The following is a 54768-nucleotide window of genomic DNA, read 5'->3' as shown; positions in this document are numbered from 1 at the left end:
CGCGGCCGCGACCAGCAGGAGACGGTAGTTGTCCCGCCACAGGGCAGGTAGTTCACTCACCGCCTGGCGGGCCTTGTCGGCGAGCGTCGGCTTGCCCCGCCGACGTGAGGCAGTCGGCGTCCAGCCACGCCACCAGGCCACCAACCCGGCCAGCCCGAGAACCACCAGAAGACCCGCGAGCATGCCGAGGGCGGACAGATACGAGCTGCTCATGACGCCACCTGGCTCTCGTCGACGAGGGTGAGCGGTGCCCAGGTGCCGCGCGGGCGCAGGGCCCGCCAGTTCACCGGGAAACCGTGCCGGGCCAGCTTCTTGGCCCGTCGCTCGTTCATCGCCGAGGACGTCGGCACCGCGCGCTCCTCACCGGTCTCTTCGTCGGGGGAGAACAGGTGGGTGAGGGCGACGCCGGCCCGCTCGCTGAGCCCGGCGGTCTCCCACACGTGGGTGACGAACCGGTGCTCGCTCCCGCCGATGTCCGTCTGATCGATACGGTCCACGTACACGATCAGGTCGACGGCGGCGGCGATGAGCCGGTAGGAGGCGCTATCGGTGAGCCCGGCCTCGGTGAGCGGCACCATGAGGCGGTCGACCACGGATTCGGGGTCCTTGGCGTGCAGGGTGCACATCGACCCGGCGCCGCCCATCATCATCGCCTTGAGCATCGCCACGGCCTCGGTGCCGCGGACCTCACCGACCATCACGCGGCTGGCGCGGTAGCGCATCGAGGTGTCCACCAGCTCGCCGAGCGTGACCCGGCCCGATGCATCCTTCTCACCGTTGCCCTCGCGGGAACGGAACGCGATCGTGTGCGCGTGCTCGCCGTACTCGTCATGGTTCAGGCGCAGTTCCGGCTCGCCCTCCAACGTGGCCAGGCGCTCCTTGGCCGGCACCTCACGCCCGAGCGCGCGCATCAGCGTCGTCTTCCCGGTCGCCATGTCCCCGGCGATGATGATCGACAGGCCCGCCCGCACCGCCGCCCGCAAGAACGCCTGCAGCAGCGTGTCGATGGACCCCCACTTCACCAGGTCGTCCAGGGTGGCCTTCTCCAGCAGGTGACGCCGGATCGAGATCACGAGATTCGGCTCGGTCAGGATCGTCGCCGCGACACGGGACCCGTCCGGCAGATCGAAATCGACCTTGCCCGACGCGTACGACAACAGCCGCTCGCCGTGCCCCGACAGCGCGGCCATCTGGTTGACCCACTCCAGGGCCTGATCGTCGGAGGCGAACGGCGATCGCAGTCGCTGGCGGCCTTGGCCCTGGATGTCGACGAACATCCACCGGCCGTCGATGAGGACGTCCTCCACACCGGGCCGCTCCAGTACCTGCTGGAGGGCGCCGGCCAGGAAGAACAGGTTGAACAACTCCGCGCGCAGCACGGTGATCTGCTCACCGGTCAGCGGGGTGTGCTCGTAGGACCACTGCTGGGCCCACTCCGCCACCCGCACCCGGATCTGCGTGAGGACCACCTGCTCAAGGGCGGCCGCATCCAGCGTCTCGCCCTTGAGACGGCGCTCCTTCTTGATGGCGTCGACGTCATCGGCCACCTGCTGCCGCAGCTCGCTGATCTTCTCCTGCGGCACTGGCAGGGCACCGGGCAGGGAAGCGGCCGCGCTCACATCCGCCGGGCCCGCCGGGGGCGCGGGCGGCTGTGAGGGCAGCGGCGTATTCGGCCCGGCGGGCGGACCGGTAGGGCTCTGTGGCCGGGTGCCGTTCGCCTCGGCCCGCAAGCTGCCCAACAGCGTGCTCGGCGCGTGGCCGTTGACCGGGTGGCCGTTCCTGCTTCGGCGCTCAGCCATGGTGCTTCTCCCGCTGTGCGAACTGCTGGACCATCCGCGCGGCCGGGGCAGGCGGTGGCGAAAGGGCTGGAGCCGGAGGCGGCGGCGGCGCGGCCTGGGCCGGAGCAGGAGGCGGGGGCGTGGCCGGCGCCGGGGGAGCGGCTGGTGCAGATGGTGCCGCCGATCGCATCTGCAGGTGCAGACGACGCTGATCGGCGTGCTGACGCAGCGGATCGAGAACCTGACCGGCCGCCCGGATCAACCGCGAACCGCGCCCCAGGGCACGGGGCATCCGCCCACCGCGCTCGATCCATTCCGCCGAAGCCTCGTCCCAAGGCAACTGACCAAACACCGGGGTTTCCAGGCTGCGCTGCACATCGTCAACCCGGAAGTCCGAGCCCAACAGCAGCAATCCGAGCGAGCGCGTACCGGAGCCGTGATGCATCAGATCGCTGTGCAGCGCCTGCGCCACAGGATCTGCCAGCGCGAGCGAGGCCGCCGTCGAACGCGTCACCAGCAGGACGACGTCGGCCTCCCGCAGCACCAGAGCAGGGGAGAGGACCGGATGCAGTCGGCCGCCCTCGAGAACGACACGGCCCGCATCAACGATCACATCCCAACGCTGCTCCGGGCTCGCATCCGACCGCCGCAACACCTGCAGCAGCGAGGGCCAGGTCGACGTCAGCGACGCCGCCTGCCGCGGATCCAGCAGCCCGGGCAGCGCGACCCGGTTGTCCGTGTCATCCATCGGCCAGAAGTGCTGCGCGACGGCCGGACCGAAGTCGATGTCCTCACCGGCGCGCGCGAGGTCGGCCTGCGCCAGATGATGCAGCCCGATGTGACGGTCCAGCCGCTCGCGAGCCGCGCCACGCGGCACATCGCGCAGCAGCCCATGACGCAAGCTGCCGCCCGCGAGGTCGAGTTCGGCCAGCAGCACCGGACGGCGACTACCCAGGGCCATAGCCGCAGCGGACGTCGTCACCCCGTCCGACTTCGCCGACACCAGAGCGATCAGTGGCATCTCACTGCTCTCCGTCCGCCAGCGGCTGGCGCACCAGCGTCAGGCGCTTGGCCGCCGCCATCGCCGACAGCTGCGGCCCGTCGGCCGGGTCGACGATGAGGTTGACCAGGAACGTGCCGGTCGCATCGACCCGGCCCACACTGTCCACGGTCGCCTCGATCTGTTCCTGGTCTTGCGCGGACGACGCCTTGCCGCCCGAAGCGCCGGACGCCGATTCGCCCTGAGGCGAGTCGAGCACCACTGCCAGCACCTGGTCGCCCTTGGCCAGACTGTTGTTGCCGGGCGCGAAGCCCTTCTTCACCTCGACACCGACGAGCTGCTTGTCCGCGCCGAGTCCACCGCCGCGGCGCAGCTGGGACTGGGTCAGCAGCGAGCCCTGCCGCAGGTCCACGGCGGCGCGCTGACCGACCACCGTCGAGCGCTGCGACGACCGGATCGGGGACAGGCCCGGGTCCTCCGCGAACGACACCGACTTCACGTCCTTGTCAGTGATCGTCTGCCCGGCCTGCACGTCCTGCGCGACAGCGAGCACGTTCACGCGGTCCCCCGCGCGGGCCACCAGTACCGCACCGAGCATGGCGCCCAGCAACGTGACCAGCACCAACGAGACACCCACCGACCACCTGCGGCGCGAGTGCGGTTTCCGGGTGCCCCGACTGGGCGCAAGATCCGGCTGCCGCTCCGCCGGCATCGGTGGCAGGTACGAGGTAGACGTTGGCGTTTCCATCCCAGACGGGCCCTTCGATCTCACAGAACTCACTGATTGACGGCCTGCGACTCGACGATGGTCAGCGCCACCTGCGAGTCACGAGCCTCGGTCAACTGACCGTTCTCGCCGCCGCCCCCGGCCACTTGCCAGTCCACAGTCCACGTTGCCGTGGCCGTCACTTTGAATTTGCCGCCTGCTACGGAGTTCGACGCCTCCTCAAAGACGTGACCGCAGTCGGGCGACGCTTTCATGCCGTACGACTTCTTGTAAGGCGTGCCGGGGCCCAGGCAGACCACGGGCTCGGAACCGTCGCCCATGTTCCAAACGACCTTCGACACCTTCGCGGTGGCGGTCACGGTCACCCCGCCGGCTGAGGCACTCGATGTGTTCGGGCCGTAGGTTGTCGGGGACTGCCCGACCGACATCCACACCGGCATACCGACGAGCCCCTTGCCGGACGGCTTCGGGTTGATCGTGATGTCCGGGCCCTTCAACAACATCTTGTCGAGGGCGCGCTGGGCCAGAACTGCGGGATCCACGTAGCCGGCCGGTGGATTCTTCAACCACACATAGACGTCCATCGGGTCATCCCCATTGCAGGTCATCGCGTAGGGAGAGGCGCCCTTCTTGCCGTTCTGCTTTTTCAGATCGGCGACGACGGTCTTGTCCGTGACCTGCTTGTAGTAACACCCCTTCGAGAACCAGCCCAGGTCCGCGTCGTAGCAGGGGACCACCTTGCCGTCCTGCTTACAGGTCTTCTTGCCGGTACCGGCGGGCGCCTTGTTGTTCGGAGAAGCCTTTTCCTCTCCCGTGTCGACAGCGGAACAGATCCACTTTCCGCAATCCGTCACGGAGCCGCTCGGCTTGGGGCCGGGCTTGGCAGAGGCAACGGACACCGAGCCGGCCATGATGCCCGCGGCGAGGCACATCGTGACGGCGGCCCTCAACATGACTTGTCCTTGTGCAGGGTGTAGTTCTGCACCATCCAGCGCTCACCGAGGTCCTTGACGACACCGGTGATGACGTATCGCTGGGGCTGCCCCGACGCGGAGATGTCCTTTCCGCTGTCCTTGAGGATCGGCTTCCAGTGTGTGGTGTCCATGCACTCCCGCACGTCGACCGTCTTGCCGGCTGAGTCCACCGAAGTGGCCTTGACCGTGCTGGTGGGAGCTCCCTTGAATCCCACTCCCTGCTGCCTGTAGTCGAACAGGGCGCGCTTGGTCTGCGCGAGCGCCTTGTCGTAGGAGTAGTGGCTCAGGTTGGTCTTGTCGGCATAGCCGATGGCTGCAGCTTTCGTCTCTTCCTTCCGCATCGACTTCCACACCGTCAGCGCCTCGCGCTTGGCAGCGGATTGCGGGTCGGGGGAAGTTGACGTCTTCGAGGGTGAGGGAGACACAGAGGCGGGGCTTTCTCCGGCCTCCTTGTTTCCGTCCTTCGAGCAGGCAGGAAGCACCAACAGCGAGCAGGCAATGACTGCCGTGCCGATAAGTCGATTCCGACTGCGAAGCCGGTTGCTCCTGGCCTGTGTCTTTGACGTCACTGCGCCTCCCCGTTCCTCTCGTTCCGTCATGCCGGTGACCTGTGGTGTATCGCGCTAGGTGATGGTGCGGTCGTGCTGCGCGATACGGGTGTGGTTGCCGTGCACATGCACACGTTACGCATATTCACTCCAACAGCACAGCCTGTAATGCCAGTTCACAGACCTGTGATCCCGTCATTCCCGCCGAACGGGACACATGTCCCTTATCGGAATGGGACGTTCCCGTGGGGCGGTCGGTTCTCCGGTCGCCCGTGCAGGTGAAGCGGCCCGTGGCGATCGCTTCAAAATTGACGCGAGCCCTCAATCAGGGGCTCCGGGATAGCGAAGTTGACGGGCCGAAGGGCTCGCTGGTGCGCGTGGTTCACCTGAACTCCCGAGTGGATATGCGGGGTTGGGATTGTGCCATCGGCACCCCGCGACGGGCGCAGGGAACCAGCCGCGCCGTGTCCGCCAACGGCTGGATCAGATCGTCGAGCGAACCCTGGCCGCCGGTCTGCGCGCGCCAGCCTTCCAGGAGGTCGTCCACGACCGACCGGGCCAGTTGCTGGAACTGCTCAGGGCACTGCTCGCGCTCGCCGAGCCACCCCAGATGGCGCGAATGCGCGCGCAGCGCCGTCATTTCCGCAAGGAGCGGAGACGACGGCAGCGGACCCGTGTCCACGACCGAAGCGCACGCGTGCTCGTGAGCGGCAGCACGCGGTCGTGCAGTCGCGAAAAGCCGGCCAAGTAGGGAGCGCAGGACGTCACGCACGGGAGCCTCCAGCCGGGGCGAGGAAGACGTCGGTCGGTGTGCCTTCTCCGGACAGCGGGGTCATCACGGGAGCGAACGGTCCGCGCTCCTGGAGGAGTTGCAGGGTGGTAGCGCCGGCAGCGAGCTGGCCGACGCGGGGGTCTGCGGCCGCGAGGGCACGCAGGTCTTGGACGCGGTTGGCCAGGACGCGGTCGGAGGCGCCGGTCAGGACGATGAGCAGGCGGGGGAAGGCGGGGTAGTGGTCGCGCCAGGCTTCCCGGGTGCTGCGGCGGCCGCGGATGCCGCCGCTGGCGGGGGTGTAGGTCTGGTAGCGGGCGTAGGCGGCGAGTTTTGCGGCGAGCCGCGTGGTCTGCATGGTCGCGCGGTCGACCTCGATGAAGAAGCTGAGCATCCGCCGCCGCCCGGATTCCGAGGTGTGGGTGTAGCGCAGGACGGCGTCCGGGATCATGAACGCGTCGTCGGCGCCCCGGGTCTCCCCGTCCCGGATCCGGTGGGCGACCTCGGGTTCCCAGTCCAGCGGGGAGCACTCGTGGCCGAGCCGCCGTGCCCAGTCGACGAACGCGACGCCCGTGTCGACGACGGTCAGGGTGTGCTCCTGGAGCTGTGAGGCGGCGGTCTGCGGGGTGATCCGGTAGCCGCGGTGGGTGATCGTCGGGTCATGGGCGACGGCATCGGCACCTTGTGCGGTGACGTACCAGAGGTGCTCGGCTCGGCCGCGGCGCGTGGTGCGCCGGGTGGTGGCGTCGATGAGGCCGTCGGCGCGCAGCAGGTTGAGCTGTTGGCGCAGGTAGACGGGTCGGTCGGCGTGCGGGGTGAACAGCCGGTGCAGCTGCCCGGTGGCCACCAGGCGGTGCTGGTAGAGCACCGGCAGCAGGTCCTGGGCCAGGCGCGAGAGACCGCGCGCGGGACGCGATCGCCCGGTGGTGGGGGCGACTTCGGTGGTCAGGGACATCAGGCAACCTCGCTCTCGCCGGCGCCGGGCCAGCAATCGTCATCGTCATCGGCAGTTGGGGCCGGGCTCGTGGGTTTGTCCGGGGTGGGATGGCGGCCGAGCTCGGCGAGGATCCGGTCGTCGAGCCCGGGGTGGCGGCCGTCGTCGCTGCCGTCGAGTTCGGACAGCACCGTGCGCAGCGGGCGGCGGTTGAGCGTCGCGTCGATGGCGTTCTCCAGCCAGGGGAGCCGCTCGGGATGGTGGTAGTTGGCCAGGACCTCGTGGACGGGCACGCCGGCGACCTGGAACGTGGTGGTGGGCTTGCCCGCGAGCGTGGCGCGCACGGCGTAGTGCCACTTCGGCTGCTCGGACAGCGTCAGCGCGTCGGCACCAGGCAGACGCTTGGCCAGGAAGGTGGCTTCGTCGGTGTCCGCGGCCGCGGCCGACAACAGGCTCTGGTTCTGCATGAGCGCAAGGCGGGTCTCCTCCGACAGCCGCATCGCCATCTGCGTCATCGCCATCAGCCTGACCTCGTACTTGCGCAGCTGCTCGAGGATCGCGGCGATGTAGCCGCGGGCGGCGCCGTCGATCGCCTTGAGCTCGTCGGCGAACGCGAACATGCTGGCCAGCAGCTCCGGGGCGATGCCTTCACGGGAGTGCCCGGCGCGGAACAGGTCGAACAGCAGCAGGGACGTGATGATCTGGTCGCCGCTGCCGGTTCCTGAGCAGCGCAGCAGCACGATCTGCCGCTTGTCCATCGCCTTGCGGACGTCGTATGTGGAGCGCGGCTGACCCAGGAATGCGCGCAGCGAGGTGGAGGTGGCCAGCTGCTCGATGGTCTGCGTGACCACCGGCACCGCGGAGCCTTCGTACTTGGGGAACGTGGTGCGCCAGAACTGCTGCACCTTCAACGGCAGTTGAGCCAGCACGCTCTCGCGCCACTCCTCATCCATCAGCAGCCGCGGGATCGTGAACAGTGTCGGCTGCAGCTCGGGCCGCCCGCTCCGGCACATCCGGTGGGCGAGGTGCGCGAGGACCTCCACCGCGTGCGAGAGGATCGCCCGTGCACGGGGTGCGCCGTCGCCCCAGCCCTGCGCGGCCGCCAACCCGGCGACCACGGACCCGATGACGTCCTGGATCTCCTCGGCGGCGCGGCCCTCCATCGACAAGGGATTCCAGGCGGCGACTTTCTCGTCGGGCTTCTTCACGCTCAGGTCGATGAGCTGCACACGGTCGATGACCGCCGGATGCGTGAGATACGGCAGCGCCCGCTTGATCGCCGCGCCGTGCGGGTCGAGGAACCACGTGCCGAGCCCGCCGTAGGCGAGCGTGATGGACTGCAGCAGCGCCAACTCGCTCTTGCCGAACCCGGCCTTCCCGAAGCTTGCCCCGAACAGGACGTCCTTCTGCGGCAGGCACGCCAGCCGCGTACGCCCGTCGGCCTCGGTGACCCGCCCGAGCGGCACCACGCCCGGCTGCCCCCTCCAGGTCGGCAGGGCGTGCGGCGCCGGAGCGAGCGTGCCGCCGCTGCGGGCGACGTTCTGCGCCGTGCAGTTCACCGTCGCCGGACGCAGCAGCGCCGCGAGCTCCTCACTGGTGAGCCACTGCCGGCGAGCCGGAGCGAACTCCCCGCTGTCGTACCGGCGGTCGAATCCGCGCCGACGCCACCACACGCTGCTGTACGGGCGCCACCCCGTCCGGCGCGGTCCGATGGGCCGCCACCAGTTCTCCCCGGACCAGGCGTCCATGACCGCCATCACCTGGTGCAGCCGGGCCTGCGCCCGGCCCGGATGCGTGCCCGTCACCCGGACCAGGATCTGCACCGCGAACACCTGCGCATCGGCGCCGGGCAGGAACTTACCCACCCCGTCCGCGAGATCCTTCTGCCGAGGCAACGAACGCGACGACTTCGCCGAGGACAGCGGCTTGCCGCCGTTGAGGCCCTCGACCAGTGTCGACAACACCGACCCGCCGCGCCGCCCTGATCCGACCAACTCGCCGTATGCGGACGGGCCGCGCTGCTCGGCACGGCGCAGCAGACGGCGCCGCCACGCCGCCACCCGCCGGCTCGCGACCGGCACCACATCCACGACCAGCTCGGCCTGCTCCCCGCGCTCCGCATCCGCCTGCGCCACGGCGTCGGCGAGGACCTGCAGGGGATCCGGATCCAGCGCGGCCGGCGTCAGCCGCTTGTGATCCGGGCGCGCCAACACCAGCTCAGCCCGCGCCACATACCGCGCCGCGACCTCCCCGGGGTCCTCGTCCCCGCCGTCCTTGGACAGCTGCACGCGCGGCTGCTCCGCGTCGGGCTGGGGCAGGGGAGGAGCCCCCTCGAACGTGATGCGCTCTGCGGCACGGCCGCCGCTTTGAGGAGCGCGGACCTGGACATCGGGCAGCGACGGCAGCCGCATGAGCGCCGCCGACGTCGCCGGCCCCTCCATCCGCAGAGTCAGCTGACCGTTCCGGTCGCCGCCATGGCGCAGCCGGATCCCCTGCGCCCGCCGCGGCGTCCACTCGGTGGTCTGCGACGCCCGCGCCAGCCGGGCCGCATGCGGAGCCATGTCCTTGACCGACGGATCGAACCCCTGAGACGGCACCAGCTCGACGACCGCCCGCTCCTCGAGGAGGCGGTGCGCCCGCCGACGCCACCAGAGCAGCCCGGCCCCCGTCACCAGGGCACCGATTGCACCGGCCCAGCCGAGCCACCAGGCAGCCTGCCGCAGCACCGGCCCCCAGGAGGAGAAGTCAGTAGGGACGACGTACGACACAACGGAGAAGACGACGTCGAACATCAGCAGCCGCTCGCGAGCCGAAACCGCACCGAACGACGACCGCCTTCACACACTGTGTGAGGGGCGAACACCCGGTGCGCGACGGTGCGCCAGGCCTGGCGCACTCCCAAAGACCCGACCGTCACCAGCACGAGCGGCACCCACGGCCACCCACGGTGAGCGGCTGCTGCATGTGCTGCCGGACCTCCTATGAACGGAAGGTTGTTGAGATCTCCGCCCCACCACCAGCCGCGCACACAGCCCACAGCGAAGACGGCAGCAGCGAGCCAGCCGCACCACTCCACCAGCACGGCCACGGCGGCATCGCGGGGAGAGGGGGCATGTCGTGTCGCGTTCACCGCAACTCCCGTCAGCTCCGGGCGGCCCGATGCCGCCCTACTGACCCCTAAGGAGCACCCGCCCTCAGAACGTGACCGGCAGAGCCAGAAAATCTTTCGCAGCCGGCCGTGGCCGCCACTCTCATTCGGGGAAGAGCCCCTGGCGACACGTCACAGGGCCCGCAGCACGGTTGCCACCTGGTGCCTGGTGGTGCCGGCGGCCACCTCCACGACCAGGAGGTCGGGCTCGATCGCCGTGTACGGCTCGCCGCCGCTGGTGCGCGCCCGCCGGCCGGGCACCGCTTCGCCCAGACGCGCGGCGATCTGCGCGGACAGCGTGCCCGTCAGCGTCTGCGACAGCACGGTCCGCCCGTCCGGCAGCCGCACCGCCAGATGCTTCGGACGTGCGGCGGACCCGGTGTAGCCGACGACCTCGCAGTCAACGCTGTGCGTGTGTCGTTGCTTTCGCCACGCGCGCTTTCCGCCCTCGTATCGGCCGTTCGTCCGCTTCCACACCAGGCCCTCGACCCCGTGCTCGGCGAGCACCTCGAACCACAGCTCCGCCTCTGCCCGGTCCTCGGTGTAGGGCACGACCTGGATGGGCGGGCCGAGCGGGGCGACGATCTCCTCTAAAAGCACCCTGCGCTCTCGCCACGGCCGCTGCCGAACGTCGCCGTGCACGGGATGCCGCAGCAGGTCGAACACGGCGTACGACGCCGGATGCTGCTCCTCGAGGAGCCGGGCGCGCGCCGGGGTCGACGCGGCCCGGGCCTGCACCGCGGAGAAGTCCAGGCGGCCGTCCAGGTAGATGCAGATCTCCCCATCGAGGACGGTCGATGCGGGGAGGTCCATCCCGGCCAGCGCGATGTCCATCCACACAGGGGTGACGGTCCGTCCGGACCGGGACTGCAGGATCACCGTGTCCTCGGTACGCCACAAGGCCGTTCGGTGTCCGTCGTACTTAGGCTCACTGATCCACCCCGGTCCGGCCGGAGGTGCGTGCACGGGGGCGGCGAGCGCCAGAGGTACGGGGTACTCCATCGAACCAGCTTCACGCGGCCGACCGGCGCTCGCCTGCCCCGCTACGCCCCTCGGCGCAACCTCCACTGCCCACCGAGCGAGCTACCCTCCCCTCACTGACTCTCAGAGCCTGGCTCTGAAGCGGCTGAACATGTCTGGGATGAACTGGAGGAGAAGCTTCTTGGCGTCCTCGGGCTGTTTCAGTTCGTCGTGGCCGAAGCGGAAAACCTCGTAGCCCCTGAGCTTGAGGTCCCGGTCGGCGGCGACCATGTCGGCGAATTTGGCGGTGTCGGGAGTGCGGCCGTCGTCGCGCGTGTAGTGCTGTACTCCGTCGACCTCCAGAACGACACGCTGCCCGAAGGGCAGCAGCAGAAGGAAGTCCATCCGGGAACGCAGCAATGCTTCGGGGCCGCGTTCCTTAACGGTCTTGGGATCCCAGTGCAGCCAGACCTCGGGCAGGAGAGCAAGGTCATCCGCGCAGAACGGGCGAGCCGTACGGTAGGCCATGAAGAGGTTCTTCTGACCAGGTGATTTGCCGGGCAGGCTCCTGAGGAGCCGCTGGTAAAGATCCTCACCGGCGTCACTCTCACTGTTGAACCCGTGAGTGTCCTGCCACCAGCTGTGCAGGTCACGCCAGCGCAGACCCCCGGCAGGGATCTCCCGGTCATAGACAAGGGTGGCGCCTGGTCGCCCACCGACGATCTCGATGTCGTTGTCCACCGAGGACCGAAAGCGAATGTCCGGTTTGCCTAGGGAAGCGAAAATGATGTTCTTCGGCTTCCGGTTGCTGTGCACCCGCGTCGACACCAGGGTGAACAGCGGATAGCCGCCGTCGCTGCCGGTTTGCCGCAACTCGATCCCATGGGCGCGAAGGTGATCATTGATTGTGCTGGCTGTCTTCGCCTGCAGGTGCTCATCCAGGAGAACGTCTGCCGAGACCAGTCCTTCCAGGAAGCGGGCGAACCTGGCGTCCCCCGCCTCGAACGCACCGAGGCTCTCGAAGAGCTGCTCAGCCGACCAGTCCCCCTCATCGCGATTGCGGAAGACGTGCTTCTCGATGAGGTCCTTCAGCGTCACCGGCCGCGTCCCGTTCAGCAGCAGCGCGCTGAGCTCGCTGAAGGAAAGATCCGGTCCCTCGATCACCCAGAGGCGATCGAGTAGATGCAGGAAGCGGTCATGGTTCTGGGTGAGCTCCCAGAGAGACAGGGAGCGCGCCAGTTCCCGGCGGGCCTTCTTGGGTATATGGGGTGGTGCCTCCTCCTCCCACAGTAGGTCTTCCATCTGATGGCGGAGCAGTGGGCGCACAGGGAAGGGGAAGTCCTGTTGCTGCAGGACGCGTTGGGCCAGTCCTGGCAGTTCCGCGTCGGGTACCTGCTGGAGGCTCAGTTCAACCCGGGTTGACTTGCTGCCGGCGCTCTGGGGAATCACCGGCATGCCCAGTCGCTCGAAGGCCTGACTCAGCACGGTGTGCGTCAGGTCGCTCAGAGGTGCGACGGCGGTGTCGAGCAGGGCGCGAAGCATTGAGCGATCACTGCTGCCGACCATGGACAGATGGTCGCAGAGAATCAATTCCGGCAGTAGCCCTCAAAGCGCGCAAGGTGCCAGGCTTCGGCGTCACATGAAGTCGAAGTCGGGTTCCCAGTCGTCATCCACCTCTTCTTCTGTGCGCAGTGAATGGGCACTCATGTCCGCGAGGTCCAGTTCAGGTCCGGTCAGAGTTAGCTCGCAGACCCGGCAGCCGAAGTAGCGCGGGAAGAACCAGATGTCTCCGTAGTCGCCGCTCTTGTCCCGGCCGCTGACGAAGGCAGGACTTTCGCACGCCGGACACTGCGCGGGGACGTGCAGAAGCCATCGGCTGGGCAGAGGTGCTGCCGACAGACTGGCGACCACGGCCGTCTTCTCGCTGGCGGACAAACTCCCTGTCTTCTTCGCGAAGGTCGCCTTCGCCCGCCGGATCTTCGCCGCGTAGCGCAACTTCAACTCGGACGTCGTCTTCTCCACGAGGCCCTTGCACACGTCGTAATGGTTCTCCCAGAACCACTCCGGCTCCTTCGCCAGCTTGGGCAGAAGGGAATCGATGTACGCCGCACCAGCTGCCAGCAGGCCCCTGCACTCGTCAGACGGCCGCCCCCAGCCCATGTGTGTGATGCCGTTTCGGGCATCCCGCAACGCAGTGAGTTGCGCCGGCACTTCCCCCTTCCCCACTTGCGCGAGTCTCGCTACGGCCTCCGCACCACCAATGGTCCTGAGCCCGGAGCGCCCTGTCTCCGCCTTGTCTTCCTGGCCTCCCAGTACCAGCAGGTCCTGTACGGAAGGCTTGGGGGTAGCCAGCAACGTGAGAGCGACGGATGCCAGACACGCCTTGGCCAGGTGCTCGACAGCCACAGCCATGTGATGGACAGCGAAGTCCTGGTCCGCAGGTTCTTCGAGGTAGGCGTCGACTGCTGTCCGAGCCCATCGCTGTGCAGAACTCACCAACTCGTCACGGATCTCATCCTGGTTCATCGGAGAACCGTAATGCGCCCGACGCTGCATGCGCGGCGCCTTACGGAGTCACCGGAAATGCGTGGTGACGGCCCCGGTGATCCCGTTTAGCGTGATCAGGCTGGCGATCGTCAGCAGCATGTGGTGAACACACCGGGCTTCCGATGGTTCTGCCCGCACGACTCACTGCCGCCAGGGACGACACCCCGCAGTGGAACGCCGTGCACTCGGCTTCCTGCAGCGCCCGAAGCGTGTCGGGCAGATCGGGGCGGTCCCGGCCCTTGAACATGACCAGGTTGTCGGCGAGGGCCCCGGAACTGGCTGCTGAGCCACGCGGTCATGGGTCAGTACTCGGGCCACAGATGATCCGGGACCGTCCCGTTCAGGAGCGCCTGGCGGTCGGTGTTGGTCAGGTGGCGGCAACCGAAGTCCGGTTCCTGCGGCGGCCGTTCGAGTTGGAGTCCGTAGAGGGGCGGTGCCCCGGTGCCGTGCTCGGCGTGATTGCAACACCACGTGACCTCGGTGGTCACGGTGTCGTCGGGGAGGCTCGTCATGCCCGGGTAACGGAGACGTATCCCAGGACGACACGCTGGACGAGAGCCCGAGCCCTGCGAACAGGAAATGCAGGCGCACCGGTCTACGGCGCCATGTGGTTTTGCCGGAAGCCACCGCAGTTGATCCGCGGCCGGTCCTACGGTGGGGCGGTGGCCGACTATGCGCGTTTCATCAAGCGGCAGATCTCCTCACAGACCTTCCGGCCGGACGGGACCGTGGAGACCACGCGGGACCCGGCGGTGTGGACCCTGGCCCACCGCGGCTACAGCGGCAGCGGCAGGCTGGACGTCTGGGTGTACGCCACCAAACGCGAGGCATTGCGCGAGGGAGCGAAACTCGCCCTGGCCTGCGGCATACACGAGGACGCTCAAGCTCGTCGAGACTTTGACGCGGGCCGCTACCAGAGCGTCCTGGACCGCTACGAAGACACACACCCGGAGACCCATCTGCTGCGCGTCCAGTCGGCGTTCCTGCAATACCCGGACGACTGATCCGGGTGTGGCCACGGACCGGAGGCCAGTGCCCGGCGGCAGTATCGGCCTCGGTGAATGGGCGACCGCAGGGCCTGTTCATGCCCGCACGCACCACTGACAGCTGACCGCGGCGGGGTGCCGCAGCGGCCAGCTGTCAGTGGTGTCGGTGAAAATGACCTCCATGGCGATCACTATGGAGAACTACGGCATCACGTGGACCGATGCCGAGGGGCGCCCGCATGCGGCCGCGACGGCGTACGACGAGCGGAGCGCGCAACAGCGCAGGGACCGGCTCGAGGCCGACGGCTGCACCAACGTGGAGATCCTCAAGGTGAAGCCCGGCGAGCTGCCCACCGTGCCCTGACTCGTCAGTAGACCCGGTGCTCGTCGAGCCACGCCTGATCGAGGATGATGAAGACCCACCCGTTCTCTTCGGCCTCGGTGCGGCCCTCGGCGAGCATGTCGTTGAACTCGGCCACGTCGCAGAAGTAGAGACGAATCCCGCTGTGCTGGATCCTGATCACGGTCTCCGTGAACGAGCCGCTACTCGTCCCGGTCCAGTCGGCAGGGAACTCGACCAGCATCAGGTGCGTCGTGTACGCCGGGTCGAAGGCACGCCACCGCGCGCGGTACAGCTGGTGCGTGCATCCCGGATACTTCTTCTGCTGCGAGGGCCCCAGGGCGACGAGAAGCTTCGCGTCGACGAGACGGTCACCGTCGACGATGTCGTGGCCCTTGGTACGTCCGCCCTTCAGAACGGGATCCCCACCCTGGCTCGCCAGCCAGCGCGCGACAACGTGTTCGGCGGCCACGGCCCTGACCGGCCCGAACACCTTCTGATCGATCTGAAAATCCATGCTGCTTGCTCCCTTTGGCTTCGGTCGGCTCCGCCGTTAGCCCGGCGGCAGCGGCGGAAAGTAGCAGCGGGGTGGTTCAGGACCGGTCAGTCCTTGTACGTGACGTGGACGTGGTCGTAGTGCCCGCCAGTGACGGTGTGCACGTTGTTGAGCCCGTGGTCGTACGGACGCCCCCAGCCGCCCTGGTCCTCGGGGTGGTTGATGCTCCAGATACGGCCCTGCCAGATGACGTACTGCACGTGCAGGGCGTCGGCGTTCTTGCGTAGCCACGCGGCCAGTGCCCAGCCCTGCGAGAGCGCGGTGCCGGAGGCGCGCGTGCCGAGGGTGCCGGGGGTGTAGTCGCAGGCGCGGCCGAGCGGGTGCTCGCCGCCCTCGGCGCGTGCGCTCTGGCAGCCGATGCCGCCGTGCCAGCGCGGCCACTTCTTCAGGATCTCCTTGTAGCCGTGGGCCGTTGCGGCGGTCAGGCAGTTCCCGCCGGTCGGGTCCTGAGAGGAACAGGCGCTCGCCCCGCCCTCGTAGGCGGCCGGCGGACCGGGCACGGACACGGCGACCGGTACGGGGCCGTCGCTGCCGGTGTTGCCGAGGCTGTCGCCGGCCTGGTCGTACTGGCGCACGTAGCCGAGAACCTCGTCGGCGTACCAGCCCGCATGGTTGTAGCGCAGCGCGGCCTTGCGGAGCTGGGCGTCGTCGCTCAGGTCGCTGTGGCCGCTGCCGCACAGGTAGACGGCGGCGCCGAGCGTCGCGTCGAACGCGTTGTGCGGGTCCTTGATGCCGTCGCTATTGCCGTCCTGGCCGGTGGCCCCGTCCCAGGTGGAGGGGAGGAACTGCATCGGCCCGACGGCCCGGTCATAACTCGTGTCGCCGTCCCACTTGCCGCCGTCGGTGTCGGTGAAGGAGCTCGTGTTGCCGCCGGCGCCCGCGCCGTTGAGGCGGGCGCCGATGATGCGCGGGCTGATCGTCCCGTCGTCGGCGATGCGCCGGCCGGAGGCGTGGTGGGACTCGACCCGGCCGAAGGCGGCGAGCACGGACCAGCGCATGCCCTTGCACTGCGGGCGCAGCTTGGTGATGCGGTCGGCGGCGTGCGCGTATGCGGACAGCATCACGGGCGGGATGCCCTGAACCGAGGACGGCGCCGCCTGCGCTCCGGCGGCGTAGGCGGCCTGCCGGTTTTTGTCGCCCTGGTCGGCGGCGATCGCTCCGGTGAGGGCGACCACCGCGGCGATCCCCAGGAGGACCGGCATGGCGGTGGCCATCGCGCCGAGTGCGAGCCAGCCCTTCTTCGTCACGGCGTCCTCCGGCGGGCCGGTGCCGGGCGGGCGGTGCGCGGCCGCGGGGCGGGCGGCGGAGACGTCGGCCGGGGTTCCGGGCTCGGAGCGGGGCGGTGTGTGCTGGCCGCTTCCGTGCTGAGCCGGTACAGGCGTTGGCGCAGGGCCTGCTGCTGCGAGGAGGCGGCCGGCTGTCCGGGGACCGGGCGCGGGGCCCGCCGCGCCGGCCGCGGCGCCGACGCGGGGGCCGGGGCAGGTGCGGTCCGGGGCGGGGTGAGGCGGCCGGGGGAGGTAGGGATGCGGTGCACGGCGGTCCTCGGCGGGGTGCGCGGGTGCGGGCGCGGCGGCAGGCCGCGGTGCATACGGATCCGGTTGCTGACCCAGCGGCCGCCGCTGTTGTTCCAGTACGTCTGGGCGAAGTCGCGGGCGGCGGGCAGCTGACGAATCACGGGCTGGGCGAGCCGGGTGCGCAACTGGCCGGCGGAGCGGGCCAGATTGGCGGGCGCCGCCTTGAGGCCGGCGCTCGCCGCGCGGGCCGCCTGCGGCAGGTAGACCGGGGCGCCGACGGAGTACTTGAGGCCGAACTTGCCCGCCCCGTATGCCGCCTTGGCCGTCCCGGCGACGGCCTTGGACGCTCCGTTGGCCATCGCGGCGGTGCCGCGCACGGCCGCGCGTGTGCCGAGCCGTCCGGCCAGCGCGGTGGAGCCGCGCCCGCCCATGGCAGCGAGCGAGCCGGAGCCGCCGGCCGCGGCGCCGCCAGCGGCCGCCCCGCCGGTCGCGGCGACCGCACCGATCATGAGGGCGGTCGTGACCAGGCTCGAGGCGAGCGAGCGCTTGCGGCCGGCGTCCTCGTTCATGGTGGCGGGGGCGCGGCCGCCGAGCGGCGTGTTGCCCAGCCGGGTGCGGGCCGACATCGCCCAGGCCTTGGACTTCTTGGTGAGGCGCTTGCGGAAGAAGAAGCAGGCGATGACGGCGATGTCGACCGCGACGAACCGGGCGGGCAGGGCTCCGGCGTTGTCACCGAAGTCGGCGTTGAGCAGGGCGGTCACCAGGGTGATGGCGATCGCGAGGCCGACGACCAGGGCGATGAGGAGCCCCAGCAGCCGCACGATGTTCGTGGCCCGCTCCCACATCCAGGCCCGCCCGGCCCCGGGCATGATGCCCGCCGCAAGCGCGACCCGGGCGAGGACGGCCTCGATGACCAGACGCATCTGCGTGGTCAGGTACAGGAACGCCGTGACCACCAGCAGCACGGTCATCAGCAGCGCGGCGATGAAGATGAACAAGGCACCGCCGACCTTGTCCCAGCCGGACTTCTTCGCCGTCTTGGCGTCCTTGACACAGACCTTCTCGAAGTCGTCCTGCGGGTTCATGCCGAGCAGGTCGTTGGCGACGTAGTCGACGGCCTTGTTGCCGATGGCGTCCTGGATGTCGCCGACCACGCCGGGGACGATGTCGAACTGATTCGGCACCGCGTTGATCTTCTTCTTGACGACGTCGACCTGGTCGTTGAAGAACGCGGTCTCCACACGGGAGTCGGAGTACAGGCGCGCGCACTTCTTGTTCGGCAGCTGCTGGTTGTAGGAGAGCAGGTAGGTGGGGCGCACGATGAACGCCTCGACGAGCCCGTCGGTGACCGGCCGGGTCAGGTCCCGCGCCTTCTTCTCCGTGATCTTCCCGGTCTGCAGGGAGTCCTCGTGGCCGGTGGTGATGGCGTACACGGCGATGCCGAGGTCGCGGGCCTTGCCGACGGCGCCGTCCTGCTGGCCGAGCAGCAGCTGCGGGGGAGCGGCGAACGTGGACACGGCGAGCGCACTGATCACGGTGGAGGCGGCGATCTCACCCCACCCGCGGGAGCGGTTGCCGAACATGATGTGCCAGAACGCGACCACGCCGGAGTAGGCCAGCAGCAGGCCGGGCACACCGAGCTGGACGATGGTCTGGTTGTACAGCCCGTCGGACAACTTGAGCGCGGGCTTGAGGAACAGCGAGGCCAGCGCCCAGGACAGGGCCCAGGAGATCAGCCAGCAGCCGAACGCGATGACCCACTTCGTGCCCTCGAACAGGCCCTGGGTGAGCAGGCCCTGGATCTGGCCCGGGATGTCGGTGACACCGCCGTTGTCGGAGGTGATCCGGTAGGCGGAGACCGGCAGGCCCTGACGGTCGGTGACCTCGAACGCGTTGAGGACGCCGCCGTCCCCGTGCCGGGACTTGTACGCCTTGACCTTCCTGGCCATCTCGCGGCGCAGCTTCTCCTGCTTGGCCGCCTTCTTCTCCTTCGCCGACAGCTTCTTCTTCCCGTTGCCGCCGCCGTCCTGGCCGTCGGTCTTGGCGCCGCCGGACGTGCTGTCGCCCTTGGGGGCCTTCGGGTTGACGGACTCGGGCGGCAGGAGACCGGGCGCGGTCGGCTCCATGCCCGGCTCGTACTTCGGAAACGACGCCGACGGGGACGGCGTGGGCGCCGGGTCGTCCGGCGCGGCACCGGCCACGGGCGCGAACAGCAGCGTCACGGCCAGCGCCGCGACCACGAGCAGCAGCCCGCCCAGCAGATGACGCCGCACGTCCGTGAAGGCGCTGAAGCGTCCCCGTCGCATGCTCATGCAGACACCGCCTCCGCAGCGTTCTCCGCCGTCTCGGCGCGGGCCTGGTCGGGGTCGGAGTGGATGACGTCGGACAGGGCCGGGTCGAGGGGCATCTGCACGCGCATCAGGCCGATCCGCCCGAACAGGTCCCGGGCAAGGCACTCGCCGGCGCGCTGCGCCTGGGTCTCCTCGTCCTCGTTGAGGGGGGAGAGGTGGGTGGTGACCAGCTCGACCAGCTCACTGTCGTCCGGGTCCAGGCCCATGAAGTCCAGGCCGCGGCGCGCGAGTTCCTTGTTGGTCTGGCGGAACAGATGCCGCCTCGGGAAGAGGCCGCGCACGATGCGGCCGGCGTCGGTGTCGGGGCCGAAGTCGTTGGGGTCGTGGGAGCCGACCAGTACGCCCGCCCCGTGCTTGCGGCCGTCGCGTACCAGCTCCAACAGCAGGTCCAGGCCCTCGGGAGACGAGGTCAGCCACCAGCATTCGTCCCACACGACCTGGCAGAACTCCGCCTCACGGCGCGGGTCGTAGGCGATGTGCCGGCAGATCGTCGCGATCAGGTACAGCATCGCCCGGCCGAAGATCTTCTCGGGGGCGAGCCGCTCGAAGTGCCCGGGCTCCAGTTCCCACTTCTTGGGCAGCGCCAGCTGCGCCACGCTGAACACGACGGAGTCGGCGTCGGTGTCGATGGCCGGCAGGCTCTCGTCGAACAGGGCGCGCGCCAGGTCCCGGCGCGCGTGCACGGACAGCTTCCGGGCCAGCGTCCGGCACACGGCGTCGTCGTCCCGCGCGGCCCGCTCCGTCAGGTGCGCCAGCAGACGGCTCATGTTGGGGTCGGCCCTGGACAGCACATGGGCGATCGCCTCGGACAGCACGTCGCCGGCCTCGTCCATCGGGCTGATGCTCAGGAGCATGCCGAGGAACGACTCGCACAGCCGCTGCGCCTCGCTGGCGACGGTCGTCTCCTGGCCGCGCTGCTGGGTGAAGACCCGCAGCGGATCCAGACTCACGGCGGCGCTGCTGTCGGTGGTGATCAGTTCGGTGCGTCCGGGGCAGGACCGGGTGAAGCGCAGCCATTCCTGCTTCTTGGTGCGGTCCACGATCACCACGCGGCCGCGGCTGCCGGGCAGATCGGCCTTGCGGCCCGCGGCGAGTGTCCAGTAGACGCCGCACTTCATCGCGTAGCTCTTGCCGCCGCCGAGCTCGCCGAGGAACGCGGCCGACGCGGACGTCTTCTTCTTCGGGCCGCGGGTGAAGTCCATCAGGACGGGGCGCGAGCCGCCGCCGGTCAGCTGCCACCCGTACAAGGGGCCTCGCTCGTCGCCGAGTTCGGTCGCCGCCCACGGCCCGGCCATGCAGAAGTCGCGGGCCAGCAGGTACTGCGCATACGACGCCATGACCTGCGGGGTGCGCGCGCCCGGCAGCATCCCGTAGAAGAGGTGCTCCTGGTCGCCGAGCGGCCGGTCCACGCTGTAGTCGTCGCCGCCGAGGCCGGTGGCCAGCGAATCGGCCCGTGTCTCGACCTCCTGAGGGCTCGTGCCCCACACACAAAAGCCGATCATGGCCCGCACGTCGACCTCGCCCTTGGACGCGGTCAGCCGCTCCCGGTTCTCCGCCAGGCTCCCGGCCGCCTTCTCGACCTGCGCCGGCGCACCGGCCGGGTCGTGGGCCCATTCCTCGGGCTGCCCGGCCAGATCGCGGGCCTTGCGGCGCGTCTTGGCCTCGGCGACCGCGCCCGGGGTGACGCTCAGGCGCGCCACCCAGTCCACCGGGAAGTCGAACGTGTCCAGTGCGGCCAGGTACTCCGAGCCCGGGAACGCGAACGCCTCCGGCATCTCCGACAGCATCAGAAAGCTCTGGTACGAGGCGCCGTGTTCGGTGGCCACCTCCAGCCACCGCCGCTTGAAGACGCCCGCGCCGCGCCGCTCCTCGGCGTCGGCGAGCTGGCCCTCGATCGCGCCCTCGGTGAGGACGGCCTGCTCGAGCGCGGCCACCGTGCGGCCGCGGTTGACCAGAGCGCGCCGCGTATCGGGCGTGGGCGGCAGCGGCTCCGGTACACCGCGCCGCGCCGAGTGCCCGTAGATCCACAGGATCTCCGCCTCGCTCGCCGGGCGGACCGACACGGAGCCGGGCCACGCCTTTGCCATGCGCGCCGCCTGCTCCAGGCGCCGCTCCTCCTCACGGCGGCTGATCGGCGCGGGCAACAGCCCCAGCCGCAGCGCCATCTCGGCCTTCGCGGCGCCCACTGTGTCCGCGATGCGCTGGCGGCGGTCCGTGGCCGGCAGCGGCACGGCGAGCCAGTTGGTGCGCCCCGTCAGCTCCAGGCGCTCGAGGGTGTCGAGGACCCGGTGGGCGACCTGCGTGTAGGCGGGACTGGCCGCCATGTCGATGTCCTCGGTCATCGCCCGCACGACCGCACGCGGGTCGACCTGCGGACACAGGGAGAGCCACATCGACTCGCCCATGAGCTTCTTCACCAGTGCCTCAAGAGCCTTCAGCCGGCGCAGCTTGGCGCTCCTGCTGGAGTGGACCTGGTCCACTCCCTGCACCCGGTACAGCGCCCACACCGTGCCGTGCACACTCCACACGACGTTCCCGGCCACGTGCCTGATCGGCATCTTCACGACTGCTGCTCCCTTGAACTGTGTTGCACGGACCCCGGAGTGCAGGCGGTCATCGCTGCTTCCGGGCGGCCGTCGAGCGGTGGGTGGCGAGCTGGGCCACGGCACTGGAGGCAAGGCCGCCCGAGGCCGCGGCCGGATGCCGCACCGGGCGACGCACGGGGGCGGGCCTCGATGCGGGGGCGGCAGCCGGGACCGGGGCCGGGGCGGCTTCCTGCTCGGCGAGGGTGACGGTGCCCATGAGCGGCTGCGTGCTGACCGGTCGCAGCGGGCGGCCGCCGATCCGGGGACGCTGCCCTCCCGCCACCAGGCCCGCCGTGGAAGCCAGCGCCGCGAACGGATGCCGCCCGTCCACGTGCAGGCGGCGCACCAGCAGCGAGGCCAAGTAGGGGACCACGACGAGCGCGGCGAGATTGAACAGCCCGAGCATGCTCCACAGGGCGGGCACGAGGACCAGCGTGAGGATCATGGCCGCGAAGACCGTCGCCATGGTGATGAACTGCGGCACGCTGTACGGGCCACCCCACAGCCGGCGCCCCTCCCACTGCCCGATCATGCTCGGGTGGCGGCGGGCCTTGGTGTAGCAGCGCCCGACCAGCATCTCCTCGTCGACGGCGCTCACGCCTGCCGCCCCGAACCCTCACGGCCCTGCGCCGGCGTGGTGGAGAGCGGCACTTCGGGGGCGGCGACGCGGACGATGGGCACGCCCTGGCCGACGGTGTGGTCCTTCTTGAGTTCCTCGGCGGTCTTGCTGGAGAGCACCGTCTGGGAGGCGATGATGCCCAGCACCATCGCGCCGCCCACGGCCGCGACGCCGGCCTTGAGCATGGAGCGGGTAGCGGCCCAGGTCGCGGCGATGCTGGCGATGTAGATGATGCCGAGGACAACGACGGTGAGCAGGGTCTTGACGTCCTTGCCCAGCCCGGTCCAGTCCTCGATGATTCCGGCCGCAGCCAACGGGGTGACATGCATGGGGAGCGCTCCTTACTGAGCAGGGGAGTGGGACGGCGAGGCCGCCGTGGCGTCGGGCAGAGTGATCTGGGGGGTGGCATCGAGCGCGGCGACCTCCCACCGGCCGTCGCGGCCGGCCAGCGTGAGCGCATACGACAGCGGGCGGGCGACGCCGTCGGGACGGGCCGCCTTGACGTCGACGACCAGGCGCAGCCGCTCCCGCCCCGCCGGGGCGCCGATCCGGCCGTCGCCGTCGCTGTCCTGGAACGCGGTCTCGGCAGAGATCTGGGTGACGGTCGCCGACCGGTACGGCGCGGGCCGCACCGGGGCCAGGCGGGTGCCGGGGGAGAGGTAGCGGCCGAGCTCACCCGTGCCCGACAGGTAAGAGGCGAAGAACGCGGAGAGCGTGTCCACGGCCGGGTCCGAGGCCTGGGCCGGCAGTGCCGCCCCGTAGGCGAGTTCGGCCTTCGGCGTCTTGCCGGTGGGGGCGGCGATCTCGGCAGGCAGGGCGAGCGCGGTCAGCGGCCCGCCCTCCCGGTCCGCCTCGACGGGCACCTGGAAGAACCGCTGCCGAACACCCGCAGACGCCCCGCTCGTGGCGCCGTTGCTGTCCGCTGTCTTCTTTGCCGCGGGCTCCAGGACGCGGGCGGCGACCGTCACCGACCAGTACCGGCCCGGCGCAATCTCCTTCACCCGCACCGAGGCGATCTGCCCGACCTGCACGGCGTCGGTTTTGCCGCCCAGCTCCAGATCCGCGGCCCGCGGGTAGAACGCGGCGAGGTCCTCCTGGGATCCGTCGCCGGCACGCAGAAACGCGGCGACGTACATCTCCGCGAACCCGCCCGGCCCCGCCGAATCGCCACCCGTGGACTGCACAAGGGGCGCCGGGTGCGCGTCGGCGGAAGGCTGTGACACGAGCGCCCAGCCACCCAGCACCGGACCGGTGATCAGCAACGCCCACGCCAGCCGCCGCACGACGTTGGTCGCCACCGCGACCGAACCGGTCGACGGCGATGTCCACCACCCGCCCCGCTCCTCCAGCTCCTGCCCCGAGGCAACAGCGTCCTCCGGCTCGGGCTGCTCCTTGCGGCTGCGGCGCTTCACGATGCCGCCTCCTGCCAGGTGCGCAACTGCCGCTGCCGCTCGGCCGCATCGAGCTCGGTGAAGCGGTCGAACGCCTCGCGCGCCGGACCGACCTCGTCCAGGTAGGTCCGCGCGATCCGGGCGGTCTGCTCCGTGAACGGCAGCGTCTCCAGCAGAGCGACCAACTGCTTGACCCGGCGCCGGGCCGCGGCGAGCAGATCGAGATCCGCCTGCCCGACCAGTGCGGGGGCCGGGTGCGCCGTGTGCGTCATCGCCACGGTCTCCTCCCTCAACTCGAGTTATCCGGCGGCCTGTCGCCGCCCTACACACCCCTAAGGAGCCGCGCCCCGCAGAACGTGACCGGCGGGGGCGCACCAATTTCCACGCTTCACATCACGCGGCCGCGACCCACTCAGCCGCGACGGGCCGCAGCCACTGGATCGCCCGCGAACGCCGCTTACGGGCGGCCGGCGTCGCGGCCCCGGCACGCCCCGCTTCCTCACGGACCAGGTCCGCGATCGTGCGGGCGTGCTCCAGAGGCAGGCAGCCGCGGTCCACGCCCCACGCCAGCAGCGCCGCCAACTCGCCCTCGGCGCTGCCCGTCTCGGGTGCATCGGCGTCGCCGGCGCCGCGCTGGTCCTGGCACCGCTCGATCAGCAGGCGCTGCGCCACCTCATCGGCGACATCGTTCTGCGACCCGTCGGCCTGGTCCCCCAGGTCGTCGATCCGCACGTCACGCGCCTCGAAGTCGCCGAGCTCCCGGCTCGCGTGGTGCAGCGATTCCAGCAGCAGCGTGGAGGCGACTTTGCTCTGGCGGTGCAGCGGGAACTCCCGCACGACCATGTACAGGCAGCCGACAACGACCTGGGCGACGTCGTCGAACTCGCGGACCGGGGTCAGCAGCGACCGGGTGAGGCGCACCATGCCCGGCACCATCGCCTGCACCACAACCCGCGCCGCCAGCTGAGCCTGCTCGCCCTCGCCGGCCGCCCGCTGCAGCAGCACGCGCAGCCACCGGTCACCGGCCCCCGCGCCCCGCTGCTGCCGGCAGTGCACGACGAGGTCGTGCAGATCGTGCGGCAACTCGTCGGCCTCGGCGACGACACCGGCCTGCAGGGTCCAGCCGCGCACGAGAGCCCCCGCCGCCGGATCCGCGCACACCAGCGCCCACTCCGCGTCCAGTCCCGCGAACACCCGCTGCTTCGTAGCTCCCACGACACGACCCCTTTCAAGTACGTGTCGTGGACTCTCCTCAGCAGCACTGCCCCGCCGAATACCCCAACCACCCGAATGCCCAGGTCAGCGACTTGCCCAAAGAGTGGCCCACCCCAAAACCCAGTGACCCGCACCCCGCAGCACACCCGGCGCTCCGCGAACAGGCGGCCCCATCACTCCCGATATCTGGGGCAAGCCACTGGTGGAGCCGCGCCCCTGGTGGCCGACCGCGTTACGAAGTGGGCTGGAGGCCAGAGCGCCCCGGGGAAGCCAACGGGGCACCGACGGTGGACGAGGTCTCGTCGAAGAGGCGGGTGGCCGGACCGAAGTCGCCGAGTTCGATAGCGAGCAGGGCACGCATGAAGGCGGATAGCTCGATGGAGCCGCGCCGGACCTGGAAGCCGCGGTAGACGTTGCCGACCGAGAACCGTGCGCGGTGCTTGCAGCCGGCCCGGAGGCATCGCCCCTCGGCGGCGAGCGCGAGCTGCTTGAATGCGGCCTCTTTCGGCTCGGACGTTTGGGCGTCGCAGCCGAGGTGATCCAAGGTGATCTGGTGGTGTGCCGTGGTCGTCGCGATGGTCAGCCGTCCGCCGCCGGGGGTGATGTACCGGCCGGGGCTGATAGGCGCGTACGGGTGCAGGTGTGGGAGGGCGGTCTCCCTCACGTGCAGCGGCGGGAGGCCGTCGTACGGGATATATGAGCCGGCGGTGCTCCGGTGATCGGCCATAAAGCCTCCTTCGTCTCGGCCAGCGCCAGGCCGCGTCGCAAGGGCACGTCTTGGGTCACGCCGGAGGGAACGGCCGATGACCCCGGCCGCTTCCTTCTGTGGATCGTGCTCCTGAGGCCTGGAAGCCGACGCTCGTCTTGATCCGCATTCCGTGAGGACCACCGCGCGCCGGGTCATTGTGGAACGCGCTGCACTCGCCGCCACTGCCTGTTCCACCCCAGCGTGGAACACGCGCAATGCTCGAGGAAGATGCACTGGAAGGTATGTCCCAAACAGTGACCCGTGCTGGAAAACCACAGGTCAAACCGTTCCACCCATGTGGAACGGCGCCATGCTCGTCGTTCGGCTCCCAAACTGATGCTGGGGGTAAGAGGGCCTGCTCTGAGGCACGGAACATGTCGTGGGGTTGAGGCTGCGCAGCCAGATCACCGGGCTACGCAGTTCCAGCCCCGCCATGCAGATGCCGGGCCGCTTGTCGAAGTGGGGCGCGATGCTCGCCGGGCCCGCATCGGGGTGCTGCTGTCCTTGGGCCGTGTGGCGTCGTGCGAGTCGAGGCCACCCGTCGCGCGCCCTACTTCTTACGGTTCGCCGCCCTGGTCCTCTTGTAGGCGTTGTGGCCTCCGCCCCACCACATGATCTCAACTCCGAGCAGACCCTAGACCGCGTCGAAGGCGAAGTAGCCGGTCTCCTCGGGCGTCACGTCGTTGGTCGTTCCCTTGAAGCCCAGCACCGGACCCTGGCTGTTGTGGCGGAAGACGTGGAAGTACAACCTCGTGATCGAGTTGTCTCCCTGCTTGAACACGCGCCCGTAGCGGTCTTGCTTCCACGGGGTGCCGACCTCCTTGCCTGCCCTGCAGACCGCGTCCATGCCGGGGTTCTCGGCGATGCACTTGCCGGTGCTCACGTTCTGGATTCCACGGTGGTTGGAAGCCCGCTTGAAGTGCTGGCCCGTGTCGTCTCGATCGCAGTCCACGAGACCCCAGTTGACGGCGTCCGTCTTGTGCGAGGAGACGCACATCATTTTGCCCTCGAAGACCGTCTTGATCTGGAACGCCTTCGGTGCGGGCGGAATGGTCGCCTGAGCGGAGGACGCCGCGCCCGTCGCAAGTACGCCGGCGATCGCGGCGGTCAGGGCGAAGCGGACAGGGTTCTTCTTGATCACGGAGAAACCTTTTTCTTGAACTGTTGAAGATCGGGATTGCATCCGGACCTAACGACGCTGCACAACGCCGGTCACTGTTACGCGGCTCAAGATCCACTGTCAGTGTTCGCACATAGGGTTTCGGGCATGGCAACGGACACCACGACCGGGACGGTCGTGCACGCGCGGTACACGTACCGTCTGCGCGTGTCGTCCACGGCCGGCGCCGCGCTTGAGGGCGAGTGGGCTCGATGCCGCTGGGTTTGGAATGAGTGCGTTGCGCGGTCCATGGCGACGCACCTGCGCAACAAGGCCACCGGTGAGCAGGTGACGTGCGGACCGGCCCCGCTCGACAGGATGCTGACCGAAGCTCGGCGAGTGAACGGTTGGCTGCGCGAGGGCAGTTCGGTGCCGCAGCAGCAGCTCATACGCGACTTCGGCAAGGCCCGCGACAAAGCGGTCAAGGACATCAAGGCCGGGCTATCAGCGCGTCAGCGGGCTGGGATGCCGCGGTACAAGAAGAAGCGTGAGGCGCTGGCGTCGCTGAACTACACCCGGCGCGGCTTCCGCCTCAAGGGCGGCCGCTTGCACCTCGCCGGGGGCATCGCGTTGACGCCTGTGTGGTCGCGGGATCTGCCCGAGACGCCGTCGAGCGTGCGCGTGTATCGCGACAGGCTCGGGCACTGGTACGCCTCCTTTGTCGCAGAGACGGCGACCGAGTCTCTCCCGCAGACTGGTCGTGTGATTGGTATCGACTGGGGTGTCCAGGAGACAGCGACCACCACGTCCGATGCGCACGACCTCCTGCACGCCGAGCACGGCAAGAGGGCCGCTCAGCGACTGGCGCACTACCAGCGGCAGATGGCTCGCAGAAGGCCGAAGAGGGGCCAGCCCGCCTCGAAGGGCTACCGGCAGGCGAAGCGGCAGGCCGCGAAGCTGCACCAGAAGATTGCCCGGCAGCGTCAAGACACTGGACGTAAGTGGGCCAAGCATGTGGTCCGCGATCATGACGAGGTCGCCGTCGAGGATTTCCGTCCGCGTTTCCTGGCGAAGTCGACCATGGCGAGGAAGGCTGCTGACGCCGCGATCGGCGCGACCAAGACCGCGCTGTTGGAGATGGCGCGTAAGCACGGTCGAATCGTGCACCTCGTCGACCCGCGCCACACCACCATGGACTGCGCAGATTGCGGTGCGAGAGCCAAGCACCGTCTGCCGCTGTCCGAACGCACATACACCTGCATTGCATGCGGAGCCGTGAGCCCACGGGACAAGAACTCCGCGCGCGTGATGCTGGTCCGGGCAGGTCTGGGCTCGGCAGGTGCTGAGGGCGTGAGACCTCCCGGGGCGCTGCCTCGGGAGGCGGCCTGAGCCTGGAATCCGACAGCAGCCGAAGGACGCCCGCAATGGGCGCCCGGCCGCAAGGCGGGACGGGAATTGCCGTCTTCAGGCGGGTCGGAGCAGTCAAGTAACCGGGTGTCGTACCCAGTTGTGGCACTACAGGCCGTGTGCGACTCCGGGTGCGTAGTTTCACCGGGGCGTGCGGATCACCCGATCCGGGAGCCGTGCGAAAACGCCTGACAGACGCCAGCCGGACGTGGCACTCTATGAATCTCAATTCATCATCAATGAATGACGGTTCTTGTGTGAGGTGCTCGTGATCCTGGTCCATCTGTCGGCGACGTGGCCCCGCGTCCTCAAGGGGGAACTGTCGGCAGCGGAAGCCTCGCTGGGGTCCTGGTACAACGTCAGCGACGCCAAGATCGAGGCCTGCGGCGACGTACTGCTCGGCATCTACGACAACACGGTGGTCAGCGCATTCGACCTCACCGGACCTGCCGTGCGGGACGCCGAGGGCCGCGTCACCTTCACCGGCAGCCCCTCGCAGGACTGGGCTCACCTGGTCGGCATGCCGAACCCGGGCAAGGCCTGGGGCGTTCGCGGCATGGCGCGTCCCATCCAGTACCTGGAAACCACCGCTCTGACCGGCGCACTGGCCCCAATCGAGGACGACAGAGGGCTACGCCGCGCCGTCGTCGGCGACGTCGCGCTCAGCGTGGACGCCGACGGCAACGCCGTGGTGTCCGTGCCCGCCGGCCGCACGGTCACCGTCGTCACCCGCGAGGCCTGAGACGTGAGTACCGCCCCTCTTCCGCTGCCTGCGGCTGCGCACCGCGAGGTTCTCGCCGAACGGATCCTGCCCCGATCCCTTCAGGGCGCCATGCCCCAGCGGCGCCCGGTGGCCGTGGTCGTCGCCGGACAGCCCGGCGCCGGCAAGACGACCCTGGCCGACCTGCTCCATGCCGCCCTCGACCGACGGGGCGGTGCCGTACGGGTGAGCCGCGATCTGTACAAGAGCGCCCACGACGCCTACCCCGAGCTGCTGGCCGCCGATGTCCGCACCGCCGGATCCCGAGTTCGCCCGGACACCCAGGCCTGGCAGCGAGCCGTGGAAGAGGCAGCCCGCCAGGGCCGGTTCGACGTCGTGGTGGAGAGCGCACTCGCCGACCCGGACGAGTTCCGCGAGCAGGCGACGGCCCTGCGGGCGGCCGGGTACCGCATCGAGGTCGTAGCCCTGGCCATCCCGGAAGCGGTCAGCCAGCTCGGCGTCCTGGACCGCTACCTGCGCGCCGCCGACGAGAACCGCCGGTTCGTGGCGTGGGAGAACCACGACACCTGCGCCGCGGGCATGCTGCGCACCCTCGACGTGATCGAGCGCGAGCAACTCGCCGACCGGATCTGCGTGGTGCGCCGCGGCGCCGTTCCGCTCTACGACAACGAACGGACGGACGGCGCTTGGCAGCGTGCTCCGCGGGCGGTCCAGGTGGTGGCCGACGAGCGGGCCCGACCGTGGGACGCACAGGAGACGGCCGTCTTCCGCCGTGAACTGGCCGACGCCGACCGGCGGGTGCATCACGGGCGCCTCGATGACGACCAGCGGCTCGCGGTCGTGCGGGACGCCGAGCGGGCGGCCGCCTGGTCCGAGCCGGTCCGCCGCACCGCGCAGGTGCGCTCCGCACCGCCCGGTGTCGACTACCACCGGCTGTCGGCCGAAGAACATGGGTGGATCTTCGAGAACCTGATCGTGCCCGGCCACGGCGACCGGGCCCAGGCGCAGGAGCAGCCGGTCGCCGTGTACGTGGTGGGGCAGCCCGGTGCCGGAAAGACGGCTGCCACTCAGATGGTCCGCCGTGCGATGCGGATGCGCCGGGCGGTCTGGCTGACCGGAGACCACTTCAAGTCGGCGCACCCCGACTACGGCGAGCTGCTGCGCAGCGAGCCGCGCACCGCCGGAGAGCGGATCCGCGCCGACTACAAGGCCTGGCAGGCGAAGGCCGAGGCCTACGTACGCGAACGGCGCGGCGACATGGTGATCGAGATGGCCCCCGGGAGCGTCGGGCAGTTCACGGCGAGCGCGGACGCCTGCCGCCAAGCCGGGTACCGCATCGAGCTGGTGGTCCTGGCCGTGCGCCTGTCCGACAGCCGACAGGGCACCGCCGCCCGCTACGCCGACGCCCTGCGCCGAGGCGTGGCCGCCCGCTTCACCACCGGCGCCGGGCACGACCAGTGCGTGAAGGCGCTGGAAGCCGTGACCTACGAGGCAGAGACGATGGTGGATGCCGTAACGGTGCTGCGGCGCGACGGCAGCGCCCTCTGGCACAACACGCGCGGCACGAACGGGCAGTGGAAGCGTGCTGCCCGCGCGGCCGCAGCGCTGGTGGGCGAGCAGCACCGCCCGTACACCGACGAGGAGGCGCGCCGGTTCGTGACGCTGCAGCAGCAGCTGCGGTTCGCGCTGCCCCAGCACCGTGACGAGATCGTGCAGATCAGCCGACTCGCCGCGCCCCTGTTGCCCGAACGCCGCCTCCCTCGCCGCCTGCCCACACCGGCGCCCGTACCCAGGGCGCTGCCGCTGCCAGCCGGCTACTTCGGGTCGGGGGCGTCGGAGGCCCACGTCTCGATGCGAGCCTCGTAGACCGCCGACACCTGCACCAGCTGCTCGTCGCTCATCTCCAGCAGACCCTCCTTGTCGGCGACCAGCGCCTGCCGTTCCTCCACCAGAGCGGCCAGCTCATCCGTGTCGCCCAGCCCGGCACGCCGCTTGGCCATGATCCGGGCCGCGTAGCGCTGCAGCAGATCATCGAGTGCTGTCTGGGCACGGGTCTGAGATTCGCTCAGACCCGAGTCGTGCGCGTCGTCCATGAAAGTCCGCCTTCATATCAGGGTGTGTAACCGGCTGAACCTAACAAGCGGCCCACCTGGCCGGTTCGACGTGCGATGCGGCGCGCGACCGGCTGGCCTGCTCAACACGGGGACGGCTACGGTCAGGTGACCGATCATTACCGGGAGGACTGCGTGGCGCGGGACCTGCGAGCGGTGTTCGGCTCCAACGACCGGGAGCTGGCAGCCGACGAGGCGTTCACTAACCGACAGGCCCAGTGGGCGCACGTCACCACGGCGCTCGCCGAGCACCTGCGGCGGGTGAGCGCGCCCGGCTTCGACGTCGAGGACCTGGAGGCGCAGCGCCGCAATGTGCTGGTCTTCCACGGGGTGGGCGGCATCGGGAAGACGACGCTGTCGCGGAAGATCGAGGCCGCGCTCGGCGGTGCCCGTCCCGAGCAGTGGAGCGCGGCCGCCTGGCCCGGAGCGCGGCTCGTCCCCGTACGGATCGACCTCGCGCGCTCGGCCGGCACCGACATCGAGCAGGTCGTGCTCACCCTGCGGCTCGCGCTCGCCGAGCTCGGCCGCCCGCTGCCCGCCTTCGACATCGCACTGCGCCGCTACTGGGAGGCCACCCATCCCGGCGAGCCGCTGGAGGAGTACCTGCGCCGCGGCGGGCTGGCCCGCCGGTTCGGCGAGGCCCTGCCCCAGCAGATGCAGTCCGCGCTCGCCGACGTCGCCCAGGCACTGCTCCTGCCCGGCACGATCGGCTCGGTGGTCGGGGAAGTAGCCGGAACCCTGGTCGGCGCGCTGCGCGAACGGCGCCAGACGGTGCGGGCGTTGGCCGGCTGCGCGCGCCTGGCCGACCTGCTGGACGCCGAGGCGGACATCGACGCGCTCTCCTACTACCCGCACCTGCTCGCCTGGGAGATCGCCCGCCTGCCCGCCACCGAGCGAGTGATCCCGGTCGTACTCCTGGACACGTTCGAGGACGTCGGGGACCGCACCCGCCGCGAGATGGAGCGGCTCCTGCAACGCGTCGTGTGGCTGATGCCGAACGCCCTGTTCATCATCACCGGGCGCTCACGGCTGGACTGGGCCGAGGACGGCCTCGCCGGACAGCTCGACTTCACCGGCCCGCATGCCTGGCCCGGCCTCGCCCACCCCAGCTCCAGCACCGTGCCGGGACCGCGCACGACAGACTCGTCATGGGCGCCCGAACGGCAAGTGCTCATCGGGGATTTCAGTCTTCAGGACTCCGAGGACTACCTCGTGCGCCGGCTCTCCCGCCAGGGACGCCCGCTCATCGACGCCGAGCTGCGCCGAGTGATCAGCGAGCGCTCCCACGGCCTGCCGCTCTACCTCGACCTGTCGGTGATGCGGTTCCTGCAGCTGCGCCGCAGCGGGCGCACCCCCCAGCCGGCCGACTTTGACGCCGACTTCCCCGCCCTGATCTCCCGCACCCTGCAGGACCTCACCCCTGACGAGCGGCACGTACTGCGCTCCGTCGCTCTGCTGGACGCCTTCGACGTCCCCCTGGCCACGGCGGCCGCCGGACTCACCCACGAGGCCGCCGCCCTGCGCCTGATCGAGCGGCCCTTCGTCCGCCACCACCCCTTCGGGATCTGGCCCCACCACCTGCACGCCCTGATCCGCGCCACCCTGCGCACCGCCGACGACCACACCGACGACCGCTGGAGTACGAGGGACTGGCAGCAGGCAGCCGAACGGGCCTTCGCCGCGCTCGAGACACAGTGGCGCACCAGCCAGGAGACCCGGACGCTCCTGGTGGGCTGCCTGCGACAAGGCCTCGCCCTCGCCCGCGACTTCGTCCTCCCGCCCGGCTGGCTCACCGACGCCGCGTGGGCATACGTGGGTGACTCGGTCTGGGAACCGATCACCCTGACCGCGCCCCTCACGCCCCCCGGCGAGGCGGCCGCAGTCACCCCGGCCGACACAGTCGTCGACCTCCTCACCGCACTCGCCCGCCGCCAGCACGAACACCGAGAACACACCGTGAACCGGCTCACCGCCGTCCTCGATGCCGGCCTGCTGCCCGACGAGCTCGTCGAGATGGCCACGTACTACCGGGCCAAGGCCCAGCGCGACCTCGGCCGTTCCGCCGACTCACGCACCGGCATGCAGTACGTCGTCGACCACGGCGGACGACTCGCCCCCGCGGCCCGCCGAGGACTCGTCCACCTCGCCCGCCTCGCCGGAGACTTCACCACCGCCCACGCCACCGCGCAGCACCTCGGCTGGGAAGGACGCCAACACCGCGTCCTGGGCGACGTGTTCTGGCCTCAAGGCGACATGGAACGCGCCGCCACGGAATTCCTGGCCGGACGCACCGAGGCCGAGCAGCACGGGAAAGCCGGCGAAGCCGCCCACAATCAGGCACTTCGCGCCCTCGTGACCGCCTTCACCGACCCCCGCCTCGCCGACGACGAGATCGACCTCGCCCGCCACCTGCTGACCGGCCTCACGCTGCGCGCGACCACGCTCACCGTGCAGATCGCTGCGCTCGTCCGCGATGCCGGCCTCACCGACGATGTCGAGGACCGCGCCCGGCTGCTGCGCACCGAGCTGACCAACGCCGGACTCACCTCCCAGCGCCCGCTGCTCGAACTCGCCCTCGCCTTCCACCACGCCGTCCTCGGCGACGACTCCCAGATCGACGCCAGACTCGCCTGTCTTTCCGAGGTCACGGCCGGCGGCGACTACGCCTATTACACGGACCTCACCTGCTTCATGGCCGACCGGCTGCTCCCCACCGGTCCGGCTCAATCCCTGAACTGGCTCGATGGGGAAACGGTCGTACGGGAGCGCTGGCGGGCCCTCGTAGTCACCCGCCAGTTGGGTCCCGCTACATAGAGGAACACGCGCTGCGACAAAGGGGAGGGGAGGCGCCTTGGCCTCCCCTCCCCTTTGTCGCAGCGTGGTACTCAGAGGCTTCCGTTGCGCACGCTGGTGATGAACGACGTCCAGGCCGTGTCGGTGGTCATCGTCAGGCCGAGGCTGGTGTCCTTGGAGTCGCGTACGGCCACCCAGCCCGCGGTAGGGAGCGCGACCTCTACGCAGGCGCCTTGGTCGCTGCTGGCTGAGCTCTTGAACCAGGCGAGTTCATCGGGGCGGCACACAGGCAGGGTGAGGCAGGGCATTTCGGATCTCCTCTGCGGCGGCGGTTTACCAGGGTGGCGCAGTGCTAGGCAGATCCCTGGTTCTTGAGATCGGCAACAAACGAAGTCCAGGGCCGCGGCTGGAAGAGCAGGAAGGGGCCCTTTTGCTGCTTGCTGTCCCGGACTGGGACGATGCCCGGAACGCGGGCTGACTCGAGGCAGTTCTGGTCGCCGCTGGAGTGGCTGGCCTTGAACCAGGCGGCCATGGCGGGATCGAAGCGTCGGTGCGCGGTCACTTGGTAGTCCCTCTTCTTGTCTGGCGGCGCGGATACACGCCATGGATTCCTCATCTGCGCAGCTAGTCGCGGGTCGCACCCTCGGGCCACACCACCTCGACGGGCACGCCCGTACGTCGCGCGTAGGCGACGACGTCCGCCGTTCCGCCGTACCCGCGGGCCGGCTTCCCGTCCCACACCGCGACGAGCCGGTCGACCAGGCCGACGAGGATCTCGCTGCCCGCCTGGTGAGCCTGTGACGTCGACTCGCGCATGCCGGTGTGGTGCACTTCGGTCGCCCGCGCGAGCAGCTCGTCGTACGTCGGGTGGTGCGACTCGGGCAGGCCCTCGCGGTACTGCTCGGCGGGCACGACGACCTCGATCCGGCCGCCGCGGTCGAGCACCGTCTCTGCGAACCATGCGTCGGGCCCGTCCGCGATGCACGACACCCCGAGCAGCTCGGCCGGGTCGTACTTCCGCAGCTCTGCGGCGAGGGTGTCGCGAACCGTCCGTTCAACCTGGGCGGACAGTCCACGGTGTCCGGTGATCCCCAAACGCACAGCCCTTACCCCTCTCCATCACAGGTACACGCCATGCAGGCGGTCGTCGAAGTCGCGCACGACTTTAGGGGGCGTGGCACCGGAGTATGAGCGGCGCACAGCGCGCGCCCGTTCCACGATGCGCCCCGACTTGTAACGCAATCCCACTTCGAGTGCCCGCGTCGCCATGGTGAATGCGCCGTCAAGGCGTCCTGCGGCGAGGTGCCCCGAGGCCATATCGAGCATGAGTAGTGCCCGTTGCTTGTCATGGCCCGAGCTCATTACTTCGGCGGTCGCGTCTTGCTCGCTGGCCACCCATCGCGGCAGCCCGAGCTGGGCGCCGCATGAGACCCGGGTGGCTGCGACCTTGGCCTCGGTGAACGAGAACACCCACGGCCACGGTGGCGCGTCCTCGCGTTCGATCTGCTGTGCTCGACGAGCTGCTGCTCGCAGTGCCTTGTCGGCTCGGTCCTCGGCGCCGGCCGCGGCGTGGGCGAGAGCCTCGACGCTGGACAGCCACGCGTCGGCAATGGCAGGCAAGTGGTCGCCGAGCTGTTTCCGTGCCGAGCGGGCGAGGCTGAGTCCCTGCGCGGCGTTCCCTGAGTGCGCCTCGAACTGCGCGAGGCTCCCCATCTGGTAGGCGGCAAGTAGGGGGTTGACCGCACGGCGAGCAGCCTTGATCGACGCGCCGTACCACGTGCGGGCCGACCCGTTGTCGCCCATGTCCCAGTGAAGCCACCCGGCGAGGCTCGCGATCTCGCTGCCGACGGCCGCGAGTCTCGCCCGCTCGTCCTCGCCCTCGGCGTCGTGCGCGATCGACTGCGTCAACTTGAGGTGCGAAAGTACCGTTTCGACGAGGTGCCGCGAGGGCGTTGTGCCATCGAGGCGCCGGAAGGCGGCGGTGGCCACGCGAAGGGTGGCCGCTTGTCCGGTCTCGGTCGCGTGCGCTCGCTGTGGGGGCACCACAGAAAGCGTCGGCGCTGCGGCGACCGCCGCGACCCCGCCAAGGAAGCTGCGCCGTTCCACATCGGTTCCGTTTCCATCCCCCCGCGCGGCGATCGCCGCCGTGTGGTCGGCTAACCCGACCAGGTGCGGGGGAATCTGAAGATGGCTCGCTACCCGCGACAGTTGAGCCGTCTCGTACGAGCCCGCGCCCCTCCCCTCAAGGCGTGAGATCGCTGATTGGCTCATCCCGCAGCCCTCCCCGAGCTGCCCTTGCGAAAGGCCGGCTGCGACCCGGGCGAGTTTCACCACCCGGCCGTAGTCGCCTGCTCGTGCAGCATCGCGGATCGCTTGCGCGGACCAATTCACGGGATGTGTTCTCCCCCTCTTGCTACGCGGCGTGGGCCGGAAGTGCGGCACCGGTATGCGCTGCGCGAATCGTCGTATGCAGCCTGCGGGTAGTTGGTGGCTCTTACAGGATGCCCGGGGGTTGAGTGACCGCACTACCCGTCACCGGGAGGACATACATGGTCGACAAGGAACAGGGCGCGCGGCAACTCACCCCGAGATCCGATCAGCCACGCCAGGTGGTGTTGGCGGGGAAGCCGCAATCAGCCCACGAGGCGAGGGAGTTCGCCCGCGAGTACGTGATGCAACGGGAGCCGGGCGCGGCCGAGGACTACGTCGACACAATCGTGTTGGTGACGAGCGAGCTCGTCACCAACAGCATTCGCTACGGCACTGAACCCGGTGACTCCTTCTCGCTCAGGCTCCACACCCGCCACGGCCGCACACGGGTCGAGGTCCGCGACCCCGTGAGGCGGCGCCCGCAGCCGCGGCCCGAGTCCCCTGGCCGTGACCGCGGCCGGGGACTGCTCATCCTGGACGGACTGTGCCATTGGGGCGTTGACGACGCCGCGTTCGGAAAGACCGTGTGGGCCGAAGTGATCGAGAAATGACAACCATGCAGCAACTCACCCCGGCCGTGCCGACCCCCGGCGTGATCGCAACCTTGTCCGTCCGCCCGTGGGTGGACAGCATCGGCGACCAAGGGTTCGCCCCCATGCTGATCACACACCCGACGCCAAGAAGCGACGCCACCACCGCGGACGCCATCGAGGCCCGCATGTTGAGCGTTGCGCACGCCCTCGGCACGGCACCAGCCGACCGGACACTGCCCGACGCGGGCGAACGGATCGCCGTACACAACGGCGTCGTCCTGGTCCACCTCGACGGCACCCCGCACGCGCTCACCACCCGCGCAGGGAACTGGGGGCGGGTCATCCGCGAGATAGGGCACGTACTGCTCGCCGTCGGCCTCGACCCGCTGCCGCCCGCGGCGAACGGCGCCGAGGTGACCGACTACATCACCGCCTCGGTCAAGGCGAACCGGCTGCACTTCGCGGCCGCGAGCGTCGCCGCCCCTGCCCGACGCATGGACGCTCAACCTGAGGTGCCACACCCCTAAGACAGGGCCGCTCGGCGGTCGAGCCCCCCGGGGGCTCCCGCCGAGCGGCCCGCCGGAGCGTCGCCGGCCTCGAAGCCCGGGTCGCAGGCACCTGACAACCCGCGGACTACTCAGTCCGGTCCGGTGACCCGGGGAACTCGTGGCCGCCTGTAGGAGCCTTCCAAGTCAGGTGGCGATGAGTACCAGACGGCGGCCGACTAGGAGTTCGTTCTACCTGCGGCGAGCATGTGGGAACTCGCGGCCAGGAGCTCCGGGTAAGTGTCGGCGAGGCGTGCGGCCGTCAGCGCTGCCCGGAACATCGGCGAGTGCTGTAGTGACTCGCGAGTGTGTTCCTCGGTGGCCTTCAGAGCACCCCAAGCAGGACCTTCGACGCTGTGGATAGTGACGTCGTCGAGGCCGGCCGCGGTCATCTCCTGGATGAGGCCGGCCGGGGTGTGGAAGTAGGCGGCGGTGAAGCCCTTGCGGCCCGGCTCGTGGATGCCGGTGGCAAGGATGTCCTGCACGGCGTCCTGTACGTGCTCCTTGTCGAGCATGGTGGTGGCGACGTGCTCGAACAGGGAGGCGTAGCGGCCGATGGCGGCAGCGGCTACCAGACCGCCCGTTTTGGCGACGCGGACGGCTTCGGTGAGCGCCTGGTCCCGCTCGGCGCGGTCGAGCAGGTGGTAGAGCGGGCCGAGCAGGAGGACGACGTCGAACGAGGCGGTGTCGGCGCTGAGTTTGCGGGCGTCGCCCAGCTCGGCGCTTGCACCGACCTGGGCGGCCTGCTCGACGTGGCGGGGCACCGGATCGACCACATGCACGGAGTAGCCGGCCTCAGTCAGCCACTTCGCGTGGACTCCGGGGCCGCCGCCAACATCGAGGACTGTCGCCGGGGCAGGGGGCAGGTAGGAGCGCAGGATCTCCTGCGTCCGGACGAGTTCGAGCAGACCGTCGGCGCTTCGGGTGAGCCGGGAGGACTCGTCCACGGTCTCCGAGTAGAACGCCAGAACCTCGGGGCTGAGCTGCGGTACGGAAGGCATACCCTGGATGGTCTAGCCTGACCGGTCAACCTGTCCAGAGCATCGGAGTCGGCATGGCAGTTCTCAAGTACGAGTTGATCGCGGACTCTCTGCGGCAGCGCATTGCGGACGGCGAGTTCGGGCCCGACGATCTGCTGCCGTCGCAACGGGACCTGTGCGGGCAGTGGGACGTATCGCGCGCCACGGTCATCAAGGCCTACGACCTCCTGGTCAACGACGGCCTGGTGGTGGCCCGGCAGGGGCAGGGCTTCAGGACCTCGCCGATGCCGGTGGCACGCCCGGCCGGAGGCCGCAAAGCAGGAACCACGCGTGCTGCTGGCGGGCGGGCTTATCGGATCCTCGGGACTCCCAACCGGCTGGCGCCTCCGGCGCGGGTGGCTGCCGCGCTTGGCCTGAGCGATGGAGCCAAGGCGCTGCGCCGCGACCGGCTGATCGAACTGGCCGACGGGTCGCCACTGTCCGTGGTGGCGGCCTGGTTCCCGCCGGAGATTGCCGACCGCTGCACGAAGCTGGCAGAACGCAAGCAGCTGATCGAAGGCACCACGCGCTATATCGCCCGGATGACCGGGCGCGCGCCCGCCCGGGGCATCGATGTGACGACCGTGCGCCGTGGCACCGCAGACGAGGCTGAGGCGCTGTCGCGTCCGCAGCCGTTTGCCGTGGCCGAGGTGCTGCACACGGCGCAGGATGCCGACGGCCGGACCCTGGTCGTGGAATGCGGTGTAACTCCCGAGGGTCTGTGGGAGGACACGCAGACATACCCCATGACCGGCGCTCGCTAGAACCTCCAGATCCCGAACAGGCTTCCAAATAGCGCGAGTTGATAGGGGCCGCGGATTCGGCAATTGCGCCACTCCGCTTGACTGGACCGGTCCACCGGTCCAGTCTTTTGTGTGTCAGGGATCCGATGAAGCCCCCAGCCATCGGCACCTGGAAGCAAGGGAGTTGTGATCGTGGAAACGCTGGACTCGACACAGGTCATCGACGCGGCCGTCCACTGCCACTGGCAGATGGACTACCCGATGATGTACGAGTCCGTGCGGCTGGCCCGCCTGCACGCCCGGCGTCAACTCGCCCTGTGGGGGTGGGTCGGAGACCAGTACGAAGCGACCACGATCGTCTCCGAGCTCGTCACCAATGCCATCTCCCACGGCCGGACAGTCGACCACGTGCTGGGCCTGCAGCTGGCGGTCCTGGAAGACGGCACGCTCCGCATCGACGTCTCCGACCCGGTCCCCTCCTTCCCGCACAGCGGCGAGGAGCCCCATGCCGGCGTCGAGGACGAAGGCGGACGCGGGCTGCACCTGATCCGTGAACTGGGCGGATCCCTCTCCTGGTTTCTACGCGAAGAGGGCGGCAAAACGGTGCGCGCCCACCTCGCCATCTGACCGCCGAGTTCACGCCCCACCTGCCCGTAGTCAGGAGGCGGTTGACTCATGGGCTGCATTTCAGGCTGTCCAACAGCAGACCACAGCAGATGCAGCGCCTCGGGGTGCCCCGAGGCGACGCCGAGACCTCATCTTGTCCACCGAGAGAGGCCGTTCCTATCCACGACCACGTGAGGGGCACACCATGCCCGCATCCAGCTACGACCTGATCGTGACCCCGTTCCTCGAAGGGCACCTCGTCCTGCGCCCCGGATCGGCCCACGGCATCAAGATCGCCTCCCACCGCTACCTCGAAGTGCAGCAGCGCATCGCGACCGACGGGATGCTGCCCGACTGGCTGCTCGACGCCGCGAGGCGCCGCTGGGGCATCGACCTCCAAGAACGTCGGGCGTCCGAGGCCCTCCTCGTTCGCGGGCCCTCGCCATACGGCCACGGCCGCGCCTCCTACGAGGTCAACAACGGTTGCAACTGGGCCTGTGACCACTGCGTCTACGGCGCCAAGCAACACGAAGGCCTGCCCTGGGAGCAGCGCGAGAAGCTGCTGAGCATCCTGCGCGACGCCGGGATCGTCTGGATCGAACTCGGCGGCGGAGAGTGCACCATCGACCGCCTCTTCCCGGAGACATACGCACGCGCCTACGACCTCGGCATGATGGTGGAGATCCTCACCAACGGATCCACCCTCCACCGTCGGCCCATGCTCGACCTGCTCACAGTCCGCCGCCCCTACCGGATCACCCTGAGCGTCTACGGCGCGACGGCAGAGACCTTCGACGGGTTCGTCCAACGCCGCGGTGCCTTCAAGAACTTCACCCGGGGCCTGGCCGCGGCCACCGAAGCCGGCCTGTCCCTGACCCTGAGCGTGATCATCACGCGCCGCAACGCGCACGAAGCCGACGCCATGCGGGAACTCGCCCACCGCCATGCAGCTCGTGTGCGCGAATTCGCGCAGATGTCACCCACCTTCAGCGGCGGCTCCGGCCCCCTCGAGGAGCAGGACCCCGGCAGTCCCCGCCCCGCGACCCCGTTCACCGGATGCGACGCCGGCCACACGTCCTTGAACGTGAACCCCCTCGGCCTGGCGAGCGTCTGCAAAGTCTCCCGCGACCACCCCATCCCTCTCCTCACCGAGGGGGTCGCGGGGCTCGCACGACTCGGCTCCATCGCCGATCGAGCGCTGCATCGACAGGACGCCTGCACCAGCTGCGCCCTGCAGAAGAACTGCACGACGTGCATGCCTCTCGTGAAGCTGTACCGCCGAGCCGATGCACCGCTGAACCGCTACTGCCAGCACACCTGACGAAAGGAAGCCCGCCCATGCCTCCCATCCCGGTGGAGATCACCGAACGGCCGGCCGACACGAGCGAGCCCGACATCGAGTTCGTCGACGACCTCGACACCCTCGCAGGCGGCAACGTCATGCGGGGCTGCGGCAACGACAACCCCTACAACTGACTCACTCGTTGAACCAGAGGCCGCCCGCCAACCGGGTGGCCTCACCAACCCCCCATCCGCACACTCCCGCCGTGGTGACCATGAGAATGCACTGGGACGACCTCCCCCACGCCACCCGCAAGGCCATCGAAGCCCGCACCGGGCCCATCCGCTCGGCAACGAGCGCAGCCGACGGCCTCAACAGCGAGATCGCCCTCACCCTCGACACCCAAGCCGGCCGCATCTTCGTCAAGGGACTGCGCAGCGACCACCCCCGCGTCTGGACGCAACGCCGCGAGGCCGCCATCAACCCGTACGTCGCTCCACTCGCCCCACGGCTGCTGTGGACCATCAGCGACGACCAGTGGACCCTGCTCGGCTACGAACGCCTCGAGGGCCGCAGCGCCGAATACGGACCGCACTCCGAGGACCTCCCGCTCGTCGCCGAGGCCCTCACCACGCTCTCGACCGTGCAAGCCCCCGCAGGCCTCGACCTCAAGGAGATCGGACAGCGCCTCACCGACTACCTCGACATCCCGGGCGAAGCCGAACTGCTGCGCGGCAACACCCTGCTTCACACCGACTGGCACCCCGACAACGTGCTCGTCGTCGAAGGCGCCGCTCGCGTCGTCGACTGGGCCTGGCCGACCCGCGGCGCCCCGTGGATCGACACCGCCTACTGGCTCATCTGGCTCGTAGCCTCCGGGCACGAGCCCGCGGCCGCCGAACTGTGGGCCGCGAAGAATCCCGCCTGGTCCACCGCACCGGCCCGCGCGCTCGAGGTCTTCGCGACCGCCCAGAAACGCCTTTGGGCCGAGATCGCCGACGAGGCACCCGACATCGCGTGGATGCGCAACCTCGCCGACGCAGCCCACAGGTGGTCCGCGCACCGACAGACCGGATAGGGAGGGCACTCGATGACCGACCCAGTCATCCACCCCTGCGAAACGCTCACCACTCGCGACGGCCAACGTGTCGAGATCGACGAGGCGCTGGTGCCGGTCATCCGTGACCTGTGGCGACTCGGATTCGACACGCTCGCGTGCTGCCAGGATGTCGGCGAAGCAACCGCAGCCGTACGCGACCAGGCCGAGCACTCTCTGGGCTACGGTGCCGACGGCTTCATCGCCTTCCACCGCGGCTGGGCCCTCATCAAGCTCCCACTCGTCGACGCCATGCGCCTGGTGGACCTGCTCGCCGCTGAGCCGCTGTTTGCCGAGCGAGTCAGCCGGCGATGGCGCCCCGGTTCCTGGCGGATGAACGTTCCTCTGGAACCACACGGGCTCGCCGACGCAGCCCTGCTTCACTTTCCCGCTCGACAGCTCTCCGCACTTGCCGATGTCCTCGCTAGTCGGTAGGCCACCGGGCACGGTCGCCCGCACAGCAGAGGGGCAGTGACGGCGAGGTGCAGCTCGTCACTCTGGGGTGGCCGTATCCCGGTGTCGCGGTGCGAGTCCGACTCGGTAAGTAACGTCAGGCCAGCAGCTGTTCGACGGAAGGGGTCGGGATGGGGCGTGCGGAGGGGCACTATGTGCTGCTGCAGCGCATCGCTGCCGCGCAGGGAGAGGCCGAGGCGTGGGTGACGCCGAGCTCCGGCATCACACAGCGCAGCGTGGACGTCCTGGCAGACCGCGGGCTGGCCCGCATGGCTAGCGACGAGAAGAGGAACGCGCTGTCTTCCCTGACCGGGCGCCGAGTGCATTGGGCGGCGCAGCTGACCGACGACGGTTGGGACGCCCTGCTGTACGCGCAGGCCAGGGCAGCCACCACCGCCCCCGAGGAGACGCCGCCAGAACTGCAGGAACTCCTTCTGCTGCCGTCCGAGATGGCCGTACTGCGCCGGTACCTCGCCCTGGGCCCGCGGCTGCGCCGCGGACCTGCACCCGGCCTGGAGGACGTGGTGGAGTCGGCCCGCTTCGATCAGGACGCCAACCGCTGGACCGTGCATGTGAATCTGGAACAGCAGGAGTCGATGGCCCGCGCGTTCTATCTCGAACGGCTCGGGGGTTCGGCAGGTCCAGCCAATCGGTTCGCTCGTGCCTACGGCACGATCTACTCGCCCTGCTGACTGACCGCCACGACGGACACATCAAGAGTGGCGGTTGCTTTACGGCAGCCCACCCGTGAGACACGGTGCCGGAGTATCTGCAGGTCACCTCAGCTGGGAGCGGTATATGCGGAGGCCGGTTGCTTTCCCGTATTGCTTTCCCAGGTTGCTTTCCCGTATTGCCTTCCCGCGTTGCTTTCCCGTGTTGCTTCATGGCAGCCCACCCGTGAGACGGGGACGGGGTGTCTGCCCAGGTGGGGGCGGGTCGGGGTAGTGCCGGTCTACGCCGACACCTCTCTCCTGTACACCAGGAGAGAGGGTTTTCTCTTTTTCCTCGCGCCGCCGCTCGCACCCGGCCCGGCTGCCCACGGTCCGTAGGCTGTAGGACTGGCTCTTGGCGGCCGGCGTCAACGCGGCACGTCGCTGGATGGAGCTAGGTGGTGTGCAGTTGGCGGCGTGCTTGGCCGATCAGCTTTTGGGCGTCGGTGCCGAAGACGGCGGACTCGCGCAGGGTGCGCCAGGTGCGCAGGTGCAGTGCGATGGAATCGGCGTCGTCGATCCAGAGCTCTGCGTGCCAGGTCTCGACCATGACGAGTCGCTCGTCATGGATCCAGAACGGCACGGTCGGCGGGATCTTGAGGGACGCGGCGTGAGGAATGACGCCGAGGCGCACGGTGTCCAGCCCGACCAGACCCCATAGACGGTCGAGTTGGGCAGCGAGTACCGAGGGCGGGCAGATCAGGGAGCGCAGTGCGGTCTCGCCGATGAGGATCTCGAACCGTTTGCCGTCGTCATAGAGGAGCTGCTGACGTTTGATCCGGGCGCGCACGGCTGCCTCGGTGTCCTGGGGCGAGCGGTGCAGGTCGGCGTAGCGCGTGAAGACGTGCCGTGCGTAGTCGGCGGTCTGCAGAATCCCCGGGACGGTCGCGGACTCGAATCCGTGAATGACGCTGGAGCGCTCGTATTCGGCAGCCACCGACTGCTGCACCGGCTGGTGCCCGCCGGCGAGCTGGCGCCGCCAGGAACGGATGTGGGACTCGAACCCGCGCAGCCGGGCGAGGAGTTCGCCGTAGGAGTCGGGGTGACCGGTCGCATCGGCCCAGGCCCGCAGGTCGTCGGGCGTTGCGGTCTGTCTGCCGTTCTCGAGCTTGGAGACTTTCGGCTGTGTCCATCCAAGCCGTTCGGCGAGGCGGACACCGGTGAGGCGTCCCTCAGGTGCGGACATGCGCAGTTCACGCAGGCGCATGCCGAGCGCCTCGCGTGCGTGCTGGAAGTCCGTACTCACCGGCGTCCGCGCTGTTCGTCAGCCGGCCACAGCCTGGCGGGCGTGGGCCGATGCGTGGTGCCAGGCGGCGTCCCGGAGCATCGCGTAGCGCACCACCTCAGCCGGCTCCGTGATCAGCTCCACGTCGAGGAGGTCGTCCGTGTCGCTGAAGTTCAACCGGGCGACCAGACGTGAGTCAAAAAGCCAGAAGTCTTCGCTTCCCAGCTTCAGCCGGTCGGCCTGCGCGCGATCCAATGTGCGGATGTCTTCTCCCAGGGCCCGGTTACGTTCGGCGTTGAGCAGCAGGTAGCGCTGGCCCGTCGTCGGTGGATCGTCGAGCAGGCGGACCCGGGCCACGGACTTTCCCGCCCCCGTCTGCCGCCGGATCGTCTCGCAATACCAAGAGTCCATGTCCCAATCGACCCGCCCTTGGGTGAGGAACTGCGCGTACGTGTCGGTTGTCTCGTCGGATGCGTACCGGCGCCGGGTCTCGAGGCGCCACGCGGTGTGCTCGAAGATCTCGAACAATTGGTTGAAGGCAGGGAGGTCGATGACCTGCGCCCGGCGCGTGCGGTCCTTGGGAGCCCAGTCAGAGATGACCTCGCGCGGCACCACGATGGCGGCTTCGCCCGGGCCGAGGTGCTGCAGCTGAGCCAGGTCCTCTGCGGCGGTCAGCGGGGGACCATGCACGATCACGTCGCCGGTTTCGAGGTCCTCGTGGATCGACGGGCAGCCGGTGTCCCCACTGCCCGTGCCGTTGAAGCGGATGTTGCGCGCCATGGCGTCCTCCTCCTGCGTCGCGCTGGACTGTGTGGTTTCGACCGTGCGCTGGAGCCGGTTGACGCCGCTATAGCCCCTCTGGCGCTCCGTGAGCATGGTCACGTATATCGGGGAGGCCTCCGAGAATAACTGCGCATACTTACTGGCTGCCCCAACTCCGCCGGACTGATGCTGAGTTCATGACTACCGCACAGAAGCCGGGTGCGACCGAAGCCGCCGAAGCAGTCGAGGTCCTGCGCGCAGCACTGACAGAGGTCGGGATCGTTCTGCCGTCCCTGGGAGCCGATGAGGCGTCACCTGCCCTGAACCTGGTCAACCTGGGCCGGGTTCATGGCGATGTCGCCCTGCGGCTTGCCGAGGCCCTGCGGGGGAGGCGCGGATGACTGGAAGTCCGTACGTACCGCTGCGAGGTGACCTGGTCTGGGACGAGGCGTCGCGCCGGGTCGGGCAGATCGTCGACCACGTTGGCCCCTTCTGGCAGCTCAAGCCACCCCATGGCGGCGGCCGGGAATGGGACGCCCGCGGCCCGCTGCGTCCCGCCACCCAGGAGGAGCGGCTGTCGGCCGGCGTGGCACTGGCCAACGCTCGCAGCAGAGGGGCATGGCCGTGATGACGCCGACGCCGAAGCGCGTCGATGAGGACTCGTTGTCGCCCCAGTGCGCTCTCGCGCAACGCCCCGGCTACACGGACCTGCACAAGGCGTGCACGCAGCTCGACGACGTACCACTCCCGCACGCGAAGGGGCTGCTGCTGGCCCGGAGATGCCGGTGCGCCTGCCATCAGCCTCGAGCGTCGTAAAGCCCGAGGCCTTGCGACAGAGGAGATACGGCGGTCAGGCCGTCGGGTCGCTGACATTAGCGGCACTGCTGACCGGGGCAGGACCGGCGATGCCCCATACGGCGAGTGAGTGCGTGTACGGATGCTTGGCGACCACCAGCCCGCTCGCCGTGAGGACCACGGCGATGGCGTCTTCGACGGCATCGATGGTCCCGGACTGCAGCCGCTCGGCGGGTCCCCGGTGCCCCTCGGCCTCCGCTGCATCGAACAGTTCGTTGGTCGTGTGCCAGCTGATCACGACATGATCGATAGGGCCCGCGATCGCCCCCTCCCGCTCCAGGTACACCCCCGCGTCACCGGTCTCCACCGCGAGCGGCAGTCCGGCCAGCCGCAGCGCCTGACAGATCCGGTCCACCAGGGCCGCGGGCAGCAGCTGTTCCTCGGGGGTGAGCTTGCGGCTCGGGTCGTACTCGTCCGTGTCGATTGCAGGCGTGAGCACGTCGTCGGCCATGCGGCCCAGCCTGCCTCAACCCGCCTGGCCACAGGCACCGTTGCCGTGATCCCTGTCGGCCGGCCGATGCGATGACGGCCGGCCCGCTGCCCTGCGGAGCGCCGACGGGGCTTCTAGGCTGCCGGTGTGCCGTCCTTCGCGAAAGATCCCCTGTGTATCGCCATGGCCCAGGCCGTGCTGCCCCTGCTCGAGCGCAGCTGCCCACAGGGGGCCGGCGGCTACGGCGGAACCTACGAAGTGCGCCTGGACGACGAGGAAGCCGTCGGGATGGGCGGAGTGGAACTGATCCGTGCCGCAATGCGCAAGGCGGCCCGCTGGCTCGGCTGGAAGGTCAGCACCACGGGGATGATCGGAACTCGCTTCGGCACGATCGTTGCCGTACAGGACCTGCGAGAGGTGCCCGAGCAGCACGCTCAGGCCGTGAACGACGACATGAACGACCGGATGCGTGCCGCCCTGCACAAGGTCTGGGGCGAGGAGGGCAAGCCGCCCGTCCAGCGCCGCACGGTCGCGCTGATGACCCAGGAATTCCGGGCCGCCGTCGGCGACCTGGACAGCTGAGCCGCAGGCCCGGCCGGGCACCACTCGTGACGACGACACCTCTTCCCACGCGATAGCCGAGAGGAAGAGATCTGCTTCGAGCCCCGGGCCGGAGCCGCGAGGGGTACAAGTACCGATATGACGCGTGAGCGGGTGCGGTGGCCGGTCGTGGTGGACAAGGCGCGGGAAATTGTCGACGGGTACGGGCCGCTCAAGGTCACGCTGCGCCAGGTCATGTACCGCCTGGTCTCCGAGGGCGTTCTGCCGCACACCGCGCCGATGTACCGCCGTCTGTCCGCACAGCTTGCCCAGGCCCGTCGCGAGGGCCGCTTCCCCGACCTGATCGACACGGTCCGCGCGGTCCACGTCCGGCCGGCCTGGCCAGACGCGGACGCGTTCGTCCGGCAGATGCCCGGTTGGTTCCGGCTGGACCGTACGGAGGGCCAGAAGCGGGCCCTATACGTCGCTGCCGAAAAGGACACCCTGCGTCAGCAGCTGACCGGCTGGCTTGATGAGGCGGGCATCCCGGTGTTGGTGGTCCGCGGCTTCGGCTCCCAGTCCTACGCCGACGTCGTACGCGACCGCGTCGCCGCCGACCTCAGAGAGGCGGTGCTCCTGGTGGTCGGCGACTTCGACTGCTCGGGCGAGGACATCGAGCGGGACTGGGTGGTGCGCACCGGCTGTTGGAGCCGGGTGACCCGCGTGCTGCTGACCTACGACCAGGTGCGCGAGTACGGGCTCCCGGCGACCGAGGGAAAGAGCGGTGACCCGAGGTGGCCGACCTTCGCCGACCGCTACGGCTTCGACCGCCGGCACCCCGTGCAGTGGGAGGTCGAGGCCCTGGAGCCGGACGAACTGCAGCGCCTGGTCCTCGCTGCCGTCGCCCCGTATGTCGACCGCGCCGTGCTCGCCCAGCAGCTCGCCATCGAGGAAGAGCAGCGTCGCGCCCTGGCCGACTTCCTCAGCGGCTGGCCCACGGAGAACGAGGCGTAGCCCAGAGATGCCGCGTCGGGCGGCCGGTGTCCGCGACGCGGGCACCGAGCTGCTGGGAAGTCTGGCTCGGGCCGAGCGGTGTATTCGCGGCGACGAGCTTCGGCCAGATCCCCCCCCGGGATCCGCGCTGCCCTGCACAGTAGAGAGGGCTACGCGGCCTCAGAAAACTCCGGGTCGTCGGCGTTCACGACAGGCTGGGCTGCCGCCTCGTGCTTGAGCAGCGAGCGCTTCGCGACCGCCTCTGGCCCGTCGAAGTCAGCGAAGAATCGGTGAGCGACGATGAAGGACGCCAGCTCGTGCTCTCGCTCGCGCAGCCGGTCGAACTCCGCCGCGTCCTCAGCCGGCCAACCGCTGGTGGCAGGCCGGGAAAACGGCTTCCACCCCTTGATCTCCATGCCGTCGTGCGGCTCCCGTGACCAGGGCAAACGGTTCTGCAATGTATGGAGTGCAGACCGGATCTCGTGCATCTCACGCTGAGCGTCGAGCAGGTCCGTCGGGAAGGATGAGGGGGCATCGGTCATGGTCGTGATGCTAATGCGCCGGTATGACAGCAAGCGGCTTGCTGTGTTGGTGAAACACCCTGCTCGCCCACCTGGACTGCGGGATCGTCGTCTCGGGCACCCTGAGCTGCGCATGATTCGTATCTGCCGCCCGCAGAACCACGTTCGAAGGAGAACACGACCGTGCCATTCGACCCCGACCGCCCAGCCCCGGCGAACGGGATGAAGGTCCGCACGGAGTACGGCTGCATCCTGGCGGGAGCGGACGAACGCGGATGCTGCGTGATCCATGAGCTGTGGATCGCCCCCGAGCACCGCGGAGGCGGTGAGGGGCGCGTCCTCGTCGACCGCGTTCGCGCCTGGGCGAGGGAACGCGGTCTGGCGCCGCTCATCGTCCACTGCTCGCCCCGCAACCAACCCGGTCGAGCCTTCTACGAGGCACTTGGAATGCGGGCCGTGTCGGTGGTCTACCAAGACGATCTGGCCGAGTAGCCGCCGCCAACACCACCCGCCGCCCAGCCCAGGGCACAGGACCTGCCCGGGGCCCCGATGGTCAAAAAATGACCATCGGGCGCCAGCCGTTCGGAGGCCTCGTCCGTTCGAGGGAACAGGCGGCTCGGGGCTTCGCCCGGTGCTGCCGTGCCGGTTAGCATCCTGCCCGGCTAGTGGCGTACTGCCGATCACCGCCCGTTTCCGGAGCCACGCCGCCGGATGCGGAGGTCAAGGTCCTGCGGGGCCCGCTCCCAACCGTTCTGCGTTCCGTCGTGTCCACGGCAGTCGTACGAGCCGGAACCGGGGCGTGGCCCGGTACCGGCCAAGGAGTACGTCATGCCGAAGAACCAGTCCACCGCCGCGCAGCGCGCCCGCGGAGCGAGCCGGAGCGGGAGCAAGTACACCGAGGCCCTGCGCCGCGCGGAGACCCGCGAGGCGCCGCGCACACCGCATGTCCTGCGGTTCCTGGCGGAGCGCTCGGGGAACCTCTACCACCTCGTCGGCGGGATCGCGGCGGCCTGGGCACACAGCGGTCAGCGGGTCCTGCTCCTCGAAGAAGCCGAGGACTACTGGCGCTTGACCATGAGCGGCATGAGGCGCAGCCGGAGCCGCCGCAAGAAGGAGAACGAGCCGGCCACCCCGCCGGAGCCGACGTCCAGCACGCTCTGGTTCTCGCCAGACGGCCGCGGTCTCCTGACGCGCCACAGCTGCATGTGGCAGACACGCCGCCCGGCGCAGGAGAGCGACCGCGGCTTCCCGCACACCGACCGCAGCCCGCTCGCGGCTGCGGTGGCCGATGCAATCGACGCCTACGACGTGATCGTTCTTCTGCCGAGGTACTGGTCCTACCCCGATCGTGAGTTCGCGACCTCGCACGTCGTGCTTGGTGAGATCGACATCTTCCCCGACGTCGACTGCAGGACCGTGCTCCCCGGCCCTGGAGGCGAAGAAAAGGGTGTCCCGCTGAGCCCCGAACAGAGCGCGGCGGTTCTGCGCGAGCGCTGCCTGAGTTTTCTCTTCGGATCCCCTCACCCGCCCATCACCCTGGACGGGGTGATCTGGCAGTCGAACTGGGACCTGCCCGGAGACGGGGACTACCTGGCGGGAATCGACCGGGACATGCTCCGCGCCGGACTGCGCCCCTTGGGCTGGTCGCTCGCCCGGCGCCGGCCCTACCCGCACAAGCAGCTGCCCGAGGCCGACCAGATGAAGGACCCCGTCTTCGCCCAGCGGTACCGGCCCGTCGCGGAGCGCCTGCGCATGGCGCTGGATGCCCGCCCCCCTGGCAGGAACTGACCTGTGAGGGGCTGGCCCGTTCTGTTCTGAGCAGAGGTGCGGACGCCTGGGACACGCCCTGTCCCAGGCGTCCGAATTGTCTGACTGTCCCAGCCGTGCTGGGACATCAACCCCCTGTTATGCCTGGTGGCGGCAGGCCCCTGGGACACGCGGAGGAGCTGGGACACCGGCTGAATGCTGCGTACAGAGCCGCCTTTGCACGGTCGACCGGTCGCGCTGCGTCCGCGGCAATCGATGTGACGGGACCGGGTGTCAGTGGCCGCGGCTACGGTGCGGGCATGGTGGGAAACGAGGAGACGCGCCTGATCTTTTTGCGCGGGAACTCCGCCTCCGGGAAGTCATCCGTCGCGGCCGGCCTCCGCCAAAGGTTCGGCCGCAACCTCGCGATCGTCGCCCAGGACAACCTCCGCCGTATCGTCCTGCGCGAACGCGACCGGCCCGGCGCCGCAAACATCGGACTGATCGACCTCACCGCCCGCTACGCCCTGGACAACGGCTTCCACGTCGTCGTCGAAGGCATCCTGTACGCCGACCGCTACGGCCCGATGCTCCAGGACCTGGCGCGCGCCCACCGGGGCGTCACCCGGTGCTACTACCTGCACGTGCCCTTCGAGGAGACCGTGCTCCGGCACGCGACAAAGCCCGACCCCGACTATCTGGCGCAGGTCAACGAGGATCACCTGCGCGACTGGTACCGGGACAAAGATCTGCTGCCCGACGGCTTGGAGACCGTCATCGACGCATCCAGCGCCCTGGACGACACGGTCCAGCAGATCCTGCGCGAGAGCGGCCTGGACCGGGTACTCCCGATCGACCGGTAAAGAGGAAACGAACCCAGAGGGGAGCATGCCGATGGAGGGCTTCGCCGAGACCGAAGGCGAGCTGTGCCCGGACTGCAAAGCGGGTCCCAGCCGGGAAAACACCTGCGTCGGGGTGGGCTTGCCGATCCAGATGTGGCACACGCCCGGCTGCCCGCAGTGGACGATCATGCAGATCGACTGGGAGGCCGGCACCCGGCGCATCAAGGAGCAGGACGCGTGGGCCAAGGACGTCTTCCCGGCCGCGCATGAACGCTTGATGCAAGCCGTCGCCGCGCTGCCGCCCGACACTGCTGCTCAGCCGTTCGTTGCCGCCCTGACCGAGCTGGTCCAGGCGCAAGCCGACACCACCGGCTTCGTCGTCCTGCACCGGTGGGTGGAAATCCTGGAACGCCACTTCCCACCCCAACTGCCGGACCCCGAGCACACCACCGAGTAGCAGCGGATTCGGTCAGTAAGACGGGGCCCAGGGAAATATCCCGGGCGCCGCCTTCCGGAGTACCGGGCCGTGTCGCGTGCGCTGCGTTTCGGGCTGGTGGCGCGGTGGCTGAAGGTTGGTCGTCCGGCTCAGTCCTCCAGCTTGGAGATCAGTCCGCGGCGGCGCAGCTCGGCTGTGTAGGCATCGAGCGCGCCCGCCAGGACGACGATATCGACCGCCCGGTGCGCGAGCTGACCCGCTAGATCGGCCACGGGCCGTTGGGTGTTGAGGTTGTTCTCCCGGAACTCGGCCATCGGGCCATACCCGCGTCCGGTGCCGGAACCGAGTTCCCGGTACGCATCCGAGATCCCGTGCATGGCACCCATCAGCGCAGACTTAGCAACGCCGAACTTGTCGAACAGCTCCTCTTCACTCAGGCCGGCCACATTCGGATGCGGCACATACGGATCTTCCTCGACGGCGTTCTCATCAGGCGTGCTGTTCATGCTCGTTTCCCTTTCCTTTAAAGATCAGCCAGTGCGGTGGACGGTGATGCGGGCGCCGACGAACTGTCCTGCCGCGGCCGCTTCGCGCATCAGGCGCGTGCGCGCCTTCTGCTCCGACGATGCGGGCAGGCCGGCGAGGCCGATCGTCCCGACGTACAGCACGCTCCATCCGAACTGCTCCACCCCCGCGATCCACGGGGCCGGCGGGTTGATCGTGCCGGTGTAGAAGAGCGTCCCGTCCGGCTCTGCCACCGTCAGCTGCGCGACACCGCCCCCGTCGGGTGTGGTGTACGTGGCCCGCCAGCCGTCCGCGTGCGCCGGGGCTTGGCGCATGCGCCCCACGGGGGAGAAGCCGCGTGCCAGGACGTGGGAGGCGAGGACGTCGAGGAGTTCAGAGCCGTCCCCGGTACCCGTGGCGGCGTACACGGGTGCAGCGAGTTCGGCGATCAGGGTGGGCAGGACGGAGTTGCCGTGCTCGACAGTGGCGGCGGTCATCTGCATCGTCATGCCCGCATCCGGCTGTGCCGGCGGGCGTCCGGGAGTACGAGGCTCGGGGATCTCGACCACCGCGGAGGCGTGACAGCGTGCGTGCGCGTACCGGATGTGCGCGACATGCCCACCGATGCGTACGACCACGTTGGCCGGCTCGTCGGTATCGATCTTCTGCTGGCAGGTGAGGCAGATCGCGTGATGGAGGGTGACGGCCCCGGCCTTGGCGGCCCCGTCCGTTCCCAGCACGGCACGCACATCAGTGCTCATTCGGATATCGGTCATGACACGCCCCCACGGTTTGCCGTTGGCGGTGCACTGGTGGTCAGCACACCGCATCTGGGTCCGACAGACAGGAAAATCAGCGTTCAGGGGGCGGGCCGAGCGGCCCGCCCGTTCACCTCCCCGTTCAGGCCGCCGCCCACTCCAATCCGAGGCCGGCGAGAGTGACGAGCTTGTCCTCCGTGAGCTTGGCGCGTCGGCTTTTCTGGTTCATGACCCAGACCCCGAGCTTGACCGCATGTTCCTGGCCGTCGATGACGACTGTTTCTACGTGACCTCGAGGGATCGCCACCGACCCCGTACGCGCCGTGTACTGCGCAAGGGCCCGGGCGCCCTTCTCGAAGGCTCCAGATGCCGCCTTGGACGCCTTCACGGGGGCAGCCTGCTCCGGGGGCAGCGGCACGATGCCGAGCTGCTCCAGGCGCTCGCGCTGACCGTCCATCAACGCGGCCCACACCTCGGGCCGACGCTGCTTGGCGAGCCACTTCCCGATGTCCATACCGTGGACCGTGACGCCGGGCTCGACGTACACCAGGACGCTCTCCTCGGCGACCATCTCCCGCAGGGCCGCGTAGTGCCGCTGCCACTCCGCCGGCCAGTCCGGGTTCCAGTCCTCGTCCACGGCCTCCAGCGCCGTCTTCCACTCGGGGTGATCGTCCAACGCGCCCGGGCGGCGCAAGTTGCTCAACCACTGTCCTACCGGCCTGTCCAGGGCCACGGCAGACCTCGGAGCACAGAGGCTCCAGTGCTGCTCGTAGTACGCCTTCGCGGCCTCCAGGTTCTCCTGGAACCGCTCATCCGCGAGGCTCCAGACCATGCCCAGCTTCTCCAGCCGTGCGGCGCGCTTGCCGGTCATCTGCCCGGCCCCGTACGCCCGTCGCTGCTCCGCGACCCACTGCCCGAGCGGGAACGCGCCCTCCCGGTGTCCGTACGGAACTCGGGCATGAAGCTCACGTTCGGTGAACGTCTTGAGCGACGCCCAGCCGCGACCCCAGTCCTGGCGCTCCGTGTCGATCACGTTGAAGGAAATCCAGTTCGCGACCATCACCGGATCACGCGGAGCCGCGAAACGGAGCAGCAGACGGGATTCGTCCTCTTCATCTTCGGGCGCGGAACCGATGTACTCGGACGGCTGCACAACGTCCTTCTGCGGCTCCTGCGGAATCGCCAGCAATTCCACGGCCTCTTCATCATGAGCCCGCAGACCCTCAAGAACCTTCACCAAAGGCCGGTACGATCCCGACGTGAACATGTCCTCCGGCTGCTCATCGGGCTGGAGGAAAATCGGCACGATCAAAGAGGCGAGCTTCCCTTGTCCCGGCTTCTGACGCAGCGCCCGGCCGATCGCCTGGACGATGTCGTGCGGAGCGCCCTTGGGGTCCAGGAGGGCCACGGAGTCCACGGCCCGGATGTCGACGCCCTCGCCCAGGACCCGGCAGTTCGAGAGGACCGCGCGCCGGGCGGTGGACCCGAACTCGCCCAGGACCTCCCGCCGGCGCTCGGGGACGTGCTCGCCGCACAGCCAGTCCGCCCAGACCTTCGACGGGTACTTCTCCGGCTGGTCCGCGTACAGCCGCTTGGCCACCCGCTCCAGGCCCTCCGCGTACGCCTGTGCCTCTATCGTCCGGTGGTGGAAGGTGATGCAGGTCTGGAGCTGGTGCTCCTCCATGGTGTGCAGCAACGCCGCCTGGAGCGCCCCCAGCCGCTGCCCCCGCACCTCCTCGCTGCGCCGCTCCTCGCCCATCAGCCGGTCCGGCGTGACGACCGGGTCCTGGAGCTCCAGGACGATGATCTGGTACCGGGCGAGCAAGCCCCGCGAGACGGCCGACGCCAGCGAGAGCTTGTACAGGACGGGCCCGAACACGGCCTCGTCATCCATCGAGGCCGCCATCTCCTTCGGCGA

The 54768-nt window shown here is 69.4% G+C and carries 60 protein-coding genes (1 of these 60 only partly in view); 23 read left to right on the top strand and 37 right to left on the bottom strand.

The genetic code is table 11. From position 1 onward, the window contains the following. The 13 genes from ACNYS0_RS43150 to ACNYS0_RS43090 all read right to left on the bottom strand — a co-directional run. Positions 1-213, bottom strand: the 5' portion of a protein-coding gene (locus ACNYS0_RS43150) for a type II secretion system F family protein (protein WP_422404894.1). Its footprint begins 702 nt before the window's first position; only the first 213 of its 915 coding nucleotides appear in the window; the start codon lies at positions 211-213; its stop codon lies off the left edge, out of view. After that, positions 210-1799, bottom strand: a complete 1590-nt coding sequence (locus ACNYS0_RS43145; RefSeq protein ID WP_422404893.1) for a TadA family conjugal transfer-associated ATPase — start codon at positions 1797-1799, stop codon at positions 210-212. The genes ACNYS0_RS43150 and ACNYS0_RS43145 overlap by 4 nt, the downstream gene beginning before the upstream one ends. Further along, positions 1792-2799 carry a CpaE/TadZ family protein gene (locus tag ACNYS0_RS43140; protein WP_422404892.1) on the bottom strand — a complete coding sequence of 336 codons (1008 nt, stop codon included), beginning with the start codon at positions 2797-2799 and terminating at the stop codon, positions 1792-1794. The genes ACNYS0_RS43145 and ACNYS0_RS43140 overlap by 8 nt, the downstream gene beginning before the upstream one ends. Position 2800: 1 nt before the next feature. Continuing rightward, positions 2801-3415 (bottom strand): SAF domain-containing protein, encoded by a 615-nt coding sequence (locus ACNYS0_RS43135; protein WP_422404891.1) that lies wholly within the window; start codon positions 3413-3415, stop codon positions 2801-2803. A 140-nt stretch (positions 3416-3555) separates the two neighbouring features. Next, positions 3556-4458 carry an ATP/GTP-binding protein gene (locus tag ACNYS0_RS43130; RefSeq protein ID WP_422404890.1) on the bottom strand — a complete coding sequence of 301 codons (903 nt, stop codon included), beginning with the start codon at positions 4456-4458 and terminating at the stop codon, positions 3556-3558. Beyond that, on the bottom strand, positions 4452-4904 hold the full coding sequence (locus ACNYS0_RS43125) for a hypothetical protein (protein WP_422404889.1): 453 nt from the start codon (positions 4902-4904) through the stop codon (positions 4452-4454). The genes ACNYS0_RS43130 and ACNYS0_RS43125 overlap by 7 nt, the downstream gene beginning before the upstream one ends. Before the next feature lie 505 nt (positions 4905-5409). After that, complete coding sequence (locus ACNYS0_RS43120; RefSeq protein WP_422434669.1) at positions 5410-5667, bottom strand: hypothetical protein; 258 nt, start codon at positions 5665-5667, stop codon at positions 5410-5412. A gap of 124 nt (positions 5668-5791) precedes the next feature. Further along, positions 5792-6751: a replication-relaxation family protein gene (locus ACNYS0_RS43115; protein WP_422404887.1), complete on the bottom strand. Its 960-nt coding sequence runs from the start codon at positions 6749-6751 to the stop codon at positions 5792-5794. Further along, positions 6751-9522 (bottom strand): type IV secretory system conjugative DNA transfer family protein, encoded by a 2772-nt coding sequence (locus ACNYS0_RS43110; RefSeq protein ID WP_422404886.1) that lies wholly within the window; start codon positions 9520-9522, stop codon positions 6751-6753. Before ACNYS0_RS43110 ends, ACNYS0_RS43115 begins: the two co-directional genes overlap by 1 nt. A gap of 488 nt (positions 9523-10010) precedes the next feature. Then, entirely contained in the window at positions 10011-10880 is an 870-nt protein-coding gene (locus ACNYS0_RS43105; protein WP_422404885.1) for an ATP-dependent DNA ligase, read from the bottom strand. A gap of 102 nt (positions 10881-10982) precedes the next feature. After that, positions 10983-12404 (bottom strand): AbiJ-related protein, encoded by a 1422-nt coding sequence (locus tag ACNYS0_RS43100; RefSeq protein WP_422404884.1) that lies wholly within the window; start codon positions 12402-12404, stop codon positions 10983-10985. A 69-nt stretch (positions 12405-12473) separates the two neighbouring features. Beyond that, complete coding sequence (locus tag ACNYS0_RS43095; protein WP_422404883.1) at positions 12474-13364, bottom strand: hypothetical protein; 891 nt, start codon at positions 13362-13364, stop codon at positions 12474-12476. Positions 13365-13687: 323 nt separating this feature from the next. Then, a complete protein-coding gene (locus tag ACNYS0_RS43090) occupies positions 13688-13897 on the bottom strand; it encodes a hypothetical protein (RefSeq protein WP_422405068.1) in 210 nt (69 codons plus the stop codon). A 150-nt stretch (positions 13898-14047) separates the two neighbouring features. Between ACNYS0_RS43090 and ACNYS0_RS43085 the strand changes: the two genes are divergently transcribed. After that, entirely contained in the window at positions 14048-14389 is a 342-nt protein-coding gene (locus ACNYS0_RS43085) for a hypothetical protein (protein WP_422405067.1), read from the top strand. A gap of 163 nt (positions 14390-14552) precedes the next feature. Further along, complete coding sequence (locus tag ACNYS0_RS43080; RefSeq protein ID WP_422404882.1) at positions 14553-14735, top strand: hypothetical protein; 183 nt, start codon at positions 14553-14555, stop codon at positions 14733-14735. 4 nt (positions 14736-14739) lie between these two features. Here ACNYS0_RS43080 and ACNYS0_RS43075 read toward each other — a convergent pair whose 3' ends face one another. The 11 genes from ACNYS0_RS43075 to ACNYS0_RS43025 form a co-directional block, all read right to left on the bottom strand. Then, complete coding sequence (locus ACNYS0_RS43075; protein WP_422404881.1) at positions 14740-15228, bottom strand: hypothetical protein; 489 nt, start codon at positions 15226-15228, stop codon at positions 14740-14742. Between the two features lie 86 nt (positions 15229-15314). Continuing rightward, positions 15315-16514, bottom strand: coding sequence for a lytic transglycosylase domain-containing protein (locus ACNYS0_RS43070; RefSeq protein WP_422404880.1), 1200 nt, complete (start codon positions 16512-16514; stop codon positions 15315-15317). Continuing rightward, positions 16511-19093, bottom strand: a complete 2583-nt coding sequence (locus ACNYS0_RS43065) for a hypothetical protein (protein WP_422482935.1) — start codon at positions 19091-19093, stop codon at positions 16511-16513. The genes ACNYS0_RS43070 and ACNYS0_RS43065 overlap by 4 nt, the downstream gene beginning before the upstream one ends. Next, entirely contained in the window at positions 19090-21690 is a 2601-nt protein-coding gene (locus tag ACNYS0_RS43060) for an ATP-binding protein (protein WP_422482934.1), read from the bottom strand. The genes ACNYS0_RS43065 and ACNYS0_RS43060 overlap by 4 nt, the downstream gene beginning before the upstream one ends. A gap of 55 nt (positions 21691-21745) precedes the next feature. Continuing rightward, the gene (locus tag ACNYS0_RS43055; RefSeq protein ID WP_422404877.1) at positions 21746-22315 is read right to left on the bottom strand and encodes a hypothetical protein; all 570 of its coding nucleotides are present in this window, start codon (positions 22313-22315) and stop codon (positions 21746-21748) included. After that, a complete protein-coding gene (locus ACNYS0_RS43050) occupies positions 22312-22665 on the bottom strand; it encodes a hypothetical protein (protein ID WP_422404876.1) in 354 nt (117 codons plus the stop codon). The genes ACNYS0_RS43055 and ACNYS0_RS43050 overlap by 4 nt, the downstream gene beginning before the upstream one ends. A gap of 12 nt (positions 22666-22677) precedes the next feature. After that, positions 22678-23748 carry a conjugal transfer protein gene (locus tag ACNYS0_RS43045; RefSeq protein WP_422404875.1) on the bottom strand — a complete coding sequence of 357 codons (1071 nt, stop codon included), beginning with the start codon at positions 23746-23748 and terminating at the stop codon, positions 22678-22680. Then, positions 23745-23999 carry a hypothetical protein gene (locus ACNYS0_RS43040; RefSeq protein WP_422482933.1) on the bottom strand — a complete coding sequence of 85 codons (255 nt, stop codon included), beginning with the start codon at positions 23997-23999 and terminating at the stop codon, positions 23745-23747. The genes ACNYS0_RS43045 and ACNYS0_RS43040 overlap by 4 nt, the downstream gene beginning before the upstream one ends. A 121-nt stretch (positions 24000-24120) precedes the next feature. Further along, positions 24121-24942, bottom strand: a complete 822-nt coding sequence (locus ACNYS0_RS43035) for a hypothetical protein (RefSeq protein ID WP_422404873.1) — start codon at positions 24940-24942, stop codon at positions 24121-24123. A 232-nt stretch (positions 24943-25174) separates the two neighbouring features. Beyond that, positions 25175-25669 (bottom strand): DUF6420 family protein, encoded by a 495-nt coding sequence (locus tag ACNYS0_RS43030; protein WP_422404872.1) that lies wholly within the window; start codon positions 25667-25669, stop codon positions 25175-25177. A gap of 655 nt (positions 25670-26324) precedes the next feature. Further along, positions 26325-26831, bottom strand: a complete 507-nt coding sequence (locus ACNYS0_RS43025; protein ID WP_422404871.1) for a hypothetical protein — start codon at positions 26829-26831, stop codon at positions 26325-26327. Between the two features lie 126 nt (positions 26832-26957). Between ACNYS0_RS43025 and ACNYS0_RS43020 the strand changes: the two genes are divergently transcribed. The 3 genes from ACNYS0_RS43020 (at position 26958) to ACNYS0_RS43010 (ending at position 30783) form a co-directional block, all read left to right on the top strand. Continuing rightward, on the top strand, positions 26958-28178 hold the full coding sequence (locus ACNYS0_RS43020) for an RNA-guided endonuclease InsQ/TnpB family protein (RefSeq protein ID WP_422482932.1): 1221 nt from the start codon (positions 26958-26960) through the stop codon (positions 28176-28178). Between the two features lie 271 nt (positions 28179-28449). Then, positions 28450-28938: a hypothetical protein gene (locus tag ACNYS0_RS43015; protein ID WP_422434671.1), complete on the top strand. Its 489-nt coding sequence runs from the start codon at positions 28450-28452 to the stop codon at positions 28936-28938. 3 nt (positions 28939-28941) lie between these two features. Then, complete coding sequence (locus tag ACNYS0_RS43010) at positions 28942-30783, top strand: zeta toxin family protein (protein ID WP_422482931.1); 1842 nt, start codon at positions 28942-28944, stop codon at positions 30781-30783. Here ACNYS0_RS43010 and ACNYS0_RS43005 read toward each other — a convergent pair. After that, positions 30732-31010 carry a hypothetical protein gene (locus ACNYS0_RS43005; protein WP_422404867.1) on the bottom strand — a complete coding sequence of 93 codons (279 nt, stop codon included), beginning with the start codon at positions 31008-31010 and terminating at the stop codon, positions 30732-30734. The genes ACNYS0_RS43010 and ACNYS0_RS43005 overlap by 52 nt on opposite strands. 126 nt (positions 31011-31136) lie before the next feature. Between ACNYS0_RS43005 and ACNYS0_RS43000 the strand changes: the two genes are divergently transcribed. After that, positions 31137-33842 (top strand): ATP/GTP-binding protein, encoded by a 2706-nt coding sequence (locus ACNYS0_RS43000; RefSeq protein ID WP_422404866.1) that lies wholly within the window; start codon positions 31137-31139, stop codon positions 33840-33842. 71 nt (positions 33843-33913) lie between these two features. Here ACNYS0_RS43000 and ACNYS0_RS42995 read toward each other — a convergent pair whose 3' ends face one another. From ACNYS0_RS42995 to ACNYS0_RS42980, 4 genes are all read right to left on the bottom strand, one after another. Continuing rightward, positions 33914-34129 (bottom strand): DUF397 domain-containing protein, encoded by a 216-nt coding sequence (locus ACNYS0_RS42995; RefSeq protein ID WP_422404865.1) that lies wholly within the window; start codon positions 34127-34129, stop codon positions 33914-33916. Between the two features lie 44 nt (positions 34130-34173). Next, a complete protein-coding gene (locus ACNYS0_RS42990) occupies positions 34174-34383 on the bottom strand; it encodes a DUF397 domain-containing protein (RefSeq protein ID WP_422404864.1) in 210 nt (69 codons plus the stop codon). Between the two features lie 62 nt (positions 34384-34445). Further along, a complete protein-coding gene (locus ACNYS0_RS42985) occupies positions 34446-34922 on the bottom strand; it encodes a hypothetical protein (protein ID WP_422404863.1) in 477 nt (158 codons plus the stop codon). 18 nt (positions 34923-34940) lie between these two features. Then, on the bottom strand, positions 34941-36212 hold the full coding sequence (locus ACNYS0_RS42980; protein WP_422404862.1) for a helix-turn-helix domain-containing protein: 1272 nt from the start codon (positions 36210-36212) through the stop codon (positions 34941-34943). A 158-nt stretch (positions 36213-36370) separates the two neighbouring features. Here ACNYS0_RS42980 and ACNYS0_RS42975 point away from each other — a divergent pair, with 158 nt between their 5' ends. Together ACNYS0_RS42975 and ACNYS0_RS42970 are read left to right on the top strand one after the other, a co-directional pair. After that, a complete protein-coding gene (locus ACNYS0_RS42975) occupies positions 36371-36802 on the top strand; it encodes an ATP-binding protein (RefSeq protein ID WP_422404861.1) in 432 nt (143 codons plus the stop codon). Then, positions 36799-37311, top strand: coding sequence for a hypothetical protein (locus ACNYS0_RS42970; RefSeq protein WP_422482930.1), 513 nt, complete (start codon positions 36799-36801; stop codon positions 37309-37311). Before ACNYS0_RS42975 ends, ACNYS0_RS42970 begins: the two co-directional genes overlap by 4 nt. A gap of 197 nt (positions 37312-37508) precedes the next feature. Here the strand turns inward: ACNYS0_RS42970 and ACNYS0_RS42965 are convergent, their stop codons facing one another. After that, on the bottom strand, positions 37509-38330 hold the full coding sequence (locus ACNYS0_RS42965) for a class I SAM-dependent methyltransferase (RefSeq protein ID WP_422404859.1): 822 nt from the start codon (positions 38328-38330) through the stop codon (positions 37509-37511). A 53-nt stretch (positions 38331-38383) separates the two neighbouring features. Here ACNYS0_RS42965 and ACNYS0_RS42960 point away from each other — a divergent pair, with 53 nt between their 5' ends. The 7 genes from ACNYS0_RS42960 (at position 38384) to ACNYS0_RS42930 (ending at position 43220) form a co-directional block, all read left to right on the top strand. Beyond that, complete coding sequence (locus ACNYS0_RS42960) at positions 38384-39112, top strand: GntR family transcriptional regulator (RefSeq protein ID WP_422404858.1); 729 nt, start codon at positions 38384-38386, stop codon at positions 39110-39112. A 171-nt stretch (positions 39113-39283) separates the two neighbouring features. Continuing rightward, on the top strand, positions 39284-39718 hold the full coding sequence (locus ACNYS0_RS42955; protein ID WP_422404857.1) for an ATP-binding protein: 435 nt from the start codon (positions 39284-39286) through the stop codon (positions 39716-39718). Positions 39719-39902: 184 nt separating this feature from the next. After that, positions 39903-41018: a radical SAM protein gene (locus tag ACNYS0_RS42950; RefSeq protein WP_422404856.1), complete on the top strand. Its 1116-nt coding sequence runs from the start codon at positions 39903-39905 to the stop codon at positions 41016-41018. A 17-nt stretch (positions 41019-41035) separates the two neighbouring features. Beyond that, on the top strand, positions 41036-41173 hold the full coding sequence (locus ACNYS0_RS42945) for a hypothetical protein (protein ID WP_422404855.1): 138 nt from the start codon (positions 41036-41038) through the stop codon (positions 41171-41173). A gap of 80 nt (positions 41174-41253) precedes the next feature. Further along, the gene (locus ACNYS0_RS42940; protein ID WP_422405059.1) at positions 41254-42057 is read left to right on the top strand and encodes a phosphotransferase family protein; all 804 of its coding nucleotides are present in this window, start codon (positions 41254-41256) and stop codon (positions 42055-42057) included. Positions 42058-42069: 12 nt separating this feature from the next. Beyond that, positions 42070-42510: a hypothetical protein gene (locus ACNYS0_RS42935; protein ID WP_422404854.1), complete on the top strand. Its 441-nt coding sequence runs from the start codon at positions 42070-42072 to the stop codon at positions 42508-42510. 173 nt (positions 42511-42683) lie between these two features. Further along, positions 42684-43220, top strand: coding sequence for a DUF6417 family protein (locus ACNYS0_RS42930; protein WP_422404853.1), 537 nt, complete (start codon positions 42684-42686; stop codon positions 43218-43220). Between the two features lie 412 nt (positions 43221-43632). Here ACNYS0_RS42930 and ACNYS0_RS42925 read toward each other — a convergent pair whose 3' ends face one another. Then, positions 43633-44484, bottom strand: coding sequence for a helix-turn-helix domain-containing protein (locus ACNYS0_RS42925; protein ID WP_422404852.1), 852 nt, complete (start codon positions 44482-44484; stop codon positions 43633-43635). Positions 44485-44502: 18 nt separating this feature from the next. After that, entirely contained in the window at positions 44503-45243 is a 741-nt protein-coding gene (locus ACNYS0_RS42920; protein WP_422404851.1) for a DUF6879 family protein, read from the bottom strand. A gap of 179 nt (positions 45244-45422) precedes the next feature. On the opposite strand from ACNYS0_RS42920, the gene ACNYS0_RS42915 reads away from it, so the two are divergent. After that, positions 45423-45626, top strand: coding sequence for a hypothetical protein (locus ACNYS0_RS42915; protein WP_422404850.1), 204 nt, complete (start codon positions 45423-45425; stop codon positions 45624-45626). Continuing rightward, the gene (locus ACNYS0_RS42910; protein WP_422404849.1) at positions 45623-45853 is read left to right on the top strand and encodes a hypothetical protein; all 231 of its coding nucleotides are present in this window, start codon (positions 45623-45625) and stop codon (positions 45851-45853) included. Before ACNYS0_RS42915 ends, ACNYS0_RS42910 begins: the two co-directional genes overlap by 4 nt. A 222-nt stretch (positions 45854-46075) precedes the next feature. Here ACNYS0_RS42910 and ACNYS0_RS42905 read toward each other — a convergent pair whose 3' ends face one another. Further along, a complete protein-coding gene (locus ACNYS0_RS42905; RefSeq protein ID WP_422404848.1) occupies positions 46076-46531 on the bottom strand; it encodes a hypothetical protein in 456 nt (151 codons plus the stop codon). A 126-nt stretch (positions 46532-46657) separates the two neighbouring features. Between ACNYS0_RS42905 and ACNYS0_RS42900 the strand changes: the two genes are divergently transcribed. Further along, positions 46658-47092 carry a hypothetical protein gene (locus ACNYS0_RS42900; protein ID WP_422482929.1) on the top strand — a complete coding sequence of 145 codons (435 nt, stop codon included), beginning with the start codon at positions 46658-46660 and terminating at the stop codon, positions 47090-47092. Positions 47093-47209: 117 nt separating this feature from the next. After that, positions 47210-48064, top strand: coding sequence for a hypothetical protein (locus ACNYS0_RS42895; protein WP_422404846.1), 855 nt, complete (start codon positions 47210-47212; stop codon positions 48062-48064). 149 nt (positions 48065-48213) lie between these two features. On the opposite strand, the gene ACNYS0_RS42890 is transcribed toward ACNYS0_RS42895, so the two are convergent. After that, positions 48214-48585 carry a hypothetical protein gene (locus ACNYS0_RS42890; RefSeq protein ID WP_422404845.1) on the bottom strand — a complete coding sequence of 124 codons (372 nt, stop codon included), beginning with the start codon at positions 48583-48585 and terminating at the stop codon, positions 48214-48216. Positions 48586-48747: 162 nt separating this feature from the next. Between ACNYS0_RS42890 and ACNYS0_RS42885 the strand changes: the two genes are divergently transcribed. The 4 genes from ACNYS0_RS42885 to ACNYS0_RS42870 all read left to right on the top strand — a co-directional run bounded on the left by ACNYS0_RS42885 (position 48748) and on the right by ACNYS0_RS42870 (position 51609). Beyond that, entirely contained in the window at positions 48748-49056 is a 309-nt protein-coding gene (locus ACNYS0_RS42885) for a GNAT family N-acetyltransferase (protein WP_422482928.1), read from the top strand. Positions 49057-49392: 336 nt separating this feature from the next. Continuing rightward, the gene (locus ACNYS0_RS42880) at positions 49393-50352 is read left to right on the top strand and encodes a hypothetical protein (RefSeq protein ID WP_422404843.1); all 960 of its coding nucleotides are present in this window, start codon (positions 49393-49395) and stop codon (positions 50350-50352) included. Between the two features lie 278 nt (positions 50353-50630). After that, entirely contained in the window at positions 50631-51173 is a 543-nt protein-coding gene (locus tag ACNYS0_RS42875) for an AAA family ATPase (RefSeq protein ID WP_422404842.1), read from the top strand. A gap of 31 nt (positions 51174-51204) precedes the next feature. Continuing rightward, positions 51205-51609 (top strand): hypothetical protein, encoded by a 405-nt coding sequence (locus ACNYS0_RS42870; protein WP_422404841.1) that lies wholly within the window; start codon positions 51205-51207, stop codon positions 51607-51609. A 128-nt stretch (positions 51610-51737) separates the two neighbouring features. On the opposite strand, the gene ACNYS0_RS42865 is transcribed toward ACNYS0_RS42870, so the two are convergent. From ACNYS0_RS42865 to ACNYS0_RS42855, 3 genes are all read right to left on the bottom strand, one after another. Further along, complete coding sequence (locus ACNYS0_RS42865) at positions 51738-52094, bottom strand: hypothetical protein (protein ID WP_422404840.1); 357 nt, start codon at positions 52092-52094, stop codon at positions 51738-51740. A gap of 24 nt (positions 52095-52118) precedes the next feature. After that, entirely contained in the window at positions 52119-52868 is a 750-nt protein-coding gene (locus tag ACNYS0_RS42860) for a hypothetical protein (RefSeq protein WP_422404839.1), read from the bottom strand. A 124-nt stretch (positions 52869-52992) separates the two neighbouring features. Then, the coding region (locus tag ACNYS0_RS42855) for a helicase associated domain-containing protein (protein WP_422482927.1) at positions 52993-54768 on the bottom strand (1776 nt) is incomplete at its 5' end.

Source organism: Streptomyces anthophorae (genome assembly GCF_049310305.1).
In the GTDB taxonomy this organism is placed as follows: domain Bacteria; phylum Actinomycetota; class Actinomycetes; order Streptomycetales; family Streptomycetaceae; genus Streptomyces.
This window is presented reverse-complemented; position numbering and strand designations above follow the sequence as displayed.

What these genes read in the sequence shown, in the direction of transcription:
- ACNYS0_RS42890 (WP_422404845.1), bottom strand. Translation starts at nt 48,585, where the DNA reads ATGACCGATGCCCCCTCATCCTTCCCGACGGACCTGCTCGACGCTCAG.
- ACNYS0_RS42965 (WP_422404859.1), bottom strand. Translation starts at nt 38,330, where the DNA reads ATGCCTTCCGTACCGCAGCTCAGCCCCGAGGTTCTGGCGTTCTACTCG.
- ACNYS0_RS43110 (WP_422404886.1), bottom strand. Translation starts at nt 9,522, where the DNA reads ATGTTCGACGTCGTCTTCTCCGTTGTGTCGTACGTCGTCCCTACTGAC.
- ACNYS0_RS42910 (WP_422404849.1), top strand. Translation starts at nt 45,623, where the DNA reads ATGACTGGAAGTCCGTACGTACCGCTGCGAGGTGACCTGGTCTGGGAC.
- ACNYS0_RS43115 (WP_422404887.1), bottom strand. Translation starts at nt 6,751, where the DNA reads ATGTCCCTGACCACCGAAGTCGCCCCCACCACCGGGCGATCGCGTCCC.
- ACNYS0_RS42870 (WP_422404841.1), top strand. Translation starts at nt 51,205, where the DNA reads ATGGAGGGCTTCGCCGAGACCGAAGGCGAGCTGTGCCCGGACTGCAAA.
- ACNYS0_RS43090 (WP_422405068.1), bottom strand. Translation starts at nt 13,897, where the DNA reads ATGACGAGCCTCCCCGACGACACCGTGACCACCGAGGTCACGTGGTGT.
- ACNYS0_RS42995 (WP_422404865.1), bottom strand. Translation starts at nt 34,129, where the DNA reads ATGCCCTGCCTCACCCTGCCTGTGTGCCGCCCCGATGAACTCGCCTGG.
- ACNYS0_RS42915 (WP_422404850.1), top strand. Translation starts at nt 45,423, where the DNA reads ATGACTACCGCACAGAAGCCGGGTGCGACCGAAGCCGCCGAAGCAGTC.
- ACNYS0_RS42960 (WP_422404858.1), top strand. Translation starts at nt 38,384, where the DNA reads ATGGCAGTTCTCAAGTACGAGTTGATCGCGGACTCTCTGCGGCAGCGC.
- ACNYS0_RS43095 (WP_422404883.1), bottom strand. Translation starts at nt 13,364, where the DNA reads ATGAACCAGGATGAGATCCGTGACGAGTTGGTGAGTTCTGCACAGCGA.
- ACNYS0_RS43005 (WP_422404867.1), bottom strand. Translation starts at nt 31,010, where the DNA reads ATGGACGACGCGCACGACTCGGGTCTGAGCGAATCTCAGACCCGTGCC.
- ACNYS0_RS43030 (WP_422404872.1), bottom strand. Translation starts at nt 25,669, where the DNA reads ATGGCCGATCACCGGAGCACCGCCGGCTCATATATCCCGTACGACGGC.
- ACNYS0_RS43060 (WP_422482934.1), bottom strand. Translation starts at nt 21,690, where the DNA reads ATGCCGATCAGGCACGTGGCCGGGAACGTCGTGTGGAGTGTGCACGGC.
- ACNYS0_RS42940 (WP_422405059.1), top strand. Translation starts at nt 41,254, where the DNA reads ATGAGAATGCACTGGGACGACCTCCCCCACGCCACCCGCAAGGCCATC.
- ACNYS0_RS42875 (WP_422404842.1), top strand. Translation starts at nt 50,631, where the DNA reads ATGGTGGGAAACGAGGAGACGCGCCTGATCTTTTTGCGCGGGAACTCC.
- ACNYS0_RS43140 (WP_422404892.1), bottom strand. Translation starts at nt 2,799, where the DNA reads ATGCCACTGATCGCTCTGGTGTCGGCGAAGTCGGACGGGGTGACGACG.
- ACNYS0_RS42905 (WP_422404848.1), bottom strand. Translation starts at nt 46,531, where the DNA reads ATGGCCGACGACGTGCTCACGCCTGCAATCGACACGGACGAGTACGAC.
- ACNYS0_RS43075 (WP_422404881.1), bottom strand. Translation starts at nt 15,228, where the DNA reads ATGGATTTTCAGATCGATCAGAAGGTGTTCGGGCCGGTCAGGGCCGTG.
- ACNYS0_RS42935 (WP_422404854.1), top strand. Translation starts at nt 42,070, where the DNA reads ATGACCGACCCAGTCATCCACCCCTGCGAAACGCTCACCACTCGCGAC.
- ACNYS0_RS43120 (WP_422434669.1), bottom strand. Translation starts at nt 5,667, where the DNA reads ATGACGGCGCTGCGCGCGCATTCGCGCCATCTGGGGTGGCTCGGCGAG.
- ACNYS0_RS42895 (WP_422404846.1), top strand. Translation starts at nt 47,210, where the DNA reads ATGACGCGTGAGCGGGTGCGGTGGCCGGTCGTGGTGGACAAGGCGCGG.
- ACNYS0_RS42945 (WP_422404855.1), top strand. Translation starts at nt 41,036, where the DNA reads ATGCCTCCCATCCCGGTGGAGATCACCGAACGGCCGGCCGACACGAGC.
- ACNYS0_RS43145 (WP_422404893.1), bottom strand. Translation starts at nt 1,799, where the DNA reads ATGGCTGAGCGCCGAAGCAGGAACGGCCACCCGGTCAACGGCCACGCG.
- ACNYS0_RS42860 (WP_422404839.1), bottom strand. Translation starts at nt 52,868, where the DNA reads ATGACCGATATCCGAATGAGCACTGATGTGCGTGCCGTGCTGGGAACG.
- ACNYS0_RS43020 (WP_422482932.1), top strand. Translation starts at nt 26,958, where the DNA reads ATGGCAACGGACACCACGACCGGGACGGTCGTGCACGCGCGGTACACG.
- ACNYS0_RS42975 (WP_422404861.1), top strand. Translation starts at nt 36,371, where the DNA reads ATGGTCGACAAGGAACAGGGCGCGCGGCAACTCACCCCGAGATCCGAT.
- ACNYS0_RS43040 (WP_422482933.1), bottom strand. Translation starts at nt 23,999, where the DNA reads ATGACGCACACGGCGCACCCGGCCCCCGCACTGGTCGGGCAGGCGGAT.
- ACNYS0_RS42880 (WP_422404843.1), top strand. Translation starts at nt 49,393, where the DNA reads ATGCCGAAGAACCAGTCCACCGCCGCGCAGCGCGCCCGCGGAGCGAGC.
- ACNYS0_RS43080 (WP_422404882.1), top strand. Translation starts at nt 14,553, where the DNA reads ATGGCGATCACTATGGAGAACTACGGCATCACGTGGACCGATGCCGAG.
- ACNYS0_RS43100 (WP_422404884.1), bottom strand. Translation starts at nt 12,404, where the DNA reads ATGGTCGGCAGCAGTGATCGCTCAATGCTTCGCGCCCTGCTCGACACC.
- ACNYS0_RS43050 (WP_422404876.1), bottom strand. Translation starts at nt 22,665, where the DNA reads ATGCATGTCACCCCGTTGGCTGCGGCCGGAATCATCGAGGACTGGACC.
- ACNYS0_RS43130 (WP_422404890.1), bottom strand. Translation starts at nt 4,458, where the DNA reads ATGTTGAGGGCCGCCGTCACGATGTGCCTCGCCGCGGGCATCATGGCC.
- ACNYS0_RS43065 (WP_422482935.1), bottom strand. Translation starts at nt 19,093, where the DNA reads ATGAGCATGCGACGGGGACGCTTCAGCGCCTTCACGGACGTGCGGCGT.
- ACNYS0_RS42950 (WP_422404856.1), top strand. Translation starts at nt 39,903, where the DNA reads ATGCCCGCATCCAGCTACGACCTGATCGTGACCCCGTTCCTCGAAGGG.
- ACNYS0_RS42865 (WP_422404840.1), bottom strand. Translation starts at nt 52,094, where the DNA reads ATGAACAGCACGCCTGATGAGAACGCCGTCGAGGAAGATCCGTATGTG.
- ACNYS0_RS42970 (WP_422482930.1), top strand. Translation starts at nt 36,799, where the DNA reads ATGACAACCATGCAGCAACTCACCCCGGCCGTGCCGACCCCCGGCGTG.
- ACNYS0_RS43105 (WP_422404885.1), bottom strand. Translation starts at nt 10,880, where the DNA reads ATGGAGTACCCCGTACCTCTGGCGCTCGCCGCCCCCGTGCACGCACCT.
- ACNYS0_RS42920 (WP_422404851.1), bottom strand. Translation starts at nt 45,243, where the DNA reads ATGGCGCGCAACATCCGCTTCAACGGCACGGGCAGTGGGGACACCGGC.